A 53,626-nucleotide genomic window follows, 5' to 3' on the forward strand; every position below is an offset into this window, starting at 1 on the left:
GCATCCTAATTTACCATTATGGCAGCCATGTGATTCAAGTATAAAATACCTAGACATGTCACGCCCAGCGGCTTCCATTTGCTCAATCACTTCTTTGCCATTATGGCAGTCATAAAATATACGCATTATTTGTTCAGGGTTTTTGCGTAGGCGATAAGTTTTTCATAACGTTCTATGATTTCGTCTTCATGTTTACAAACTTCTTCTCTGGTTTCAAAGCAATTCCCGATAGCAATGGCTATTTCGTCAGCTAAATTCCCCGGTGTATACCAAGTCCCAGTTATATATCCTTCATCAGTAGCAAGATAATAAAACACGCCATTGGTTTTGGGTTTGTATTTTGGTTTGCATCCAAGACTTTCAGCTAACCGCTGAATCGCCAACTCAAGGCCAACATTAATATCGAATTTGTCATCGGGATGGCACTTGCCGTATCCACAAAAGAATGTTCCTTTATTGTTCCGCCAACTTACTCTTACGTACCCTTTGAGGTCTAAACTCAAAGCAAGATTTCCATCTGGAATATTGTATTTTTGTCCCAATTCCGCCATTTTATCTCTGACATGTGGGGACTTTGCGTAGCGTTCGAGCTGCTTATTCGTGAGTTTAACCTCGTCGGCAGGTTCTATACAATCAACGTCAATGTTCCAACAGCTTCTCCTGCATGAGTCTGCCCAACAACCTTTTACGTTGCGGATAAATTGGATTGTGGCAAGTCCAATCTTAGGATAAACCATTTGAACTACTCCGATTTCCCCGACGATATTTTTGTTGCAATCGTACTCTTTTGTTACTTTGACCTTCATGCCAATCTTGCAATCTTCGTATTTCATTTGTATTCCTCCGTTTTCCCCGTAATAAATTTCGAATGTGGCAACCCTTCAACCCAGTCGCAAAACTCTTGCCATTCAGGCAACCGATGGTGCCGTCTCTGGTGATAAATTGTTTTGAGTTGCATGTAGTTTGTTGTAATGCGAGCCGTCAAGAGAAGGCCAGAAGGGTAGGAGTAAATCATTCGCAACCAGTTTTCCCTTGTCGGTTCCTCATTATAAGCCGCTACCAATTCTTCAAACCGCTTGATAATTTCTGGGTCGGTATATTCGATATACTTGATGTGCATTTTGGGGAGCATATGCATGGTACTCATGGACGACACGAAGTCAAACCAGTGATACCGCTGTGCTTCCGGCCAAGCTTTTTCACTAAAGGTCACGTCCATCTGAACCACAATACCTTTAAGGAAACAATCATGACCGCTGCCAGATGGAGCAGAAGCGAGTTTGTTGGCTCGCTTCATGCCGTTGTCTGCGACTCGATTAGGGAGAAGGTTAGTCGCATCGGTTGCCATAGGGTAGCCAGAGGCGGCGATTGAATTGTCCATCCCAGATATTTCAACACTGGTAATGATTGGGTATGTGGTGTTAAGATTTGCGGTTTTTATGCTTGTGTCAACGTATTTCATTCGTTATCATATCCTCCCAAAAATTCTTCTACGGCTTTATAGCGTTTACGGACGTTTTCTGCGTTTTTGACAGCTTCTGCATGTGTCTTGAAGCAATTACCGAGTAACAGTTGTATCTGGTCAATACGGCCCCCAGTATAACAGGAATAATCAAAACCTCCGCCATCGCCGTCAAGTAATGAAACCCAATAAATGTCACCGATTTTGGGTTTCCATTTTTCAGAGATAAACTGCTCTTTAATTCTTTGGACAGCCACCTGTGCGCCAATGCAAACGTCAAATCTATCGTCTGGATGGCACTTAGCGACCCCTACTCTTGCCTTGTCGTCAAAACGTGCAGTAATCGTAAGTTTTCCGTCCGTAGTAAGCTCCCAAGAGAAAATACGCCACGGAACCCCAGCCCTATTAAGAGCTTCCTTTATAACGTCTTCCGCGTAAGAGCGGAATTTACTGTCATTTATGGATTTTGCCGAAATTTTGCCTTTTTGTATGGCTAGGTTAATGAGGGTTATATAGGGAGTGTTAGGGGAGTCATGGAACTTAATTTTCGCCAAGTCTCCATATACTACACTCCCAACAAGTTCTAAAATAGTCCCTGTTTTCCCAGAATAGGCGCTGTCCCCGACGACCTTTACGCTGTCTCCAACGCAAAATCCTTTATATTCAACCACTTTTATATCCATTATAGGTATGTCATTAGTGCCGGTTTGGTATAACGATGTTTTCTCACCGTCTGGCAGCGAGATAGTAAACCCGCCACCGCTATTCAAGAAAACATCTGTTATAATGCCGTAGCAAGTATTCCCACCCTTGCCTTTAAGTTTTACTGTCATACCAACTCTTGCATCCGCAAATTCCATTTATTTTCCTCCTGTCTGATTGATTCCTTCGGCAACTGCGCTTACGAGCTGCTTCGTGAAATCTACAATATTTCCTTGAACTATTTGAATGTTATCTGGTGTTACGTAATTGGAAACTAACATGGTTATCATCGTTTCCTTTGAGGGGATGAATATACCAATGGCTGTATCTACGATGAAAAATACCCCTAAGCGTTTAGCCCATTTAGCGGCCAATCTTTTGTTTTCCTTGGCGCTTTCGTTCCATTTGTCGTCAGAAGTGAAAACCCAGTATATAACAAGGACAATAATTGCGCCAAAGGAAAGAGTGCCTAAGAGGCCAGTAATAAAGTGCAGGTTGCAAATTACGTTTATCACGTAGAAAATCCACGGGTTAATTATCGGTTCCATTTTCTAGCGCCTCGCGTATACGTTGAGCGTACGTTGGAAATTCGTTCGTCCCTAAAAATTCTGCAAAGAATTTAGCTTCTCTGTCTGTCATCTTGATTACGACCCCGTAGACTGGCTCATAGTCAACAATTCCACGTTCTGCTTTCATGGCTAGGCCTCCTTGATATTTCCAATAAGCTTATCTGCAAGCCACTTGAGTTTCCCGGCGTCACGCTTGACCGATTCCACGAAGCTCTGCTTGTCTAATTTACCGCTGAATGCAATGGCTTCGATTGCCAGACGGTTATTGTTGAATACGATGTGCATAGATTTAAGAATCCGTTCTTCTTCTTGGTTAATCATTTATTTACCCCTTTTTAGCATAGATATCGGATACAAATGTAATGTTATCGTCATTAGGTCTTATAACGGCATGTCTATAATGGATGACAGGCCATTCAGTGTAAGATGCGTTTCGCAAATATATGCATTTCTCATATCTACCAAATTCGTTTTTTATGTACACAATTTGGCCTGCGCGTACCACGTCAGTATCAACTTCCCATGGGGAAAGAGATGGAAACCCAAAATATTTTTCGTCTTCTTCGCAATTAATTGCTTCTACCTCTTTTTTCAAAGACTCAACTTGCTTTTCTAAATCTACTACATGATTTATGATTTTCCGCAAGCCTTCCTCTGTCACTTTGTTGCTAAAAATTCTCATCGAAACTATTCACCCTTTTCTAATATTTCAATTATTTCATTTATCTTATTAATTGCATTTGCAATCTGCTTTAATTTGACATTGGTTGGTATTTCATTATTTTCCTTTTTCTTGACTTGCTTAGCTAACATGAATTTGCACATATCGCAAATGCAACGATAGTATCCATCTGCCATTGCGTAATCTACTTCGGAATATGCTGCGTCTCGCAAACCTTTACGCTCACTTTCAAGGAAGTTTAATAGTTCTGACATTTCATCATAGGTGTTGTTCAATTTCCTGCGCTCCTTTCAGCTTGTTTTTCTTTTACAAATCGGATTATGTCGGCCATACAAGCTGCGTACCCATTTCGCACACCTTCGGTATATTCTCCGGCGATGGCGACCTTATGGATAGCGTATCTGCCACTTAAATATTCCCACATATCCGCTACGGTAATACAATTTTCATTCAATTATCCAATCTCCTTAGTGGGCGCACCGAGTTGATTATCATGCCTCGGCTCCCTTGATATGCCCCGATTAAATAGGGCTTTCCTTCTTTTAATTCTTGGTATTGCTTGTGGAACATCGCAAAGCTCAAGCCGTTGTCCAAATCAATAAAGGCCATCGGGTTGCCATTGCGGTCATGTAGTTTTTTGAACTTACTGACGTAACCTGCGAAGGTGGTCTTGTTATTAACCAAAGATAAATCATAATGCTTTAATGGGTCTTGGAATGAGAATCCGAAAACTTTCAACTCACCATCTATGTCGTCGAATGAAGAATCATCGTGCCACTCGATAACGTTGTTTTTGATGATTTCTTCGTAGTGCTTGATTTTCTTTTCGATATATTCCGACTTGAATTTTGTATTGGCCTTCCATCGCTGAATGGCATCTAAGGCCGACTTCTGCGTTGCGTAGTAGTTCTTAACTGGCTTGATAGAGCCAATCATTTTGCTTCTTGGCACCTTGAGATAATCCAGCGCACCACCTTTAATGAGTGCTTCAAGCTTGTTGGAAGGGTACTGGTTGATGATTTCGGTCAAGCTATTTTTGTTGATAGGTGGTTCAAGCGAACCAACACCTTTAATGCAGTTTGTCCCAAGCTGAATCCCGGTACCACGCTTTTGGCACATATCAGCTCCTAATTCAGGTGGCAAGATGGTGATACCCATATCTTTTGTCGCTTTGACATAAGCAGGGAAGTCTTTGTCCTTGCATTTCTGGTTTAGGAAACTTGCCATGAATTCGATGGGGTAGTGAGCCTTGAGGTAGGCCGAACGCCAAGCGGTAATGCCGTATGCCGCTGCGTGCCCCCTATTGAACGAGTACCTAGCTGACGCTTCAACGACCTTTACAAATTCATCTACCGCTTCTTTGGGTGTCCCAAGCTTCTTTGCGGCAGCCACCATTTCTTCGACCGCAGGCTCCATTTCTTCGACAATCTTTCGGCCAATGATGCGGCGTAAATTATCAGCCTTGCCGAGAGAATAGCCGCATAAGACCTGCGCCCCAGCCATAACTTGTTCCTGATATACGATAAGCCCATAGGTGTCCTTGAGGACGCTTTCAAGTTCTGGGGAAGGGTAGGTCACTTTGTGTTTCCCGGCTTTCCGCATAATATACTCATCTGTTGTCCCAGAGTCGAGCGAACCAGGCCGATACAAGGCGTTGCAGGCGATAAAATCTTCGGCTCGGTCAGCTTTCAACTGTTGGAGCAGGTGAGTGAACCCTTGGGATTCACTCTGAAACACCCCTTCGGTTTTGCCTTGCTGAATCATGCGGGCCGTTTTCTGGTCTATATCAGGGATAGAGTCGTAGTCGATACCAGTTTGCTTAATCACTCGGTCGATAATGTCCAAGTGCTGTAAACCCAAGATGTCCAGTTTGAGTAGCCCCATCGCTTCACAGTCGTGGAACTCGTAACATACTACATAATCATATTCGCCAGTTTTGGTACTCTTTTGCCGTTCAATGGATGTGTAGTTCGTGATTTCGTCTGGGCAAACAATGACTGCCGACGCATGAGTGGAGTAGTTGATGATATGGTCCATGAAATGCTTTGCAATTTCACGAGCTTTTTTATCCTGCAGGTCGTCTACATCGACAATGTTTTTGCACAACTCATTGGTTCTTGCCGGTTCATACCCAAGGGATTCGCAGGCTCTACGACATGCAGATTTTGGTTTGATATAACCAAAGGTACGGACTTGGAAAACTTCGCCGTATTTTCCTTTGATATAATCAATAACTTCATCGCGTCGTGAGGCTTGCACGTCTGAATCAATCCTTTATACTTTATGTTTCCATAAAGAGTAGACTATATCTTCGCCATATGCATAAGCACTTAGGCGTCACGCACTTCGGGCGGTAGCTTATCTTCCGCCCTACGCTCCTTTGAGCTAGTCGTTACACTTTACTTCATAATTTCTAACTTTCCGATATTTACTCAAGGACGAAATTGACAATCCGTATTCTTTCGCCGCAAAACGACAACATTCAAGGATGCTCTGGAAATCTTTAATCTTTTCTCCGTTTTCCCACAACGAGCAGCGAATGAAGTTTCTTACTGGCGACATGGTTTCGTATGACCGCTTGAGATTTTCTTTGCGAGTGACCCAGCGAAGGTTATTCGCATGGTTGTTTCTTATATTTTTGTCTATATGGTCTACCTCTGGTTTGTTTTCTGGATTTGGGACAAACGCTGTTGCTACCAATCTATGTATAGAAAAACGTTTTCCTTTCCCATCTTTCCATAAATTCACATACAAATATTTTGAAGTGGAAGTTGGAGACGCACTAATGAAAATGTTGTTTTTTAAGGAATATACGCGCCCATCATCAGAAACCATGTATGAATCTTCGTACCCTTTTATCGGTAACATATTAGGTAAGTTAGTTATAATAAATCTCCTTTTTATGAAGTCTTAGCACGGTATTGCCTGCTATCTATTGCATAGACCGTAGGTTCTCTTACGAAGTGTATTCGAGCAATAATGCCTTATATAACTTCTACCGTTAGCCCCGTTAGGGACACCTGTAAGCAATACAGTTCACGTGAATTAACATCTATTGTTTCCAATAAACTCGACATAAAATTTATCTGCTGGGGTGACTCGCTCTGGGTTGCAGAACCGTTCAAATAAAAGGTTGTATCGCAGGGGGTCAACTTTGGTGATGCCCATAAAGTAAGCCACATCGCTGCCGCAGACACTCCCACGCCCCATACCAGTGCGGATTCCTTTTTCTTTGCACATGCGTATCATGTCGTCGATGATGCACATGTAATTCAAATAGTCCACTTTCCCAAGCATATCGATTTCGTAGTTGATACGGTCGATATGCTCTTTTTTATTGGTCCATTTGCCGACTTTCTTTTCCATGTAGCCTTCATTGCAGCGTTTACGGATGTAGGCTTCGGGGTCGGCGCAGAAGTTGGGGTAGTGTTGACCACCCACAGGGATTTCCACGTTGCATTTATTCACAATTTCCTTGACGTTGGCATAAAAGCTGTCTACGTCTTCCCTGCTGAACCCATGAAATTCCATCATGTAATCGTCCACTTCTTCGGTACTCATGAGATAGTACGTCTGGGTAGGGTAGTAGTCGCTTTCGTCTCCAAGGTTAAGCCATAAGCGGTGATACGGAGCGTCTTCTTTGCGGACATAGTGGCTGTCCAGCGTGACGATAACTTTGTGACCATGAGCCTTGGCAAATTCATAGGCTTTTCGGTTGTATGCCTTTTGGTCATCCATGTCGTGTGGCTGTACCTCAACGTACAAGTCACGTCCAAAGATACAGGACAGCTCGTGCATGTCTTCCAATGGGTCGTCCTGTCGGAGGATACCGGCAAGGCAAGCGGTAGTGCAAATCAGTCCTTCGTGAAACTCGTCAATGGCTGTCATATTGATTCTGGGCTTCTTGTAGAAGTTTTCATGGGCAAACTTATTGAGCCGCATGAGATTCTTGTAGCCATCAAGGTCTTTTGCAAGAAACAGCATGTGATACATTGTGGATTCCTTGAGGTTGATGTCATGTACGAAATACATTTCGCATCCCAACAGCGGCTTGATTCCTTCCTTTTTGCAGGCTTCGTAGAACTGGAACAGGCCACTGACGGTGCCGTGGTCGGTGAGAGCTAAGGCTTCATAACCAAGCTCTTTGGCTCTCTTTGGCAATTCATTTATGTTCGCATATCCGTCATGGAGGCTATTATCGCCATGGCTATGCAAATTAGCTACAAAGTTCATGCTGTAGTTCCTTCTTCCTTAAAAACAGATTGACAAAATAAAGCTGTCCTTCGCCGGTGACATAGGTTGTGAAGAAGGTGAGAGTGCCATTCGAGCCGACGCGATGGCGTTCGTTGACTCGGAACAGTCCCTTCTCCATAGCAATCTGGGTGGGTCGATTCTTGTCCATCCCAGTCTTCATGAGGTAATCGTTATCTCTCAGCCACTGGAATAACCGCTTTTGACCAATTTCAATTCCGTTCTGCTTGAGAATTTTGGAGAGATTTCCAATGGTGCAGTCGCTTTTTGTGATGCCGACAGCATTGGCGAACAACACCTTCGGCTTGTCTTGCTCGATTTTAAGCTCTGCCTTACGGCGAGCTTCTTTTTCTTTCTTTAATTCTGTCGCAAGGCTAATCAAAAAGTCTGGTTCGGTAATGGCTTTATAGATGGCTTCGTCGGTCATATATGCGCCATGCTTATGAATGGTGGGGAGGACTTCGTCGAAAACCCAACGCTCGAACCTTTCGGCAGCAGGAAGTTTACTACGAATGATTAATCGGTATACGTCACCTTCTGGTATAAATAACATGTTCTGCCTACCACCACTAGTAGGTACTTCCATTTTGGAAACCCCTTTGCAATGTGTATTTACTGCTTTCGAGGGGATGGCATAACCCAAAGCTTTGGCTACATCACTAGCGCAGAACAAGACATTCCCTTGCTCCACGATAGTTCTTACTTGACCGAATTCTTCGTTGTTGAATACTTGCACTTCGTTGTTCATTGGCAGTCACTCCTTTATTCAATAAATGTAACTAATAGATACCTTTATTTATGGCTGGTTTTTAAAGGCATATACTTGACAACCTTAAGCCAGTGTGGCATCCGGCACCGGAGTCCGAGATATACTCATCCCAAAGGAGGCTCCGTAGAGTCGTCCTTGGGTGAGTATTGGGCATCCGTATACCGTCGCCTCGTTATAGCTGCTCTCATACACGCTTCATCGTCCCCAATCTGTCCCGGTTCCTCCACATGTTCCCACGTCCGAAGACGCCAGATTCCCGCCTGACCATTATGCCGTCATCGCCTTAGAGGGAAGCTTTATGAGCAGCACATAGGCCTGTCCGGCGTCACCCGTAACCCTCAGCCAGTTTTTTCTTTCGGTGATAGCGACACCGCTGTTTTTTAGAGTGTTATTCCACTAACCACTTTAGGTTAACTATTTAACTTGAACTGTTGACAGGAAGATTGTACCTCTAAAAATGGCTATCGTCAATAGGGTAAAGCATTATTCTCTTTAGAATAATAAGTAAATTATTCGATTTAGAATAATTATGACGGGTATTGACGAAAAACTTTTCTGGAGGTATGATATATGCGTGCTCAAGTTAACGAGTTAACTTAGCATACAAAAACAATAGAAATGAAAGGGTGAAACAGTATGATTACGCCGAAAGGCAAACTTATGTACGTCCACATCAATGGACGCGAAGAAGAATATCCCAAGGGGAATAAGACGGGTCGCTACACGGCAACGTTGGAGCTTACCGAAGAAAACTACAATCTTGTCAAAGATGAGTTGAACAAGATTTGGGAAGCTTCGGACGAATACAAAGATGTGGCCGAAGTGGTCGAGGTGATGAACCCGAACCTTGGTGTCAAAAAGAAGAAAGATAAAAAGACAGGAGAAATCCATTATCTTCTCAAAGCCAAGCTTACGCGGTTCAAGGTCGATAAGACTACAGGTGAGCAGACAGAACGTTTCGTTACCATTAAGGACGGTGCAAATGTCCGCTTAGCCGACGACACAAAAATCTTCAACGGCAGCGAAGGGCGGTTGATGGTATATCCACGCCCGTACAACTTGGGGGCAAATTATGGCGTTAGCTTGTATTTGCAGGAAATCCAGTTAACCAAAGCAGCTACTGGCAACACCGAGGAATTCCCTATTGACGACGAAGACATCGAAGAAGCACCGTTTTAATCGGGAAGGGGGCTGAATCAACGGCCCTTTGAAATGCCTTGGAAGGACACCTTGTGTGCAACTGACATGCCAGCCTAAAAACGTCATTACACAAACTTACACGCTCCTTTCTTTAAATCTTTCCTTCCAAGGTGTCTCTAAGGGCCGTTCATATGACTCCAGGTGAATTTAGTAAATTAGATATAAAAAAGCAGGCTCACCGGCTAACATTGCTGTACTTCAAAGGGCAATGTTTTCAGCGCGGTAAACCTGTTACTGGTTACTTTCAGTTGCGGTCGACATTCCTTAAAGCCAAGCAAGAGGACTTAACCGAAATGTTCCTTTACTTGTCTGGGACGGACGAACGGCCACCATTGAAAGAACTGTGGAATGGCTGCAAGCTTTGGAACCAAGAAAAAATCCAAAGTCATGCAGTCAGCGATTATGAACCTTTAAGCGTGGAGGAATTATGCCGGGACATGGAATGAAATTTACGCCAGAGAAGAAAGCCGTTGCATGGCTTAATGAAAATAGAAGCATTTACGCCGGCGTTTCCACGGGAATTCGTACCGAAGAACAGCTCCGTGAATGGAAAAAGAAGTGGAAACATGACATGGACACGCCGTTATATCGTAAATTGATGGACGAGCGGTCCGCCCTTGTTTCCATTTCGGACCTTGGAACATGCTACTTCATCGAATCCCTCGCCGCCAAGGCATTCAGTCTTTGGCTTGCGAAAGGGTACTTAAAGTGGCTCTGGGGCCCAACGCAGCGTGTTGAAGCGTTGCACGTTTGGATTCCCATGCGCGGAATTGTTCATTCATTTGCAAGAAAGATGAAAAAAAATTACAACAAAGACGAAGAATTTAATATGAGAAAAGTAAAAAAACATGGGGAGGAAGGGAAACTTGAAAGTAGGCTCAAGAATCAAAAGCAGAAAGTTAAAAGGACTCGCAACCGTAGTCGCACAGCGAGGTTCCGAGATACTCGTTGAATGTGACGACCGGGAAGACGGCAAGTTTGTCGTGTCGGCCTTTAATGGCTATTATGCACGGGATATGAAACGTCGCCTGCGTTGGCTCAAATTGAAAGATGTCGAATTATGGACGTAATCGGTAGCCTGCTTTACAAGATTGATTTACGTGACCTTGTATGTTTCTACACGGAACTGACAGAATCCAGTAACGGCATCGCAAGAGGTAAGTGTCCGATACATCATGGCAACAACCCAACAAGCCTTGCAATATACCCTGATGGTACGTACTATTGCTTTGCTTGTCACTCTACCGGCAACGCTATCAATTTTTATAGCGCGGTTACTGGCTATCCCTTTTATCAGGCCGTTGAGCGACTTTGCGAAGAATACGAAGTGTCAATGGATGATGCGACGTTCAAAGCGCAAAAGGACATCGTTGGGCGAAACACCCAGATGGCCGCGCGATTCAGCCGCTACATCGGACATTTGAGCGACTACTTGATGAAGTCACGAAAGCTGACAGAGGAAACCATCAAAGAGTTTCATTTGGGTTACGACGGTGGAAATTTCCTAATGGAAACACCTGGGCTTATTATCCCAATTCAAGACAAATATGCTCGCATCGTCGGTTTTTCCAAACGTCGCCTCAACGATGGGAAACCTAAGTACCGCAACAGTCCCGATGACGACATTTTCAAGAAGGGTAACATCCTTTTCAATTACCATCGGGCCATTGGGCGCATCAAAGATTGCGGTTGCCTTCATCTTGTTGAGGGTTATATGGATGTTATGTCGGCTCATCAACAGGGGTTGCCATGCGTGGGCTACCTTGGAAGTAAACCGACAAAGCAACAACTATTGATACTTTCAGAGTTGCAGAAGCGTTACCCCGACATGGTAATCTACCTGTCCGTAGATAATCCAAAGGTTGACAAGGAAGGCCGACGGATGCTGCCGAGAATCCGCAACGACATTGTAAAATACGCACCGAACTTGAATGTCCGATGCGTAGTATTCCCGGATGGAGAAGATGATGAGAAATATTGAGGTGTTCGACATTATCATTGACCGTAAGTGTCATGCGTATGTCGTGAAAAATAAGCGTAAAGACCGAAACGGTCATGACATTTTTGATTGTGCGACGACAGGCATACGACCACAAAGCCGTACCATTCAACGCGAAAACATCGTGGCCGTTTTGAACAGTATGAAAGGAGAACCATTTGAATGCGAAAGTTAGCAAGCGTTCAAGTCATTCAGGACTTGACGCCGATTCCGAACGCAGACCGCATTGAGACGGCGCATGTGCTCGGCTGGGAAGCTGTTGTGAAAAAGGGAGATTTCAAGGTAGGTGACAAATGCGTCTACATCGAAATTGACTCGCTACTCCCCGAAGACAACCCTGCGTTTGACTTTCTAAAGGATAGTAAGGGAAAAATCGAAAGAATCCGAACCAAGAAGCTTCGGGGACAGATTAGTCAAGGTTTGATAATGCCTATGTCGATACTGCCGGAAGACCATGAGGTTGGCGACGACGTGACAAAGGTGCTGAAAATCAAGAAGTGGGAGCCGGATTTGTGGAACCGCCCGGCAGATAAACGTCCGAGTCGCCTTGTCCGCAAGTATAGTGGCAAGTGGGCGAACCGCCTCTTGTACAATAAGCCGTGGACGAATTGGTTCAGCAGATACCTTTTCACGCAGACAGCCAAGAGCTTCCCTGACTTCATTAATCGCACTGACGAGACTCGCTGCCAAGCGATGCCAGAAGTTGTTGCTTATTATGCTGGCACTGATTGCGCTGTAACCGAAAAAATGGACGGCAGCTCTATCACTATTTGGTTTGACGATAAGCTCAAATTGCATGTCGCAAGCCGTAACCTTGAGGTGCTTGACACGAGCAATTATTTCTGGAAGGCGGTCATTAACGAGGACATTGAGGATAAGCTTCGGGCTTGCTTTGTAAGCAACCTGGACAAGCTCAAGTGGTTATGCTTGCAGGGGGAACTCTGCGGGCCGAACATTCAGGGCAACAAGTACAAGTTCAAGCAGAAAGGCATTTTCTTTTTCAATATTTTGTACTGCAACCCTGTTCGGTATCTGAGTTTGGCCAACTTGTGTGACCTTACAACCCGCTGCGGACTCAAGACGGTACCTATTTTGGATATGCAATATAAGCTTCCGAGTGACATCGCAAGTATCGTAGACATGTCCAAAGGCGAATCGTATTACGGCAATACGCCGAGGGAAGGTGTGGTTGTCCGTCCAGAGCCGCCTATTATCGACCATAACGGGTTTCCTGGGATGGTTGGCAATCGGGTTTCCTTCAAGGCAATCAACCCTGAATTTCTTTTGAAGTACAAATTGTAGGTGATTTATATGGGGGTCAAAGCTTGGGTGCTTTATATTGCAATGAGCATCCTTGACATAATTTGCATTTTCTTTGCCATCAAGGGAGCGGCGATTTTATTCGGGTTTGAGGGGATTGAACCGTTTGCCTTTGCGGTTGCTGTTGGTTTTGGCGTAAATAATTTCTTGGAGCGTGACAGATTTGGAATGCGAGATTAAACGAGAGTTCCGTGGTGAGGTCAACGGGTATGAGTTTGACAATCAAAACGCATATTTCGCCGTATCGAACATCATAGACACTCTCGAACATAAATTAGGAAGAAAATTTGGTGACTTTGAATTGGCGGCTTTGATTGCTGATGCCTATTTCTTGTATCAAGATTTAGGGCTGTCAGCAGAGAAATTTGAAGATTCCTGCCTTTCAAACATATCTAAGGGTTCTTTAAGGTTTCTACCTAAGAACAAAAAAATTAAAGAATACAACGAATTATTGGGAGGGTTGTTGTCATGATGCGTAAATTTGATGTCGGTGATGATGTCTTTTATAACGGTGAGAGGGCTACGATTATTGGCCTTTATGTTCTTAACGGAAAAGCTAAATACCTCATTGCTGTCGATACAGACCACTCTGTTTTTGCTGCCGAGGATGAATTACTCGGCCTTGACTTAGATAATGGTGTGCTGCGCTTCATTAAGGAAACGTATTCGTTTTTGCAGCACCATGAGGATGTTAAAGGGTTTAGCCTTTCGCTTGGCCCTACAGGAGTCTTGTCGGTAGACATTACAACGAATGTTCAGGGCAACTTTGATTTCGACCTTGATAAATTCGATTATGTGATGGCGACCGAGTACATCAACCGCTTTTTAGATTAATGAAGCGATACATGGTGTATGGTAACATTGCCGTTCCTGTCTACGCCGAGGATGAAGACGAAGCGATGGATAAGGTAGCTGAATGGATTGACGACATTTACGACCGTCATCATGTTGCCGATAGTATTGAACTAACCGGTGCAGAACGGGACTACGATGGTGACTTTGACAAAGAATTATTGAGTTAGGGGGTGATTGCGGTACTTAAAGATTACAATGATTTGCTTAAAAATGGCATAGAGATAGCGTCGTTAAAGACGGTTCCGCTTGATATTGCGGCTCTTGAGATTGAGTTGGACAACTTGAGCGACAAAGAATCTGAGTATCGCAAAGCCTCGGCGTTTTGCCGCACGGTCAAGGACGGCCTGGTCAAGAGCGACATTGCGGAGCTGTTGGCCGACCGATGGAATAAGCCGGTAAAGGAAATTAAACAGTACCTGCAGGTCGACGCTGATTCAGCAGACGAGTTGCTTGCGTTGGCTCACGGTGTAGATGACTGCTTTGCCGACTTCAAGAATTTCCTGTCTGGCGGCGTCATCAACCTTGGGCTTAAATCCATCGACGAGTCCATTGGAGGCATTCAACCTACGGATGTTATTGGCTTGGCTGCATATTCTAATCATGGTAAATCCTTCTTGGCGGCCAAGATTGCGGCTTATCAGCTCGTAAGAGAAAAGCGTAACGTTTTAATTATCTCGCGAGAAATGACCAGAGGGGCATACCTTCAAAGTATTGTCCAAAACATCCTTCACATGCCCAAGCGCAAACTGATGGACTACATCAATACTGACCAAGGGGCAGAACTGTACGGCAAGGTCACGGATGCCCTGTCGAACCGGCTACGGATTGTGGACGAAGGGTGCGGCTCCATCGATGCTATTTGGAAGCTGACACAAGCGTTGAACACGAATGGGTTTCATGTAGATTTCGTCATTGTTGACCATTTTATGCTGCTCGACGGCGTAAGCGAATTTACCAAGTTTGAAGAACAGGCCAACATGATGAAAGCCTTCACGAAGCACTTCAAGGCTCCCTTGTTGATGCTTACTCAGTTCAATGATGCGTCGCTATCGTCTATGTCAAAGAAAAAGACGCCGACGAACAATAACATCAAGGGCAGCAACGCATTTATTGCCGTGTGCGATGTAACGCTTCTTCTCTGGCGACCAGCCTTACTCGAAAACAGTATGGACTCGATAGCCAAGGAAGAAAACAAAGATATTACCTATATTAAAATCAGCAAAAGCAGAAGGGAGTTGGAAGGGCCTGTGCTGTTCAAATATAAGTACAACAAGGATGATTACGGCTTCAATGAAGTGCCGTTAGGAGATTTTTCGGATGATTGAGTTTTTCAAGTGTCCGAATGGCGATAAGGTTCCTGTTAAGGATTGCCTCGCAGGGTGTGACCATCGGTGCCTGACATTGCCAACGTTGATTTTTGCGTCACGGACGCGCAAATGGGACGGCAAGACATTCTCGGTTACGCAGCTTTTACAGCCAACATTGCAGGCCTATTTGAAGTTGACGGTACCAGAGAGTATCAGCCCTATTGATTCTTTGGTGGCAGGTTTAGGAACAGCTGGTCATGCCTTGCTTGAGAATTGTATTCCGCAAGGTTATGTTGGGGAATTCCGAATGATTAACAATAAAGGCACAATCACGGGTCAGCCAGATTTGATTGACCTAAAAAATCGTATTCTTTATGACTACAAATTCGTGAGCGCATTTTCCCTTGCTATGATGCTTGGGTATCACTCCGTTGGTTACTGGCACGAGTTCAAGCGTGGCCCCAAAAAAGGCACGAAAGAATGGCGGTTTAAGTACGAACACGGCGGCAAACCCGACTACCACAACTATGACTATCAACAGAATATGTATCGGCTGCTGTTAAAGGAAAACGGAATAACTATTGACAAAATGATTTTGCAGGTTACGGCCAAGGAGTCAGATGCTCAAATCAAGCAACTTGGTCTTGACCGCAGGACATACCTTATTGAAATTCCCAAGTACGACGATGATGCTGTCTATGCGAAATTCGACGAAGCTTACGATAAGCTAAAGACTGCATTGGACACCCAAACGATGCCACCGATGTGTGACGACACATGGAATGGCCGTCGGTGCAGCGGATATTGTTCCGTAAATGCGCACTGCCCATATTACAAGAAAGGATAATCATGAAGGTTGAACTTGATAGGGAATTTTGGCACAAGATGGCATATCTGTACAGAGAAGGATTGATAAATTATCAATGCCTTTCCTGTGATTATACATGTGGAGCAGACACTTTAGATGAATTAGTAAGCTATTTCCCGCAGCGAGTAAATGACATGTGGAATAAAATCACCAATGTGGTATACCGCCACAGGCACGAGTGTGGTTATGATTCAACCCCCGAAATTAATAAAATTCTTGATGAATGGAAGATTGAGTAAAGAGGGTGAAAGGGAAATGAATATTGTGGTTGCAGGGAGTCGTAGCTTTAACGATTACCAGCTATTGCAAAAAACTTTAAATCGCTATATTAAAAACTTACCTAAACAGCCTATTACGATTATTTCTGGTGGCGCAAAAGGCGCAGACCAATTAGGCGAGAGATACGCCAAAGAACATAAGCTTTCTATCCAGCAATTTCCCCCAGATTGGGACTTGTGGGGTAAAGCTGCTGGCCCAATCCGTAACCGTAAGATGGCTCAAGTGGCAGATGTAATTTTCGTCTTTTGGGATGGCAAGTCAAGGGGTAGTCAAAGTATGATTCAGTGCGCTAAAAACGCAAAAGTCCAGTGTTTTGTGATAAGGAGTTATGGAAATGATTGAGATAAAATCGGACAGCGACCTTACGTTTGTCATTGACGTGCAAAATATGCCTTCGGAATACGACAAGGCGCGGAAGATTAGCGAGGGTATTGCCGAGTTTAAATCTATTAAAAAGTCGTTAGGTGCACTTAAATGTAGCGTAGGGATTTTATATTGAGGTGATTCAATGATTGTGATTAATTTTTTCGGGCCATCATGTAGCGGCAAAAGCACATTAGCCGCAGGGGTGTTTTATCGGCTCAAAAGCTTTGGTTTAAACGCCGAGGTGGCCTTGGAGTACGTCAAAGACAGCGTGTATGATGGCAACCCATATCCCTTCAAAGACCAGATTTATGTTTTTGCTCATCAGCTCAAGCGGTTGCGACAATACGAAGGGAAGGTTGATTATGTCGTCACGGATGCACCTTTGCTACTCTCGCATTCATTTGCAGGCGACAAGGAATGCCAGGCGTTCCATGACCTGATTGACCATGAATGGAAACGATACAATAACGTCAATGTCTTCCTTGATTGGCATAACGTCCCTTACACATCAAGTGGCCGAAAATCAGAGCATGACAACCGAGAGAAATATGCAAAGAAAGTCAAAAAACTCCTTGACGATAGAAACGAAAAATACATCGTTGTACCGAGCGACGGTGACCTTCTTGGTATCGTTGCTTTGATAAGCGACGAAATCGAAAGGGTGGAAAAGGGGGTGGCCGAATGAGTTATCGAACGAATTATGTTGACGAGTTTCTACAGGACAACGGCTTGGAGTATGAGAAGTGGTTTCTCATCGATGAGTTTCCCGGCGTCCATTTCATGATTGATAGATATTATAGGCTCAACATTTCCGACCCAACGGGAACAGTAAGTGGCACACGAATAGATTTTATTTATGACAATCTTTTAGCGGGAATCTATCGCACATCAGCCATAAATGAAGGTATGGACTATCTGCGGAAAATCATTGGTATCAAGGTTGACGAAATTTTTAATGTCGTAAATGGAGATGGAGAGCTTGTTGCTGCCGGAGGGGAACCCTCAAGATACATTATGAAAAACGATAAAATTTTTTATCTCAATGGTAAGAATACCACAATCGCTTGGGGAGTTATGGGAAAGCTTTTAAGTGGAGAATATAGAGCCGCCAAACAGGAGGGTTGTGTATGAAAATCAAAGAGTTGATTGAGTTGCTACAAAAGGCTGACACAGACACAAAATTGTGGGCTGAATCTATTGATGAGCGGTTTGACATCGTTGGGGTCGAGACCGTAACAGAATTGAAACACGGGGAAAAATTTACGAGGATTGTCTTATGTTAATCATTGGGAAAGCCGGCAGCGGCAAAGACACATTTGCGTCCATGTTTCCGCAGCTCAAGAGATACGCATTTGGTGATGAAGTAAAGAAAATAACCAAGATTTGTCAGATTGACGGGGCTAAGGCTGCCCATGATTACGTGCTTGCCAAGACCGGCATTTTGGATTCCGCCGTATATCCTATTTTGGAGTATGCAGCGGCGCACCACGAAGGTGGCAAACAGAGGCATATCCTGCAGGTGGTCGGCCAGGGCTTCCGTAACATTGAACCAAATTTCTGGGTTAATCTGGTTATCGGCAAAATAGCGGCAGACGGAAACCCACCGCATATCATTACAGATTGCCGTTATCGGAATGAATTCGACGCCTTCAAGGATGAAATTTCAGTCTTCCTTTACGCGTCCCGCAAGACTCGCCTACGCAGACTCAAGGCAAGGGACGGTACGGTTTCATGGAAAGACTTGTCTCATCGGTCCGAGACAGAAATTAACGAATTTTGCGACCTCTGCACGTATCGTATCGACAACAGCCGAGACAGCTTGCAAGAGCTGCGCCACAAAGCCGAGGCGATTATGCGCAAAGAAGGCGAGCTGTATTAGACGTAAGCCAAACGGTTCCCTTCCGGGATGGAATGAAGTCCGCATGGTTGTTTGGAACCGTGACAAGTGGTGTGTCATTTGCGGAAAACGCGGCGAAGAAGTCCATCATGTGACGTTTCGCTCGCAAGGCGGTAAAGACGTGTCGGACAATTTGGTGCTACTTTGTAGGAATTGTCACAAGGCAATCCATAACGACTATGCGACAGCTGATATGAATCGCCGAGGAATTCACAATAAGACAGAAGCCACGGAATATTTACGTCGGTATATAAAGAATAAATTATGGAGGTGTTCGATTTAGTGACGGTAAATTTACGGCCAAGAAAGCGAGACAAAACCAAAAAGGGAGCCGCCAAAATCGCTGATTTGGTAGCATGTGCTGCATCGGGTTTATTCCTTTGCGTTGTTGGTTTAGTTTTGTTGCTGATTGGTCTTGTTGTTCAGGTTTTGCCGATTGCGATTGTTGTCGGCGTGGTTTGTTTAATCATCAAGTGCTGTTTCTTTGGTGGCCTGCCGTGGTAAATAGCAAAGCCAAGGGCAAAAGAGCAGAACTTGCCATTGCCCATTATTTTCAGGGACATGGGTTCCCTGATGCTCACCGAACGGCTCAAGTTATGGGCAAGACTGGCGGTTGCGCTGACGTAGAAGGTGTTCCGGGAATCCACATCGAGGTCAAGCATAACGAACACTTGAATCTTTATGATGCGATTGACCAAGCGGTTCGTGACAGCGAAGCCAATGGGAACGGGAATGTCCCTACGGTCTTCCACAAGAAGAACGGTAAAGAATGGCTTGTGACAATGCGCCTTGATGATTGGTTCGGATTATATGAACGATGGAAAGGTGATAGTACCAATGCACAGTAAAGCATTGACCCTTGGGAGCCTGTTTGACGGCTTGGGTGGGTGGCAAATTGCTGCCGTAAGGGCAAACGTTACGCCACTCTGGTCAAGTGAAATAGAAAAATTTCCCTTGACGTTGACTAAGATTAGGTTTCCAGAGACGGAGCAGTTGGGCGACATTACAAAGATTGACGGGAGCCAAATTGAGCCGGTTGATATTTTGACTATGGGAAGCCCATGCCAAAATTTGTCCGTTTCAGGCAACAGGAAGGGATTGAACGGTAACGAATCGTGTTTATTTAGAGAGGGGATTAGAATTGCAAGAGAAATGCGTAAGGCAACCAACGGGGTGTATCCCAGATACATTGTTTGGGAAAATGTTCCCGGAGCCTTCTCCACTAACAAAGGGGCTGACTTTAGAGCTGTGCTGGAAGAAATCACAGAAACCGAAATTCCAATGCCTCGTAGCGGGAAATGGGCAACAGCTGGACTGGTTAGAAGCCCTGAGTGTACAGTCGGATGGCGAACATTGGACGCCCAGTATTGGGGAGTCGCCCAACGTCGCCGTAGAATCTTCCTTGTCGCAGATTATCGTGACGGGGGGGGGGCTGCGTTGAGGAAATACTTTTTAAGCCCGAAAGCCTGTCAGGGAATCCTGCGCCGAGCCAAGACGAAAGGGAAAACGTTGCCGGACATCCTGACAAAAGCTTTGGAATCGCAAGCTGCGACCCTTGGTGTATAGCCGGTAACATAATCGGTCGCAATGACTGCAACGGCGGCAATCAACTAGGTGTTCAAAAGGATAAAAGCTACACTTTAACGACACAGGATAGGCATGCTGTTGTTTATGACATGGGGCATCCTTGTGACGTTATCAGGGAATTTCGGCGCGTGTCTCCTACATTATTGAGTGCTATGGGAACACACGGGAATAGAGTGCCTTTGGTTCTAAATGACCAAGGCGGAGAATCTATAGGGGTTAGCCATGGGGTTACAGCCACTCTCAGGGCAAGCGAACATGGTCATCAACCAGTTATCGTCCAGGCTGATTCGTTTAGCAGTTTTAGCGATACTGGCGTGGCAAGTTCACTCAAAGCCAGCGGCGGTGTCCTTGGGGGAGGCTCAGAAAACCTTGTCACAGGGAATGAGGAAGTTTGCCCAGTGGTGCGCAAGCTAACTCCCTTGGAATGTGAGCGGCTACAGGGGCTACCAGATAATTGGACACTGATTGACGATAAAAGTTGCAGCGATTCGGCTCGATATAAAGCTATTGGGAACGGCATGGCACAACCTTGTGCAGACTTTATTATTGCCAGAATCGCAGAAGTAGAAAGGAAATATGAAGGAAATTAAAAGGAGCAATGTTCCTTGTTGGGGAAATGAGCAGAATCCCTTCCATGTCAACGAAATGGACGATACGATTTCACAAGTCAATTCGATTGACACGAGTATTGCAGAAGTTAATTCGTTGCCGTGGACGTGGAAGCCTGACCCAAGTCTAACACCCACAGAACTTATTGATTCGTGGAAGAATTTCCAAACCACTCTTAATGGAGCAGTAGAGAAACAGAAAAAGGAACAAGCGGCTAAGAAGACAGAAAGACTAAAAGAAAGGAAAGTGTTAGGGATGAACAAAAGCAGTGTCGAGTACGCAAATAAATTGAAACGATTTTTGAAGTATAAAGAGTACGATAAAGACACGCTGAAGCTGCTTGGAGTTATTGCAACTCGTAGCAGTGAAAAGCATACGAAATTGGATAGCGAAATTAAGAATGCCATTGTTGAGCTTGAATGTAGGCTTAACGACAGCACATGGCTCGTTAATCAAGCAAGAATGATTGGGAAGGGGATTCACTAAATGGCAGTGGCAAGAAAGACAGAAACAACCAATGAAACTGAACCGATTGAAGTCAAGGTAAAGCTCTTGCGGGATGGCGCACAGATGCCCGTAAAGAAGGATGGCGACGCGGCTTTTGATTTCTTTGCCGCTGAGGATATCCGCATTTCCCCAAGATGTGCAGGCGTCCCGGTTCCTACGGGCGTTGCCATTGAAATGCCTAAAGGGTATTACATGGAACTGTTCATGCGGTCGTCTTACGGAGCCAAGAAGCAGCTGCGGTTGAGCAACTGCGTGGGAGTTATTGACAATTCTTACCGTGGCGAAATCAAAGGTTTATTTGACAACCATAGCGTAGAAACTGACTTTATCCGCAAGGGTGAACGGTTCATGCAGGGGATTATCAAAAAGGAAACCCCTGCGAATCTGGTCTTGGTTGATAAGTTATCGGAAACAGACCGTGGCGACGGTGGCTTTGGGAGCACCGGTAAGTAGTGTACGGCATTATTTATGCTGACCCACCGTGGCCTATCACGATGGCAAATCCTAGGAACTCAAAGAAAAATCTCATCCCTGAGCTACCATATAAAACCATGAGCGTTGATGATTGCTTTGCGGCGATTGACCCATTTCTGCAACAGGCGAACGATAAGCACAACGTTTTCATCTGGGCGGTCGATAAGTTCTTGTGGGATGCTGAACAGCAAATGAAAAATCGTGGCTACAAGTTGCACGCTCGTATGATTTGGGACAAGGGCAATGGGTTCCCGGCGGCGTTTACCATAAGGCCAAGTCATGAATATTTGCTATGGTTTTACAAGCCGGGGCATTTGCTAAAACCTCGGAAGGAAGTCCAAGGCAAGTACACAACGGTCTTTTATGAGCCAAGTACGGTCCATAGCAAGAAACCCATTGCCGCATATAAAATGCTTGAAGATATGTTCCCAGATGTGACCAAAATCGAGCTGTTCGCAAGGAACACTCGTGATGGTTGGCAGTCTTGGGGTAACGAAGTAGGGAAGTACAATTAGGAGGGTATCATGTACAAAGATAAAGATTTTGCAAGTTGGGCAGCCGAAGATTTTCTGGAAGCTTATGATGATGGATATGAATTTAATGAAGACAAGATTCGCCAGTTAGCATGGGGCGACATTGGCTTTGGGGAAATGATTACACAAGAAGAAGGTGACAGCGGACGTTGGGAACGGTACATGACGACAATTCTTAAAATTAAAGATAGATACTTTGCCGTAGGGTGGGAATCTGGTCTTACGGAATGCCAAGAAAATTACTACGATGGTCCGGTATATGAGGTTAAGCAGGTCAAGAAAATGGTTGAGATTACCGAATGGGTTGGGGTAAAAGCAGATGCCGAACATGAAGATTAAATATTTCCCTTATAATGTCTGCGCTACGGAAATCCGATGCGACATCATAGATGGCCGTGTCTATAATGTCGAATTTGATGGCGGCTGCGCAGGAAACCATTTTGGGATTGCACGATTGGTTGAAGGGATGAAGGTCGAAGATGTTATCCATAAGCTCAGTGGTGTTCGTTGTGGTAGCAGAAAGACATCCTGCCCCGACCAGTTAGCGGAGGCATTGATAGAGCGATATGGGGAAGTTTAAGCTACCTGTCGTTTCCGAAGGGGTTACGCTGACCGAAATCCCGAAACATTTGGCGGTATACTTTGAGATTGGCAACTGTACCCTTCATTGCAAAGGGTGTCATAGCAAGCATCTGTGGGACTCGATGAAGGGTGACTGCACAGATTCGTTAGATGATATCATGTATTACATCGACAGATATTATGAGACAGGAGCCAATGCGATTTTGTTTATGGGTGGTCTTCGTAGTTCCAATGTGCCGCCATTAAAGTTTATAACCTGTATTTTGCGCCCGTTGTATGAAAAAGGGTATGACATTGGTCTGTATGATGGCGGCGAGTGGGACGGATGGATAGAAAAGGCTTCCCGGTATTGTAAATGGGTCAAGGTAGGGCCTTATATTGAGAAATTAGGAGGCCTTGACAATTCCACAACAAATCAGCGGTTTTACGAAAAGATTGACGGAAAATTCGTGGACAAGACTGCCGATTATTTCCAGAAGGGAGAATAAACTTGGTTATTACGAAATATTACATCGCAAATTGTTTCCATTGCAAGCATATTGAACAAACATTTGCGGATTTAAAGAAACAGTTTGAGTGCGAACAAATTAAATTCCGTGAAGTGTTCGTTGCCGGCGAATCTGATTTGACCCGCAAATTGAAGCTTCACATCTTTCCGGCGGTTATTATTACAGATAATGAAGGCAACACATTAGAAAGAGTAGAAGGTGTGATTCTTCCTAAAGAATTGAAAAAGATGGTAGAAGGGGCGGTTCGTTCAGTTAATGACTAACAAAAAACAATACTTCAACTGGCTCACAGCAGACCAGATTCAAAAGAAAATTGATTTTATCAAGTTTTATGTGGGACAGGAAAATAACGCATCGGCGTCTTTGGTTGACCCAAATTCCAATGTGTCCGAAAAGAATATGGGGACGTTGGTTTCGGAAATGTACAAATTCGAGAACATTCAGGTTAGCCGAAAAATCATTCAAGATAAGCTGCGGGAATTGTTTGGTGACGACCTTGCAGAGCAGTACAACAAAGACATTGAGTCTCATCTTTTATACTGTCACGATGAGACTTTAGCGGCGTTCCTTCCGTATTGTGCAAGTGTTACCATGTACCCCTTCCTTTTGGGCGGTACAAAATGTATCGGCGGCACTAGTAAAGCCCCTACAAATCTTCAAAGTTTCTGTGGTTCCTTTGTCAATTTGGTATACCAGTTGGCGACAAATTGGGCTGGAGCCACGGCGACGGTCGAGTTCCTTATGTACTTTGATTATTTCGCACGTAAAGAATACGGAAATGATTACCTTGTGACTAACCCGAAAGAAATTGCTCAAGAATTTCAAGGTGTCGTGTATGCGTTAAACCAACCGGCGGCAGCACGAGGCAACCAATCTGTGTTTTGGAACATCAGTGTATTCGATAAATTTTATTTCGATTCTATTTTTGGCGGGTTTAAATTCCCCGATGGAGACGAACCAAACTACGACAACCTTGCAGCCTTGCAAAAGTTTTTCATGGATTGGTTCCGAGAAGAACGAAAGAAAGAGCTTCTAACGTACCCGGTCTTGACAGCGGCTATTTTAGTAGATGAAGAGGGAAACCCTCGCGACGATGATTTCGTCGAGTTCTTGGCTGACGAAATGTCGAAAGGTTTAAGTTTCTTCCTCTATGAGTCCAAGAGTGCCGACTCGCTTGCGTCGTGTTGCCGGTTGCGTAACGAATTGGCCGACAACGAATTTTCGTACACTTTGGGCGCAGGTGGGGTAAGCACTGGTTCTTTCCGGGTCATCACGGTCAATATGAATCGGTATGTCCAGATGTACGAAAAAGATTTACCATTTAGTGGCCTGATTGAGCGAATTCATAAATACCTTGTGGCTCACCGGGAGGTTATCAAATGGTATGTCGGTAAAGGCATGCTTCCGGCTTACACTGCCCAGTTTATTAATTTGGACACCCAGTTTGGCACCATTGGTATCAACGGCATGTTAGAAGCTATGGAGTTTAAGGGCTATTCTCCTACAAAAGATATGGATGCTTACCAAAATGCTGTGGCTACGTATCTCAAAGTTATCTACGATTCCAACAGTAAAGACCGCATTAAGTACGGATTCCGATTTAACACAGAATTTGTCCCCGCCGAGGGATTGGGTGTTAAAAATGCCCAGTGGGACAAACATGACGGCTTAGTGGTGCCGAGAGACTGCTACAATAGCTATTTCTTCCCTGTAGAAGATAACTCACTGAACATTTTGGATAAACTGATTCTTCATAGCAACAAGACCACACAATACCTTGATGGTGGTAGTGCATGTCACCTCAATATTGCCCAGTTGCTCAGCAAAGAACAGGCATTACAGCTTATCAAGGTAGCTGGCATATTGAACGTGAACTACTGGACATATAATTGCCTAGTTACGATTTGCAATGATTGTGGTTACATCAACGTCAACACCGAAGACCATTGTATCAAGTGTGGCTCCAAGAATGTTGATTATGGCACGAGAGTTATTGGCTACTTAAAGAGAATTAGTTCCTACTCCAAGGAACGTATGATGGAAGCCTCTAAACGTTTCTATGTAAAAGTAAAGAAGGAGTAGGCTATGGAAGCTATTTACGCTAAAAGCAACATCTGGAAAGCCATCAGGGCCAAGTGCATGGACTGTTCCGGCAACGTGTTTAAGGAAGTTGAACACTGTGCCGTCAAGAACTGCCCCTTGTATCCTTACCGCTTTGGCAAGTCCGAAAAAGTGTACAAGAAAAAGGCTCAGAAAGCTTAGATTTTAGATTTGAGACATACCCTTTAGCGACAAAATCACATGTCGACGATTCCGCTTATGATTTATCCTAAAGGGTGTGTACATAAAATTAGATACGAAAGGGTTGATAATTTGGTTGAGATTTTTATTGTGATTACCGTATTGGTAATTTTGTATATTTGCATTTCATGGTATCAAGGTTCCAAAGACGAAGCGGTAGGTCGCAAGGACATGATGGCGGATTACGCCGACGCCAAGAATGGATTAACCATGTTGTGCAATAAGATGCTCCGATATGGCGTTCCGCACTCGGAAGTCATCGAGTTGGTCGATAAGGCTGCCGATGCGGCATTGCTTGCGGATGCCCTGCAAGTGGGTGCGGAAGAAGATAAATATGTGCCTTTGGTGGCAACATATGACGGCGTAGATATTACGATTCAGCCGGAATGGAGCGACCTTGAAAGACACGCTTAGTCTCTTTAACGAGATTCGCGAGATGTACCCGCTTGTTAAAGACACTGACGCCACCCAGGCGTACAATCTGATGCAAAAAGCAAACCTGCTGCGGGCTACATTGGATGAGTTTGCTGTAGAGTGCGACAAGGCTGCCATCGTGGCAAAGAATAATATCGACGTGGTTAAGTCGTACTTGTCTTATCAGTTTGACCCCAAAAACAGCACTAATGGGAACCGCCGGGCCATGTGCTGTGACTCCTATAAGGATGCGGTCGAGGCTTACGCGGATGCCAAATCCAAGGCCGACCTGTACGCACGACAAATTGAATTCCTTAAAAATGTTTCCTTCCAGATGTTCGCTGTGTGGGACAACTGCCGGAAAGTAGGCGAGCGGTATTGATTGTTCACTACTTTTTGGTTGATTACGGCAATAGTGGCGACATCTATGACATTGGCTGTGTGGGCGACTTGGACGCCTTGAAAAAGTATTGGCAGGGAATCAGCCGGGACGTGCGGTACAAATACACGCAGGAGTTGCACGAATTCAACGAGAACGGCAAACCAAGACGGCTCCCCAAGGGATGCGGGAAATTAGGGAATGCTGGTTATGCCGTGTCCTGCAAGTTCTTCTGCGATTTTCCGCAAAGTATCACGCGGTCGATGCGGTTGAAATATTTTGACGAGAGGTATAAGTTTGTTGACTAACGAAGAACAGTATATCCAATTTGAACGTACCGAACGGTTTAAAGAATGGGAACAGGATAAGCGGCAGCGAGGATTGGCCCAGACATTATCGGAGGGTATGCTCGATTATGTCCCACCCCCGGATGTCATCTTGAGTGCTGCTGAACGAAAGAAACTTATCGCTGACATGATTCGGAGCCTGCAGGAATATCTTGGTGATGATTGTTTCGAGTTCCTTTGCCGGTATCACCTGAGCGAAGAAACTGCGGACGACTTGGCGGAAGCTTATGGTGTCTCCAAACGGACGGTGTATCGAACGGCAAGATTGAACGATGCGGTCGCTCGGAATTTCCTTCTGGGGGCATTCGAGGATTGCTTGGAAGCAGTCTATTATACGCCGCCCGGTAAATCTTCGTCGGGAATCATTGGCCCTATGTTCCAATTTGAATACGAACAGAAGCGGCCGCATAAAATCTACAAATATAAAGGTAAGAGGGCCAAAACCAAGTGTATGATACCTGAGTATCTGGAATGCGCCTTTGGGGATGCGGCTACGAAATGTAGTTTATGTTTCAATGATTGGGGTGGTAGCACATGCAAGAGGCATTTGGAAAATTAATGGATGCATATTGCGAGTTAATAGATAACCATCCCGTTGGATGTTTGTTAGGGCTTGTAATTTTTAGTATAGCGTTCGAGGTGACATTTGGGCCGATTGTAACTTCTTTAGCTTCGGTGTGTATTAGCTTCGTCGCTCTTGTTGTTACGTTTTTGGCTTCTCGCTAGGCGGTTTAAACACCGACACATCAACATCTCTCCTAAAGGTTTTCCATGGAGTTTCAACGATTAATTCTGCCGAAAATGCTCGCGGTTTATCAATTAAGAAGTATGCAAATCCAAATTCTATAGTATAAGCATCTATTTTTAACGGCGGGATTAGTTGTTTGTCTACATGCAAGACAGATAAGGTGTCTAAGTCCAAGGGGAATATCTCACCTTGGACTTTTGTATGTGGGCTAGTGACATATTTTGTTTTTACTCTATCGTGAGGGCGTAAATAGATGCGGCTCACAGATATAGGAGCGGAAGCTTTATTAGCTAACTCTAGCCATAAACAACAACGTGCTTTTTGGTCATACCCTACTTTCTCTAAAGGTGAAGCGAGAAAGGAAATTGAAGTTTCTTTATTATAAAAAATTTCTAACTTAGGTCTGGAATTCCAGTATGCCTTTATTGATAGCGCCGCAGTGGCAACCGAAATCAGAAAAGCTAGGGTGGCAATAACATCTGAGTATTTTAATACTTTAATTAATGGTGCCAAATCCAAAATTATCACTTCCGATGTTCAAAAAATAAGGATTGGAAAACTTTGAAATCCCAAAGCCAAATCTATTCTACTCCAAAAATAAAAAATGAGAAACTCCAAAAATAAGAAATCCAAAACTTGAAATTTTCTACCAGAAAAATAAGAATTGGGTACAAAGAAAACCGCCATTGGTAGCTCTTAATGAGTTGTCATTTGGCGGTTTTTGTCATTCTCTATAGTTTTCTTTTGTGTCATTCCCTGCAGGCTTTTCGGGAGTTTCAGTGGTTTTGTTATCTGTGTTATCTGGAGTATCCTTTTGATTGACGCGCCTTAAAATGTCGCTTAGTTTGTCGGAGATGTCTTTCATCTCGCTTTTTGTGGTCTCCTTTGAGAATTGGGATATAAGTTTCAGGTCTGCTTTGGTTACTTCGTCCGATTTGCTCAAGCTTCTTCGTTGCAAGCTCATGTATAAATCGTCGAGACATTCTTCTTCGGTCATCGGAAGCGGTAGCTTGGTATCTTGGTCGTAATGCGTAGGGGATGAGAAGAAATATTTCCCGATGCGGAACCTTGATTCTGGTGCGCTTATGTATTTATCTATATCTTTTTCAAAATCAGCAACCCAAGGGATATTTATGATACCCTCTGCCGCATCTTGGATGTCTTGAGTCTTAACGTTCAGGAGGTCTTTAAGTTTATAATTGGCTGCAAATAATTTCAGCATAAGTTGGATGTATGCAGAGCGAATCTTAATTTTTTCTATTTTCTTAAATACCGCAACAACTTCTTTGTCTTGGTTTTGCGGAGTCAGTATCATAAATTTCACCTCCATTTAGTTATTTGGTTAACCTTTATTACATTCTATCATATCATAGCAACTTATACAACTATAATTTATTGGCATTGATGATTAGTAAATGAGTGAGTATATGTTAATATAATTAATGTATATGCCGCATAAGTTTTAAAATTTGTCTTCTATTATATATAATTTGCATAATATGACAATATATATTATTTGTAGTTAAAGTGTTAATGAGATTAAATAGGTAAATATAGTGGGAATAAGTAGTATATATAGTGGATAGTATAAGTAATATATAGTAAGTATAAGTAGTGGTATATAGTAGTAGGTAATAGTTTGAAGAAGGTAGTAAGTCGGCCGGGCAACCAGAACGAAAAAGTTTGGGCCAGTGAAGGCTGCGCGTCTTGTCCTGCGGGCGGCTGACCGATAGGCCACGACGCCCATTGTGACGGTCTACAAGTAGTAACCTTGCACAATGTCGCCATATTTGCCGATTTGACGGCCTAAAATTTTCTGTAGGTATAAAACCATTAGCGGCCGTATTTTCGTGTCTTAAATCGGCAAATATGAAACATTCGACGCAGCGACGGCGGCAAAATAATTTGCAAAATATGGGGAACGCCCAAAAATCGCCCATTTTGCCACCTGTAAGGCGTTCTATTTGTCGGCAGGTATAAAACCATTCAAGGCAAAAATAAAACGCCTTAAAACGGCAAATTCAAAGGCGTTCGGGTGTTGATTATGTGAGATTTTAGAGGTAAAATAAATATGGCACTACGCCACTACGCGGCAGGCGGTCAAACCTTGCCCCTAGAATTGGGGTGTTGCGTATGGACAACATCAATACAACGATTGTTTTGTTGATTATGTTTGCTCTTGTATTGCAGCACATAAAGAAATAAGCCGCCCATAGGCCCAACTATTAGCGGCTTAATTTCTTGCTAGTATTTATACGGGCATGGCCGTCTGTTGGCGTAGTGCCTTTTTACGTCTTCATAATAGCAGATTGACCGGCGCAAGTCAAGCGGCCCAAACGTACAGACCACGCCGGAAATCTCAACAGGCACAAAAAAAAAGGGCCGCCTTAGTGGCGGCTCTTGTTATCCTTTTAAGTTTACAATTATCCAGACCAGCAGTGCGGCCACTATTGTGCCCATGATTACACCTCATTTCTTATGATACATATTATCAATTATAACAACTAATCCAATACAAAATACTTCACTCTATACCCCAATTCATGACATTTATTATAGTATAATAATTCATTTGCAAATTCGAAAAATCCTTTTTCGGTGCGCCCTTCTGATTGACTTACAAGGCTAGGAAAAGCCCATTCACTGCACAAATTTTCCTTATCCATGCAGGCGAACACGTCAAACCCTTGTAAATAAGCTTTTAAAGCTTGTGTTTTATTAACTCTAACGTACTTTTTGCCGTGCAAGTTATATGTTTCTTGTCTCATCCTGCGCCACCTCCTACAACGGAAACAATGTATTGACTAGCCAGCTACCGAAAAGGCACCACAAGGCAAGTAATATCATTACAGGAATAGGGGATAAATATTCGATTAAATTCCAAAATTTTTCAAACATACGAATCGCCGTCCTTTAATTTTTTCAAAATATAATTGATATTAATTTGCATAATAAGACAAGTCTTCGACGGGCGAAAGGTTAAGGCCGAATTCTTTATTGTGAATTTTGCAAAGAATTGCACATGCTTTTTTGAGTTTCCACGGCGCAAGATAGCGATGTAATGTATACGCCGCTTTTATGTTTGGGGCACGGTCAAACGCATATGCGTTATGCAACATAATTGTGTCCTCATAGTCGAATGCGTTTGGGTCCCCTTTTAAGGTAAAATAGTCAAATTTTCCAATAGAATTCCTTACAACGCGCCATTCAACGCCTGCAATTTTGTATGTCTGTTTCATAATGTGCACCTCTTCTAAATTCCGTAAATCTTATCAAAGTCATTCCTATACGTGTCTTTGAAAATACTATCTAAGTCATGCAAAATACAGATACAAGCGGCGACATGGTTATTATATTCGTCAAGAATCGCCTCAAAGTTGGCCGCCTGCGCCTCAATCATTTCTATGCGTTGGCGCATTCCTTCACGGCCTCTATTGATAGCCTTCACAATGGCCGGGGCGTTTACGCGTTCTGTTTTGCCAACTACGCGCGCCCATGGGCGGTCACTGTTGTTCATTAACGCCATGACTGCGTATGTGTAGCAGTTGGCCGGGCTTGCCAAAATTTCAAAATGTCCGTTGTTCATTTCATAGCCCCTGCATACGGCTTTTCCGTCTGCCGACTTGACGGCCCGTAAAGCGTCATTAAATCGCTTATTAAATTGCTTACCGTCGAATTTTTCAACGACTGCAATAATAGCTGGGGCCATTTCAATATATTTTTTAAGCATTTCAATTTCGTTTGTGATAGCCTTCATTTTTTTGTCTGCATTATACATCATGATATTCTCCCCCTATTTTTCGAATCTATCGGCATAGCCTTCTATTAACCACGGCACCAAACGGCCATATTTTTCAATTTCTCTCATCATCTCAGCAATGACTTGCACTGAATTTTTATAAAGAGCATAGAATAAGCTACTAGCCCCTATAAACTGCTGAAAAGCTTGATTTTCCTCTTCCCGTTGTCCTGCTTTTCTAAAAGTGAAATAAGCGTCCAAACGGTCAGCCATATACGTTACTGCTACTATTTTTTCTTTTCTAGTCATAATCAATTACCTACCTTCCTTTTATTTCAAAATATTCTATATGTTTTTTCCAGTCGTCAACTTGAAAATCAGCAACCACGCAGGCGACTATATAACTTTCATCGCTTGTAAGTTTTTCCTTTTCGTAAGCCTTAAAACGATATACTAAGCCTTCATATTTGCGAATCATGGCCCCATAGGTTAAAAAGCCATAATCTTCATACAGCCGATTTATTTCATTGGCTGCATATTGCAATGACTTATAATATTCACGGTTACAAGTGATACATAATGCCGCATTTACGACTTTTTCAATATCGAAAGAGTCAATGCCTAGAATATTCGCGTATTGTTCGGCAACTTCTGACGTGCTGCCGTAACATTCTGTAAATTTTTTTGTCCAATAGTCTTGCGATTTTTGAGTGTTTAACATGTGAATCATCCTTCCAGATTTTAAAATATTCATTACATGTATGTATTTGTAATTACATAAACGGTTATTTTTTTAGGGGCTTTTCCCTGCCCCTTATCTTGATTATATTATACCTCCGTTGTAATTACATGTCAATACAAATGGATTAAATTAATTACAAATATTGACATGTTATTACAAATAATTTATACTTAATCAAAAAGGGGGTGCATTGTATGGAATTGCAAAAGGAAAAAACCAAAGTTTTACAAATTAGAATAGAAGAGCATTTATTACAAGATTTTAATACAATCACGAAAAAATATAGCATAAATAAAAGCGAATTAATTAGGAAATGGATAGAAAAATATGTTAATGACCATAAAGAAATAGAGTAGGGGCGGGCTATAGCTTGCCCTTGTTTTAAATTTCAATGTCTTGCAAATAGGCGATAAGGTCAGCCACTAAGGCAGCACGTCCTGCCGATAATGGCGGTCTAAATGTGTTGGTGTCGTCGTACCAGGCTGAACAAATGTCGTATAGTGTCATAGCAATCAACCTCCTAAAATTCCCGCCCGTCGGCGAAAAGGGTGTAAATAATTTCCCCGTTTTCATCTTCTACGTCGACACCGGCAAAATTTACGCCTCCATTGTCAAGCAACTCATGGGCGAATTCGATAGCGGTATCAAGGCTATCGAATTCTTTCCATTCCATGTCAGTTTCTTCCCATTCGTCGCCCGTGGGATAAAATTCATAATTCAAAATATATTTACTCATAATTACAACCTCTTTTCTATGTACGCTGTTTGTTCGTACAAAATATTTTAAAATTTTTTAGGAAGGTTTTTACTTCCTTCCCTTATCTTGATTATATTATACCTCTTGTACGTACAATGTCAATAGAAACAAAAAGAAATTTGCACATTGTACGGACGTATGATATAATCAAAAAAAAAGAGGTGGTAATATGAAAACAAAAGACAATAAAACCGAAAGAATATACTTCCGATTAACAAAAGAAACAAAAGATAAATTTATAGAAACATTAGAAAAAAATGGGGACACTATGAGTGGCTTTTTGCAGCGTTCAATAGTTGCATATATCAATAAAAACGAAAAAGAGGCGTAGGCATAGCAAAATATATGGTTTTAGAAAATAATTGCTTGCAAATGGTTGACATGTGGCGACATGTATGATAAAATAACACCCCAATAAAAAAAAGGAGGGCTACAGTATGTTTTATCTACATTTACAAGTATGGCAACATGGCGAATTGACTTATGAAGGAAATATTAGTGAAGAATTTGAAACCGTAGAGGACGCTATCACATTTGTTAATCGCGGAAATGTTTGTAAAGCAGACTCTTCAAAATGGGATTATGATTTTCATGGCAACATCTTTGAATTATACGACATAAAAAAAGACATTGAATACAAATTGCAAATAAAGCGCGACTATAGCGATGATTAAGGCATAAAAGAGCCGCCCGGAGTGGGGCGGCTTTTTATTAAATCATTTATTCCAGCGTTCAGGGTACATTTCTTCCTTTATAATATCGCCGTCGTCGTTTGTGTAAACGTTGCGACGCAACCAGCCATTTTCTTGATATGTGTCAACTATAATACTATCGTGCGACACATGTATATTTACCTCTTCATTATTTTCATTATGGCCGGTATATATGTATTTACTATCCCCGAACTTTTCCATAATTTCCAGCAAACCGTCGTAGTCCGTAGGGTCAACTACAAATACAGCTTTTTTCTTTTCCATGTTTGTACCTTCCTTTTTTATAAATAGAGGGGCGAATTGGCACCCCATGCCTGCCGCTAATTTTTCCAGTGTCTCAATAGTGACGTTCTTTTTACCGCGCTCTATCTTGCTTATTTCACTTTGGGCAACGCCGGAGGCAGCGGCTAATTCTTTTTGTGTCATTCCTGACTCTTTGCGTGCGTCAATTAAACTATAGAACACGCATTTATTATCGCTATTCATCCATTACCTCCCTCCCTTTATCTATATATATTATATATGTTTTCCCTCATATTGTCAAGAAAAAATATAAGAAATAACTAATATTTTTATTATATCAAATGTCTTCTATGAGTGTACGCAATTAATCAACGTATATAGACTTTTGCGGCGTTTTTTATTGTTTGTATGTGATTATACCTATTTTTCTTTTTCGTGCGTCATACGGGCAAATAGGGGCATGCCTTATCTGTATTTTGTTGTAGTGGATAATGGTTATTCATAAGGCTGCGCGGGAAATAAAAAATTTTTTCGTTCATAGTCTCATTCTTATATATAGAGTAGTAAGGGATAAAAGCATATAAAAGGTAGGTATCTATTTTTGTTTATGAACGCGCATAGGTCTTTATATAGGTTTAGATAGGTGTATCAAAAAAGGCGCAAAGGGCATTGCGATAGCTATGATATTTTGCGTATTGTGATGAGTCCTATAGGTCTATATAGATACAATATATGTATACCTATAGGGGTATAGGGTGCCTTAGGGTAATATAGTTTGGGCCGCAAGTATAGAAGCGCGCGAGAGATATATCATACTGTTGACTAAGTCAACTATCTAAAATCACAAGTCCAGGCTGGCAAAAGGGGCGACATGGGGCAGACGATAAGGCCATAGGGGGTATATTAAATAATAATAAATTAAAGTAAATTTAATTAAAATAAAATAAAAATTGATAACACAAATGAGAACAAATGCGAATCTTTTACAAATCTTTCGCATTCCGCATAACCATGCCGTCTTTCGCAATTCCAAAAAGCCCTTTTTTATTCGTCTCCGGCGGCGTATTACCCCTCGAAATCATCCCCACAAAATTTCACTAAAGGAATCACTTCAAGGGTGCCATCCTGGTCGTCTTCTCTGATTCCAAAAGGGGACCCAAAATAGGACTCCAAAAGCCATCAAAATTACCCCCAAAATGGCTATAAATGACATATGTCAAAAACATGCTATATATCGCTCCCCATGATACCGCACCCCAAGAAGCCTAAAATTGAGATTCTTTTGCGAATAAGACGATTCTCTTGAGAATAATCAAAAATCGTGTCACAAAATGGCACTTTCAGACATTATATATAGAGGGAGCATTTTCCGTGAGGTTTGCTTGCGCACGTGGATAAAAAATAGTGAAGCGTGGTAGTCCAATCCCCTCCGATTTGGGCCAGTTCGAGAACCTTGGCCATATAACCCGTACTGTGTGACGTCGAGCCCTATGGACCTTTCAAGTAAGTGGGGGAAAGGTGATGTAGGGGGTGGAATAATCAGGTCACTTGTTTACTCTTAGGCTTCGGCCTTCATGGTAAAGAATACATCTGGACTGGTGAGGGATACAGGATAAACAACCGCGGTTTGGTCGGGAACCGATTAGACAACTTCGACCTTTATAAAGCGAGGCAATACCACAGTACTCAAGTCCGACGAGTCTTCGGGCAGTCTAAGAAGCTGCTTAGGAGCCGTTTAGGGACAATCACATAGGCACGACCCATGTCAAGTCGTCTTCCATGCTCAGACGGCGTAGTGATTTTAGGGATGCATTTCTCGCGGCCGTAGGGAAAGGTGGTGGCAGTTCCTACGCTCCGGGTGGCATGGGTAAATAATATCTTGGAGGAGGAATATCTTAAATAAAGTCTTAAACCTAACCCTGATAAAAAATAAAGCCACGAACGAAGTGAGTGGCTCTGGCGAACGTAGTGAGCCAGCAAGTAAAGGTAAGCCTTAAGGCTACCTTATAAGAGTCACTTATAAGTGTCACTTAAAGGAATAGCCTTAAAGTTACCTTTAGGATTAGCCTTAATGTGCTGCCGCTACGCGGCAGAAAGGCTCGCTTCGCTCGCCTTTTACTTATTGAATCAGTAATGATAAAGATAGTGTAAAGGCAAGCTTTAAAGATAGCCTTTACACCCTTTACCCTTACCTGGTCAATAAAGAAAGTGCGAAGCACTTTTGCGAGCCGAAGGCGAGCAAACCCTTACAAGACGACTCCTAATGTTCTCTTGACCAATAAAAAAGAGCAGCATTACGCCGCCCTTTTGTGAGTCTTGAGATATGCCTTGATATAATCTATAAGCATGTCTCGGTCAAGCATTGCACCATTGAAAGAATTCATTGGAGACATAGCTGGTTCATCCTCGATGAGCCCGATGGCCCACAGGTGACCTTCCAGATGACATGGGGCGAAGACCGAAAAGGTATCGTCCCTTTGGTTCAGTCCATAGTGGCGACCGGCGCACAGCACAAGGGAAACGAATCGCTCGTCCGTAGGCATTTCGCCAGTGAGCAGAATTGTTTCCAAATATTCATTCCATTCCTTTCTAGCCTTCAACAGTGCGGTTTCAATACTGGTCATTCCTTGCCCTCCTATGCTCTTATTATACAATTACCGAACAAATGTTTCAAGAGGGGAGCATAAAAAATCCACGGACGATGCCGTGGAAATTTTTACATATCCATTTTGCCATACGCTTCTTTGTTCATAATGTCTTCGGTGATGCCGAGATACCGCATAGTGGTTCTTGGGGAGGAATGGTTGAACGCTGTCTGAATCAGTTCGAGGGGTACTTCCCGACGCCATGCGTGGTACCCAAATGTTTTCCTCATGGAGTGGGTGCCAATATGTTCAAGGCCAAGTTTCAATCCGGCTTCATGGATGATACGCCATGCGGATTTTTCTTGAATATGCCCACCCTTTCGCGACTGGAACAGATATTCCTTTGGGTAGGCGTCAATATATTCAACGACTTGTTTATACACAGAATCGCTGAGTTGTAAGCGTTTAATCTTAGATGTTTTCTTTTCTCGGAGTTCGATATGCCCGTCTTTGATGTCTTCGGGTTTAAGCTTTACCAAGTCGCTAATACGCAGACCTGTGTTAATCCCGATGGTGAACATGATACGGTCACGCCATCTCGGCAGGACTTCTTTCATTTTTTTTACATCTTCCATATCACGAATCGGTTGTGTGGTTTTGATGTCTTCCATCTTTTTCATAGTATCACCCCTTAATGCGATTTAATTGTACCTCTATTCGCATTCATTGTCAATAATAAAAGATTAATTGAGAAAGGAAGTGACAGATAATGCCCGCAAGTAAACTAAAACCAATAGACCCGAATGCCCCTTATGCATTTGCCAACGCTAATATGTCTAAGATTGACTATTATGGCTTAGGAGAAACTGTCATCGAATTGCGCCGAAAGGGTATGTCTTATTTGAATATTTCAAGGGAACTGTCAACGAATTACCTAGATAAGACAAATGGCGACAAAATTTCGATGGATGCTGTGTCTCGTTGGTTAAAGCAGCACGAAGAAGAATCTGCGGACTACGAGAGCGAATATATTGCCGTCAACACATACCGGGAAAACCTCAAGATGCTTCGTCTGGTTGACAACAATATTGAAATGCTCAAGGTCTTCCTCGATGCCGTTCAAAACATGATTGCCAATGGGGCAGACGATGCGACGGTATTAAAAATGTTCAGGCACACCAAAGAGTTGCAGACCGAACTAGAACATTACATTGCCCGTAAGCAAAGCATCGTCACCAATATCTATAATTCGCAGAAGGAAATTTTTAACATGATGACCTTGAACGAAATTATTCGGACAACCCTTGACACGGTTCGTAAGCTTGACAAGGGGATTTATGCAAAGGTGCTGGTGCAGCTCCGAAATAACCCAAAATACGTCGAGGCAATCAAGAAAATCGACGATACAGACGTAAAATAATTATTCTATTTAGAATAATGAAAATTTGTGTCACAAAATGGCACTTTCAGACATTATATATAGAGGGGTAATTTTTTAGGCGGCGACCCGACAACGAGAGCGCTGTAATCTCTACGGGGACCGGCGCGATGGGCGGCGACCTATTACGCCTCGATGCTAAATGCAGTTAGATGTATCTTTTTGAACACTGTGAAGACCGTTGACAGCGTGCAGTGACTAGCCCATATTCGGGGGCTTTTTACGGATACGTAAAATTGACCAACCGTTTCGTGTAGCAGCGATGCTGCACGAGTAGGAGCCGACCAAAGTTCCGAAATAAGGCTATGGTGCTGCGCCATAAGGTACTGTAATGCAGGGCTTTCGGTGGGATGCGTAATTTGTCGTGAGTGAAAAGCTGCGGCAGCCTGCGACGGCGATAGTGGGGGCTATCGAGCCTAGCAGGAATCCCAACCAAGCATCTTAGCTGTGACGCCTTGGAAACAGGGCTATAACATTGGAAGCTTGTACAAGTAGCTCAAACGGCTGATTCAAAAAAGACATTTGTTATTTAATACTACATTAAAATCATATGGCGAATGTCGAGTGAACGTTGCCGGTAACAACCCGGCCATGCATTTTCCGTTCTAAAACGGCTTGGAGATAGTCATGGGGTAGCTCCCCTCGGCTCGCCCTCCTTGGCATGTAGCAAAACAGCTTTATGGCGGAGTAAGCAGAAATGCTCAATAAAGGTGCATCTGAGTGCATTTAGCACAATATATAGTGAATGTCCTAAGGGACATGTTCAAAAAGGGGCACGGCTCCTTGGGTATAACAGCTTTGTGCTGACATACATATGATTACCGGGTTCCTTTTTCAGGTGCGGTCTTGGACAAACCGCACCTTGGGACCGTTATGTTGCGAGGCTTAGGGCGAGCCTTCAATCGCTCTATTTTCATACTCCGATAGCTCAATCGGTAGAGCAACTGGCTGTTAACCAGTGGGTTACAGGTTCGAGACCTGTTCGGGGTGCCATATGCCGGTGTAGCTCAGTTGGCTAGAGCAATAATCTTGTAAATTAAAGGTCGAAGGTTCGAGTCCTTCCATCGGCTCCACGATTGAAAAATCGTCTAAGCGCACGGTTTTTGGAGGGGTTAGGTTACGACCAGACCCCAATTTTTTATCATCACAGATAATTGGCAGGGTACGTTCCTGCCTCGCATGGGCGGTTGGCCGAGCGGTTGAAGGCACTTGTCTTGAAAACAAGCAGGCTGAAAAGTCTCGTAGGTTCGAATCCTGCACCGTCCGCCAGAATGTCTAAGGATGCGAAGCTGCTGCCTTAGACCCAAAGAAAACTAGCTAGGAGGTGATACAACGGACGAGATATTTAAGGAAATCCTTGGCGACAAAGCCGAAGAGAAGAAAGCTGTGGAAGAAAAAAGCAACGTGGAGCTTGGGAAAAATGATTTTCAGTTCTTTGCGCTGACATATTTCCCGCACATTTTCACGAAGCCGCTCTCCCGGTTCCATCGGGAAATGTTTCGCGATTCGCAGCGGATGATTCTTGGGGATAGATTTTCCCAGAAGTTTTTCGTCCGGGCTGCCCCTCGTGGCTTTGGTAAGTCTCGTATCATTTCCGTTGTATTGCCGCTTTGGTGTGTTTGTTATCGGCACCGCAGGAATATTTGTTTAATTTCCGATACTGGTCCCCAGGCTACAGAGTATATCCAGACAATTAAAGATGAACTGGAATCCAACGAAAAACTACGAGCTGACTTTGGTCACTTAGAGACAGACCGTAAATGGTCTGAATCTGAAATTGAGACAGCCAACGGAGTGCATGTCGTGGCGAAATCGTCTGGTAAATCCCTTCGTGGTACGTCTTGGCATAACATTCGCCCCGACTTGGTTGTTCTTGATGACCTTGAAAATGATGAAATGGTAAACACCGAAGACCAGCGAGCCAAGCTTCGTACATGGTTTACGAAAGTTGTGCTCCCGATTGGCAACGAATCGACATCTTTTTTGTACGTCGGTTCCATTTTACACTACGATGCACTGCTTAACATCGTGTTGACTAGTCCTAAGTATTCCAACTGGGACAGGGAAATTTACCGCTCGATTTATGAGTTTTCGCAGTCGTCCTTATGGGATAAATGGGAAGAACTCTTTACCGACTTGTCCGACAAAAGAGCGGCTCAGACGGCTTACAAGTTTTATCAAAGGCACCGCAAGGAAATGCTTGAAGGTGCCGAGGTGCTGTGGCCGGAGTGGCGTGTCGATAAGGACGGCAAGAGCGACACTTATTACATGCTGATGATTCAACGTCTGCAGGATTCAGATGCCTTCAACTCGGAATACCAGAATAACCCGATGACAGAAGATACGCGAATCTTCAAGGAGGCGTGGATTAAAAATAATTACTACGACGAGCTGCCAAAGATGAAAGAAATCTACGGGGCAGTCGATTTGTCAATGGGCAAAACCCGGACAGCCGACACGTCGGCAATCATCATCGTTGGCCGGGGCATTGATAATTATATGTATGTTTTAGAAGCGGATATTTCAAGGCGCAACCCGGACGCCATTATCGCCGACATTATCAAATATCTGGTCAAGTACGAAGGCGAGATGACTGGTTTTATCGTTGAAACAAATGTATTCCAGGAATTTTTTGCCAACACGCTTGAACAGACATGCATTGATATGGGCATGTATGTCAACTGGATTGAGCGGAAGAGTGTCGCTGGGGACAACAAGTTACTGCGTATCAAGGCCCTAGCTCCGAAAATCAAGCTTGGTTATATCAAATTTAACCGATACCATTCGGTGCTTGAAAATCAACTCAAGGATTTTCCGAAAAGTCATGACGATGGTCCAGACGCATTGGAAATGTGCGTTTCCCAATTTGTAGAAAATGGCAGCCGCATCGCTGTGACCTGTTTGCGACATGCTCCGTCTAGTAAAGGTCTGGATGCGGGAAAAATTATAAAGGGGTGGTTCAGATAATTTGAAACTTGTAGAGCAGTTGGTTTATCTGGCAGCCCAACGGTTTATTAAGCGAGATACGGCTTACAACATGTTTGACTCCTGGTATCCTTATGGAGCCAGAAGTAGAACACCGCAACAGAAAGCCAGTGTCCGAACGTTACGAAATCTTGCAAGGACTCCGATTGCCCGGTCGGCCATCAACCAAATCAAAGATGGTGTCTTGGCATTGGATTGGCATTTTGTGTCCGCCGATGGGAAGGAACACGAGAAAGAAATTGAGTTACTGACACGGATAATGAAGCGGCCTAACCAAGTGAACGATTTCCAGTCTTTTATTGGACAGGAACTCGACGACATGTTGGTCCTTGACATGGGATGCTTTGAAAAGAAAAAAGTTCGTTCCGAGATTCAGCCATTGTATCTCTTCCCAATCGATGCCCAGACTATCAAGATATTGGAAGACTGGGACGGCAATCCCAAGAGCCCTCGATATGAACAGGACGTTCACGGTAAGCAAACCTATTTCACGACCGAAGAAGTGGCCGTAATGACCAAAAATGAGTTTACTCATTCGTGGTTTGGCCTTTCGCCGACAGAACAGGCATGGCGACATATCCAATATCTTGTGGATTGTCAATCCTATGCCAATGATATTGCTTCTAATGCGATGCCAAAGTATCTGGTAAGCCTTGGTGAAAAAGCCGGGGAAGACGAGTTGCGGAAGCTTCGTATGTACATCGCAAACGAGGTGCAGGGGCAGTCAACGCTTGCTATTTTTGGCTCCAAAACGTTGGATGCCAAGCAGGTAAGCCCTATTGGCGATGATGCAGCTTGCTTGAATTGGCAAAAGATGCTGTTGCAGATTATTTCGGTATGTTACCGAGTACCTGCAGAACGGCTTGGTTCGGCAATATCCAATGACCGCTCAACGGTAGCCGACCAAGAAGAAGATTTTGTAGAGAACACGATTAAACCATGGGCGCAAATTATTGAAAACGCAATCAATCATCATGTGGTTGAATTGCTTGGGTTTGGTAACAAGGTAAGGTTTGAATTTATCTATTTGCCGACGCAGGCCCAAAAGACCGTACTGAAAGATACGGTAGCGTCGTTAGTAGAAAAAGATGTAATCACATTTAACGAAGCTCGCCGGGCTGTTAAAGGTGTGTTACCTATAGAGCTTCCTGATTTAGACGACGGAGACATGCGAATGAGCCAATACAAGAATAGCTTAAATATCAAGCTGGCAGAGGCGCACGGAGCCGCAAGCGGATTAGGGGACGCTCAAAATCACAACAATAAAGATAATAAAGGTGGTGAAGGCGACGGACGAAAAGAGGACGATTAAATTTGAGTCATCGGACATACAAGTGTCTCTGACGAATGACGGTCACATCAACAAGCTGCCGTTCATAGCCACTTTTATGCAGATTGGCTCGCCTTCCAATGGTACGCCATGTGGAGCTGATTATCCGATTGTTTTAGCAATGGACGAGGCTCAAAAGTGCGTCAGCACGATGGACTTGATGGCTGTTGATTGCGTCTGGTCTGATTGGTGGCCTGAAGATTGTATGACAGGTCACGACAGCCGGAATAAAATCGGCGTTATCGAAAAAGCGTACATTGAAGGCAATGAAATGAAGATGAAAGGGTTTATCTATGCTTTAGATTTCCCGGACATCGCATACTTTATCAAAAATGCAACGCCCGCCTTGGGGTTCAGCATGGAGTGCATAGCCGATGTAGAAACAAAAGATGATGGCTATGAGCACATGACGAACGTCACGTTTACGGGGGTTGCTATTTTATTTCAAAATTTAGCCGCATTTAAAGACACCTACATTGACTACATTGCGGCCAAGCGAAAGGAACAAGAAGAATTGACAGAACAGGAAAAGAAAGAACTGATGGCGTCCATCAAAGAAATGATGGAAACAACGGTGTCGGAAAAAATTAGCGCTTTAGAAGAAAAGCTCGAAGCCAGTAAGACCGAACCGAAAGCAGACGAAGCTATGGAAGCCGAACTCGAAAAGGTAAAGGCTGAAAAAGAAGCTTTGGAAGCGGCAAAAAAGGAAGCCGAAGAAAAGGCTGCCGCAGAAAAGAAAGAATTGGAACAGAAGATTGCAGACCTTGAGGCGAGCCGTAAGTCTAGTGGCATCAAAGCTAACAAAAAGACCGATGGCGTTGATTACAGTCATGTTTGGGATAACGGCTACAAGAAAGGCGTTTCCTTGATGTTTGCGAAAATGAAAGAAGAAGTAGAGGGGAAAGAGTAATTGAGCAATATCAACACAAAATTTTTGAGCGCAGCCGAAGTCGCTGACTACAACACTTCGCACTATTGGGAATTCCCGCAGTTCCAGCCGGGTATCCTTGATTTTATCAATCGTAACGTAACTATTTTGCCTAGAATCAAAACGGTGGCGGCGACAGGTCATCCGTCTCGGTATCGCGAACAGGCAAAATTACCGTCGAATGCTCAGTTTGTTAATGTCCGCAACGGCGTTGCTGATGGTAGCTATGGCTTGACAAGTGTTAATGCAGATTATGGCCGTGTCGAAAAGGCCGCCTTCTTGAAATGCCTTGTAAGTCGCATTCAGTACACCTTGTTTGACAAAGAAGTTGTTCAGCAGCAGGGTATCACAGAAGAAACACTTACGAAAGATTTCAATGACATGTTGGCTGACTTCTATATGGTCCAGAACGATAAAATCTGGAATGGCAAAGGCACTGGCCCGGACGACAGCTCATCGACGGAATACTCCGGTATCTTGACACAGGTTAAGACGAAACTCTCCATCGCTACGCCGTATGACTTTACGACGAAGCAGGGCGATATGGTCACGGACCAGATTCGTGCGCAGATTGCCAAAATGCTCGCCGAGGCAAAATGGAACGTATGGCCGACAGCAGTCTACACAGACCCCGTAATGGTTGAACGTATCACGATGGAAGAACGGAACCGCGAAGGTACGGTACAGGTCGTTCCGCCTACGATGAAACTGGCAAATGGCTGGGAAGTCCCGACGATTAATACGCCGGTTGGTAATTTGCCGTTGATTCCTGACGCTGCATTGAAATCTACGGCTGATGCTGGCAAGCAGAAACATACGATTGCGGTTGTGAATGAAAACCTCATCGAACGCCATTATTTGACATCCTCGACGCCGCGTATTTTCAAGATGTCGCAGGACGAAAAATTGATGGATGATTACATTGCTATTTTGTTTGATACTCTCGTTGTAAAAGGCGCAGAACAGGCGCACTTTATTATCGAAGAAAGCATCTAAGTGACTGGGGCCTTCATTGGCCCCGCCAATTTTGATATTTCGTAGAGGATAGTATATGACAAAATACACGTTAAAGGATAAGAAAGTTACCGAGGTCATGGTAAATCACTATATTTACCCTGTTGCTTCGGATGGCACTGTAGAATTGCCCGACGCATCGAATATTGATAAAAACTTATTTGAAGCATCTGGTGATGGTGACGACGAAGAGTCTGCTGAGGTGGGCAAAGCTAAAGTCGGCATAGCAAAAGTAAAATAAGGAGAGCGTATGGCTGAACCTTCGAGATATATTCCAGATGAAGAAATCAATTTATATTGCGATATGCTCCCGGTAACGCCGACGCAAATCATGTTTGCGAGCGGCATTATTGACGCATTCGTAGGGATGCGCAAAGGCAAGAGCAAATTTCAGTCGGAGCAAGTGACCGAAAAAGGGTTGCGCCCGAATCGCAAAGGCGTTGTTAAACTCAAATATGCGCCGGTGATTTCGCTCGATGACATCAGCCTATGCGTTCCCAATGCCTTTAAATTTACATCAGCCGTAAAAATCAATCCGTCTGAGGTCTACGTGGAGCCAGAAGGGTATGTGTATTTACCCTTATATGATGAGTTGCCGGTCACGCCGAATAATCTGTACGGGCGGCCGCCTGTAGGAATGGATATTACGTATACCTATGGCTATGAGACGGTGCCTGAAAAGGTAAAGCTTGCGTGCGCCATGATTGCCATGAACATTTCGCAGCAGGGCGGCTTTGCGAATATCGAAAGTGCAACCAACTTGGACGCCAGATATGCACTGACCGACCCAAGCGTTTTTACCGAAGATATTAGGCGGATGCTTATGGAGTATCGCGGATGACGTGGGCAGTCAACTTTGATGCGACGGCCATGTTTAATCAGTTTCGCCTAAGATGCTCAGTCAAAGATAAAGAGGACGAGTTTGTATTGTTCACGCGAATTGGTCGTGGTACGAAGCGGTTTACCGTCAACAATGTCTTCTGGGGGTTGCTTAAATACGACTCAGCGTTCGACGTTGGGGACATCGTAACCGACCCGAAAGGGTTCAAATATTTCCTCGTGGCGAAATCCAATTCGTACCGAGCCGATAAGGCCGAATTGTACAAGTCGAACTGCACGGCCAAAATCGTGCGGCTCAAAGATGTGTATGAGGGGTACGAAGTGGTCGGCCAAGAGGAAGACATTATTTGTGAAGACATGATTGGCGTTTATGAACGAGTATCGGCGCGGATGAAGTTGTTTGATTTGGGCCTTTTGAAATCAACGACTATGCGAGTCTTGGTGCCTAAGATTGAAGGGATTAAGTTACTCGACCGACTATACATAAACGAAAAGGCTTACCAAATCGACGACATAGACACCGCATCCTTCCCAAACTTCCTTTATATCCAGCTTTCCGAGGACAATCGTGGATAGCTTTAATAAGCACCTGCAGGATTTCGTCAAAGGGCAAGTAAAGGTACTTAACGACCGCATCCGCATGAAATTATCAGCCTACGAGGGCAGCCATGAAGGATTTACGGATTGGCATGTCCACGAGCCGGTATTTACGGCGACGCCGACAACGATACGAGCCTTGCTGACATATAGCGGATTGGCGGCATGGATTGCGGAATATGGGTCAGGCTCCGAAATGGACATTAATAGCCCGTATTACCATAGCTATACTATGAATCCGGCACGACGAGCCAAAGGAAATGCGTTTCTGGGCCGTGGTGAAGGAGAAGTAGTGTATCGTCCAGACGGCACAACCTATATCTCATCGGGTCAAGCCAAAGGGCGCAATCTTGAAATGCCACTTGGTAAATTGGCTCCGTACATTCCGCAAAAGGCGCAGCATATCATCCATCAAGAGATTGATATGTGGGTGCAGGAAATGGTGCCGGAGTTGAAGCAACTAGTGCGAAGGGAAATTATCACAAGAATCAAAGAAGGGGTGAGAACTTGAAATATTCGCTTGAATTGCAGGACGAGTTGTTTGGCCTGTTTATCAAAGACGCTACGATTTGCGAGCTTTTGGGGATTACAGATAGCGAAGACTTCGAGTTTTGCTCTAATGTGATTCGCCGAGGAGTACAGCCCGCAGCGGTCATTAATGAAGCCCCCGATTTGTTTTTTAGTTACTATATCGTTCCAACCTACAGCGGTTTTAGCGAAAACTATTTGGTGAATCAGCAGGTTGTCGAATTTACAGTCTACGGTAAATTTAAAGGCCAAATTACAAAACTATTCAAGGCGATTAATGCTGTCTTGAAACGAAATTATGAAGATATGCGCATGGTAGCGGAAGGGAATGTTTCTTCTTCCGTCACCGGCCTTTACGCATATATGTTTAGGGTTAAGCCCTTAGTAAGAAGTTAAAGGAGAAAAATAATTGGCAAAACAGTCTAAACCTATTGTATTGAATGGCGTAGGCAAGGCATACATTTCGTCTACTGTCAATGGTAAAGCACAGGTCACGCCGATGGGTACCATGCAGGACATGAAGATTTCCTTTAGTGGTTCCACAGATAAAGTATACGGTGGCGACGGCCTAGCACCTATTTACATCATCAATAAAGACCAGGACATCACGGTAACGGTCACAGAAGCCCGTTTTGGTCTTGAATACCTGAATCTTGTCCGTGGCGCGAACATGGAATCGAATGGCTTGCTTATCTTTGATGATGGCCCGTCTCTGATTGCATCTGGTACGTCGTATACGGTTTCGGGCGAACTCACTACGATTGTCCCCGAAGAAACTATCGTTACGATTTCGGATGACGCAGACGGCGAAGAAAATGCAACCCCGTTGGCTTACGTAGCTGAGTCTCCGGACGAAGGCGAATTTACTATCACGGCGGCTGGTGAAGTTACCCTTGGCGCAGAAGTTACGAATAAGTACATTTCTGTTTCGGGCATGTACACGGTTTCCGATACGGTTTCCGCAGCGGTTACGACAGCGTCGCTTCCGGGCTTTGTCATGCTTCGTCATAAATCCATGCCGATTGATATTGACGATGGCAAGAAAGTTGTTATCCACACGGTCATCTACAAGGCTCGTTCGACAGGTTCCTTGGATGTAGATTACAAACGTCAGGAAGCATCGGCTCCCGAACTGGAATTCGATGTATTCGATTCTGGCCGGAAAGACGGTGTAATCTTACGCATGACACAGGAAATTGTAGATTCTGCGAGTGAATGAAAAGAACCGACCTCTAGCGTTGCCAAAGTAGGCAGCGCTAAGGTGGGCGAATCGGTTATTGGATAGGAGATAATAACGAATGGCATACACAAAACAGACTTGGGCAGCAGGCCAGACAATTACGGCCGAAAAAATGAATCACATGGAAGACGGCATTCTGAATAATCAGGGTGCTAAGGGGGACCCTGGCCCTGCTGGTGCTGATGGAGCCGCGGCGGAAATTACGTCGGTAACGGCAACAGTAGACGCCAACACCGGCACGCCGTCTGTGACAGTCACGCCGGGAGGTACGGCGCAGGCGAGAACCTTTGCCTTCGCATTTAAAAATCTAAAAGGCGCGAAGGGGGATAAGGGTGATACGGGAGCCACTGGCGCAGACGGGCAGGACGGTGCAACGGGCCCTGCTGGCAAGAATGCGCCGACGATTACTGGCTGTACAATTAATGTGAATGGCACGACCATTTCGGGTCAGCTCACAATGTCGGAAGGCGAACCTATCACTATTACTGGTACATATACAGCAGGCGAATAGCCTATAAATTTTTGAAAGGGGGAGAACAAAGGAGGTTTCTTCCCCTTATTTTTTTTTATTGAAAGGAATCTAATGAATGGCAAATGATACATTAGTACCACAAGAAAACTATGTCGGATTAGACGGCAAAGAATATAAGATTTTCCCTATGCGGTTACATGACTATGCAAAGGTAGAACGGCTTTTTAGCAAAATTGACGACCAATTTTTGTACCTTAACCTTCCTTTCCCGGAAACCGATAAAGAAGGCAAGGTGGTTCGCTCCAAAGAAGGTAAAATTAAATATAATTATGACCGATGGAACGCTATGTGCGAGCTGTTTGAGTTGGCCCTGCATGTCCCCCGTCGTGAACTTGTTGAGATTTTGGATGTCAACACAGGCGTATTTGTTTTAGACGCTTACCGCGGTATCAGCGGATTAAAAAAAAAGATGGTGGAACAGATGACACAGGCAGCCTTGATGTCGTCATTGCAAGCCTTATCCAAAACACCAGCGAAACCAGAGAAAGCATAATGCGGTACACCATTCCGCAGCTTGAAGGATTGGCCGAGGCGATTTCTGAAATCAACAAAGACATTAAAACGGATGATGACGATACGCCGCTTACCGGCAAGGACGCAGTAGCCGCATTGCAGGCTCGCGGATTATTTTAACATGATTATAGAAAGGTAATTACATGGCAGACGAATTAAATAATGAACGCATAGGGTTTTCCGTCGATGTGACGACAGGGAAATCTACAGAAAATATTGATGCGGTCGTTAAACAGATTGACTCTTTAAAAGACCGAATTACTGATTTAAAGAAGCAGCGTAAAGGTGCAGATGAGGTTGCTCTTGACGACTTAAATAAGAGCATCCGAGAAGCACAACGGGAGTTGAATAAGCTCAATTCGGTCTACACTTCATGGATTCAAAAAGCAACCGACATCAACACGAAACCTATCGGCGACGTAAAGAAACAGATTCAGGAATTGCAGAGAGTGTTGGAGTCGTGGAGTGGCAACCCGAAGGATTTTCAAAAGCAGATTCTTGACCGCTTCCTGATTCCCAACTCAGCCATCGAACAAGCCCGGTTGTATCGGGAAGCTATTCGGCAGATTGAAGGCCTGGCTAATTCGGGAGCTATCAGCACGCAGAGAGCAGCCCTAGCTACAAATCGATTTAGTGCATCTTTAAAAGACGCAGAACGTAGAGCTAGGGCATTAAAAGATGCGGTCGATGGCATTCCGAGTTCGACTAAGCGGTTAACCGATAGAACCGTTCAGCAGGTCTTCTCTGGTTGGGATGGAAAGACCGATTTCCTTCGTAATTTCACGCCCGCTGAAAGCTACTCTAAAGAGCTTTCACAGCTTAAGAAGATGGTCGATGAACTCAAAAGGGGTTTCGGAGATAGCACAGACATTGGCGTTCAGAACCGCTTAAAGAAAGCCATCGATGAGATTACGGTTGCCTATCGAGAAGCCAAAAAGGCCAAAGATGAGCTGAACGGGCGGATTACTGGCAAGGCCGAAGAAGAAGCCAAAAAGGCACAGGCCAAAGCGCAGCAAGAATTAAACAAGGAAATCCGAGAACAAGCCAAAGCGTCCAAAGAGGCAGAGCAGGCGACAACGCAAAGTGTGCGGTCGGCAGTACAACAGTATAGACGCCTTCAAGAGCAGCTTGAAGAAGTACAAGCCAAGATTAAGATGAATTACATCGACAACTATAAAACGAACCGTAACGCTTATGGCGAGAATTTAGCTCCTTTGCTTACTCAATATAAACAGCTTTCTAAGCAAATTAAGGATGCAGAACGCAACATGGATTTGTTGGCACTCAAGGCGGACTTTTTCGGGACCACTTGGGATAAAATTACTCATCGTATGGGTTGGGTATTGACAAGTTTTGGAGCAGCAGGACTTTTCGGTGGCGCAAACGCATATTTCAACACATTACGCGATGTTGAAAAAGAAATGGCTCAATTTTCACAGGTCATGAGCCACGGTGCGCCTGTCGTCGAAGGAGCAGAAGAACTTTCCCGGTCGGTTGGAGCTGCTTCCATTTCCGTAAACGCTTTTGGTAAATCCATCCATGACTTGTCTATTGAGGATTTGCAAAAAGGGATGCGCGAAGGGGTTGTTGGTTCCAAATTATTTAAAGATGAACTTGACGCTATGCAGCAATCCTTGATAAACCTTGCGATTAAATATGGCGAAGCTCATAAAGACGTTGCCGAGTCCGCTACATTGTGGGGCCGGATGTACAAAGATAATAACATCGTCCTGACCATGACTGACGCTGCCATGAAATTGGCCGTAGCGGATAGTTTTAGCGTTGTTCAGGCGAATAAAAATCTCGAATCGTCTATTGCTCAGTGGGGATTTGAGATTAAAAACAACAACGATGCAATGGCCGTTTCGTCTAAGATTTGTGACTCATGGACTGCGATTGCGCACAACATGGCCGTATCCGCACAAGACTTGTCGGCTGCTAATCAGAGAGCTGCTTCTTCGATGCACGCTGCAGGTATCGAATTTGACGTAGGGCAAGCCATCCTCGCCACAATGCTTCGTAATACGCAGCAGGCAGGCGGCGAAATCGGTAACGCTATGAAGTCTATTATCGGTTCTATTCACAGCAAAAAAGCTGTTGAAGAAATCGAAAAAATGGGCGTTGCGGTATACGAGTTCGACGAAAATGGTTCTAAGCATTTCCGTAATGTAGGCCAAGTGCTTGTCGACTTAATGATTAAAACCCAAGGCACAGAAAAGAACCTTGAAAACCTGTTCATGAAAATTGCTGGGGGTAAACCATCATACTTGCCCCAACCGCAGGTAACTGCGGCGTAAAAAACGGTTTTATATCGGTCAAAGTCCCAGAAGTGGGGGAGACCGAGGGAAACTGCAATTATTCCAATTAGAACACAAACATATGTTTGTATAAAAAGAAAAAATGTGTTATAATATATTTAGTGATATAAAAAAAGAGCCTACAGCTCAGATTCGGCATGTTTAAAAAAATAGGGTATAAGCGAAGCGTAACGTAAACGGCCCTGAGTATCAGCGAAAACCTTCGTTGGGTTGCAACGCTGCGCATGTTAGCACAGCTTAATGACCCAAATCAGGTTGGAGACAGAATCAACCAACCGAGACAGGGCCAAAATGAGAGATACAATATCACTCATAAGACAACCTCCCTAGGACTAATCACCAATAAAAAACATGCCCCTTGGCTGTGGCTCTCGTATATTACTATAACACAATACGCGCAAAAGAAAAAGACACCCCAAAAGGTGTCTTTTTGATTGGAATAAATGCAGACCCCGAACGACTGACATAACCGCCCCTTGCAGGACACAAGGGTGAATATACAGTCTAACCATAGGGATAACTGAAAAGAAGCCTATGATTTATTTTGTTGTTGCTGTTCGTATGCTGCTTGTAGAATAAAGGGGAAGAAAAAGACTATTGCTACAATGACCGCAATAATAATTCCGCCAAATGACCAAGATGGGCTAACCCCCAACCATTTAAAGAATTCTATTACAAGTAAACACCAAATTATCCAACCTATTATTTGAACAAGCCAACCAAGGAAGAAAAATTGCAGAATCCCGTAAAATATAGGAATCATGACCCTAGCTAAGCACAGAAAAACAATGGTCATAATAAAGCCCATCGCCCCAACTTTTGCGGCGTAGGCAAATCCGAGGATTAACAAAATAATTCCGATTAATATGGTTCCGCACCCTATTTTATCGTTCATAGTATCACTTCCTTTATAACAATATTATACCACGAACATACATACGTAACAAAAATAATTACAACAGAATAATATAAGAAGTATCAATGGAACAAAGCCGGAGCTATGCTTAACTACAGCGATTTTCTTCATGCGTTGCGGTTAAGCACTGAATCTTACGGCTTTACTCAAGAACAGGTAGCAATGCAAATGGATACGATAGCAAGAAAAGCTGAACAATTTCAGCAACAGCTTGTATCACTATCCACTGGTGCAGGCAATTTATCTTCTGCCTTTAAATTAATTATTGACGGCGCAAGGAAAATAGTTGAAATAGCAGACCAATTAAGCACATCCCAATTAATCACTTTTGTTGTAAGCGGTGTTTTGTTTGCTAAAACAACTGCTATTGTGGGTGCGTTGAAAAGTATAGTTAGTATTTTAGGGACTATGCGTGCTTTGTTGGTCAGTATAGGGACTAGAAATTTCCTTAGTAATTTAAGTGCCACAGCCACTTTGCCGGGTATATTAAAAATTGTTGGTGCTTTGGGAATGTTAATCACCCTTTATGACGTATTGAGTGGAAAAGAAGCAGATGCTCGTGCTATCCGTGAAGGCCAAGCGGAAGAAATTACATCCCAAATTGAACTTGAAGAAGAATTATTAAACCGTAAAGAACAGTCTCTCGAATCTATCCGCGCATATGCGGAAGGATACCGTGCAATTTCCGAACGCTTGAAAGAAGCCAACCTTTCAGAAGAAGAACGGAATAAGTTGCTTAAAGACCAGCAAAGCACCCATGAGGCGTTGGTTAATATTATTGGCGAAAAAGACGCGGTTAATGTAGAGGCTCACGCAAACGAGTCTGCTTATTTAGACGAAATTATCAGTAAGCATAAAGAGCAAATCGCCACAGACCGAAGTGGATTGCAGGAAAAAGCTCAAGGTTTAAAAACGATTGCGGATGCCGAACTTGAATACACTAAACAAGTTGCTGAAAACCTCGACATCCAAAAACAGGGTATTGGTGGCGTTATTGAGGAATTAATCAGGTTGGGCCGTTGGTGGGACGCCATTATGTTGAAATTACAGGATTTCAACCGCTCCTTCGATTCGGCAATGCTTAAAAACCACACTCGGCGGTTACAGTCTTTGCAGAACATGAAAAAGCAAGGGCTTACTAATGAATGGGGGCTTTTGGGCGAACTTGTTGGTACTCAAAGCATAGACGAAGCGATTGCCGAAGAACAAGAGTTAGTCAATAAATATAGTAGCGCAGTAGACGAAGATACTAAATCCATCAATGGGGCAGCTAATCGCACCAAAGGGGAAGAAGTTACTAAAGGATTGCAAAATATACAGCGCTACAATGCCAATATGAACAGCATACTTGGTAATGGCTTTAACCAGACCTCAAAGGGTGGTTCGGAAATTGATGAATCTGGTGGCGGCTCTGGCGGTTCTGGCAAGAAAGGCAAAAAGCGAGTTTTTGACATGGAAGGCAACGAAATCCGCATCCCGAACGCTTCCAATTACGTAACCGAAGATGGCGTAGACCGCAATGTAACCCAAGATACAGAACTCAAGCTCCGCATTATGGACGAAGCCTTTTATCGCAAATTTGGACAGCACTTGCTTGTATCTTCCATGAAGCGGAATCGTGGCGATGGCTCCAAACATGACGATGGGTTAGCATTCGACCTTGTTGGAGACATCCTTGAAAATAACCCCGGCGCACGTCAATGGTTGTCGGATTATGGCTCTTGGATTGGCTTGACCGCCTTGGACGAATATTTGCCAGAGAATGCGCATTATGCTCGTGGCGGTGGCAATCTTCATTTTTCCAACAACGGTGCATCCATTTATGACATCCTTGGTTCAGCAGCTAAGACGAATGCCGACTTTAAGGACAATTCTGTTCAAAGGCAGCTTTATGATGCCCTGAAAGCAGAAAACCTTTCGGACAAACAGGCATGGGCCGCAATGGCTGCTATTGGTGGAGAATCCAGTTTTGACCCCGGTGCCATCCAAGAAGGGATGAGTTTTGAAGACCCCAAGGCTGGTATTGGTTTGATGCAATGGACAGCCGACCGCAAACAGGCTTACCTTGACTTTGTGGCTCAGAGGGCTGCAATGGGGGGCAGTTCAGATTGGCGTGATTTGGCAAACCAGTTGGCCTTTATGCGGTGGGAAA

The 53,626-nt window shown here is 43.9% G+C and carries 80 protein-coding genes and 3 tRNA genes (1 of these 83 running past the window's edge); 58 read left to right on the forward strand and 25 right to left on the reverse strand.

Features of this window, described 5'->3' with window-relative positions; genetic code table 11:
• Positions 1-125 precede the first annotated feature (125 nt).
• From CJ260_RS00540 to CJ260_RS00595, 12 genes are all read right to left on the reverse strand, one after another.
• Positions 126-833: a hypothetical protein gene (locus CJ260_RS00540; RefSeq protein ID WP_095628738.1), complete on the reverse strand. Its 708-nt coding sequence runs from the start codon at positions 831-833 to the stop codon at positions 126-128.
• Entirely contained in the window at positions 830-1,462 is a 633-nt protein-coding gene (locus tag CJ260_RS00545; protein ID WP_095628739.1) for a hypothetical protein, read from the reverse strand. The genes CJ260_RS00540 and CJ260_RS00545 overlap by 4 nt, the downstream gene beginning before the upstream one ends.
• Positions 1,459-2,322, reverse strand: a complete 864-nt coding sequence (locus CJ260_RS00550) for a hypothetical protein (RefSeq protein WP_095628740.1) — start codon at positions 2,320-2,322, stop codon at positions 1,459-1,461. The genes CJ260_RS00545 and CJ260_RS00550 overlap by 4 nt, the downstream gene beginning before the upstream one ends.
• A complete protein-coding gene (locus CJ260_RS00555) occupies positions 2,323-2,712 on the reverse strand; it encodes a hypothetical protein (RefSeq protein WP_095628741.1) in 390 nt (129 codons plus the stop codon). It lies immediately after the preceding gene.
• Positions 2,696-2,860 carry a hypothetical protein gene (locus CJ260_RS12725; RefSeq protein WP_158221335.1) on the reverse strand — a complete coding sequence of 55 codons (165 nt, stop codon included), beginning with the start codon at positions 2,858-2,860 and terminating at the stop codon, positions 2,696-2,698. The genes CJ260_RS00555 and CJ260_RS12725 overlap by 17 nt, the downstream gene beginning before the upstream one ends.
• Before the next feature lie 2 nt (positions 2,861-2,862).
• Entirely contained in the window at positions 2,863-3,054 is a 192-nt protein-coding gene (locus CJ260_RS00560; RefSeq protein WP_095628742.1) for a hypothetical protein, read from the reverse strand.
• 4 nt (positions 3,055-3,058) lie between these two features.
• Positions 3,059-3,415, reverse strand: coding sequence for a hypothetical protein (locus CJ260_RS00565; RefSeq protein ID WP_095628743.1), 357 nt, complete (start codon positions 3,413-3,415; stop codon positions 3,059-3,061).
• Between the two features lie 5 nt (positions 3,416-3,420).
• Complete coding sequence (locus CJ260_RS00570; RefSeq protein WP_095628744.1) at positions 3,421-3,690, reverse strand: hypothetical protein; 270 nt, start codon at positions 3,688-3,690, stop codon at positions 3,421-3,423.
• Between the two features lie 175 nt (positions 3,691-3,865).
• Positions 3,866-5,674 carry a hypothetical protein gene (locus CJ260_RS00580; RefSeq protein ID WP_158221336.1) on the reverse strand — a complete coding sequence of 603 codons (1,809 nt, stop codon included), beginning with the start codon at positions 5,672-5,674 and terminating at the stop codon, positions 3,866-3,868.
• 126 nt (positions 5,675-5,800) lie between these two features.
• The gene (locus tag CJ260_RS00585; protein WP_095628747.1) at positions 5,801-6,283 is read right to left on the reverse strand and encodes an NUMOD4 motif-containing HNH endonuclease; all 483 of its coding nucleotides are present in this window, start codon (positions 6,281-6,283) and stop codon (positions 5,801-5,803) included.
• Positions 6,284-6,460: 177 nt separating this feature from the next.
• A complete protein-coding gene (locus CJ260_RS00590) occupies positions 6,461-7,648 on the reverse strand; it encodes a PHP domain-containing protein (RefSeq protein WP_095628748.1) in 1,188 nt (395 codons plus the stop codon).
• The gene (locus CJ260_RS00595) at positions 7,632-8,414 is read right to left on the reverse strand and encodes a phage antirepressor (RefSeq protein WP_095628749.1); all 783 of its coding nucleotides are present in this window, start codon (positions 8,412-8,414) and stop codon (positions 7,632-7,634) included. The genes CJ260_RS00590 and CJ260_RS00595 overlap by 17 nt, the downstream gene beginning before the upstream one ends.
• Positions 8,415-9,071: 657 nt before the next feature.
• Here CJ260_RS00595 and CJ260_RS00600 point away from each other — a divergent pair.
• The 36 genes from CJ260_RS00600 (at position 9,072) to CJ260_RS00755 (ending at position 27,327) form a co-directional block, all read left to right on the forward strand.
• Positions 9,072-9,614, forward strand: coding sequence for a hypothetical protein (locus CJ260_RS00600; RefSeq protein WP_095628750.1), 543 nt, complete (start codon positions 9,072-9,074; stop codon positions 9,612-9,614).
• Positions 9,615-9,766: 152 nt separating this feature from the next.
• Entirely contained in the window at positions 9,767-10,081 is a 315-nt protein-coding gene (locus CJ260_RS00605; RefSeq protein ID WP_095628751.1) for a hypothetical protein, read from the forward strand.
• Complete coding sequence (locus CJ260_RS00610) at positions 10,078-10,587, forward strand: hypothetical protein (RefSeq protein WP_095628752.1); 510 nt, start codon at positions 10,078-10,080, stop codon at positions 10,585-10,587. The genes CJ260_RS00605 and CJ260_RS00610 overlap by 4 nt, the downstream gene beginning before the upstream one ends.
• Before the next feature lie 108 nt (positions 10,588-10,695).
• Positions 10,696-11,616 (forward strand): CHC2 zinc finger domain-containing protein, encoded by a 921-nt coding sequence (locus CJ260_RS00615; protein ID WP_095628753.1) that lies wholly within the window; start codon positions 10,696-10,698, stop codon positions 11,614-11,616.
• Between the two features lie 180 nt (positions 11,617-11,796).
• The gene (locus CJ260_RS00625) at positions 11,797-12,936 is read left to right on the forward strand and encodes an RNA ligase family protein (RefSeq protein WP_095628755.1); all 1,140 of its coding nucleotides are present in this window, start codon (positions 11,797-11,799) and stop codon (positions 12,934-12,936) included.
• Positions 12,937-12,945: 9 nt separating this feature from the next.
• Complete coding sequence (locus CJ260_RS00630; RefSeq protein WP_095628756.1) at positions 12,946-13,134, forward strand: hypothetical protein; 189 nt, start codon at positions 12,946-12,948, stop codon at positions 13,132-13,134.
• A complete protein-coding gene (locus CJ260_RS00635; protein ID WP_095628757.1) occupies positions 13,118-13,426 on the forward strand; it encodes a hypothetical protein in 309 nt (102 codons plus the stop codon). Before CJ260_RS00630 ends, CJ260_RS00635 begins: the two co-directional genes overlap by 17 nt.
• Positions 13,423-13,788 carry a hypothetical protein gene (locus CJ260_RS00640; protein ID WP_095628758.1) on the forward strand — a complete coding sequence of 122 codons (366 nt, stop codon included), beginning with the start codon at positions 13,423-13,425 and terminating at the stop codon, positions 13,786-13,788. Before CJ260_RS00635 ends, CJ260_RS00640 begins: the two co-directional genes overlap by 4 nt.
• Complete coding sequence (locus tag CJ260_RS12730) at positions 13,788-13,976, forward strand: hypothetical protein (protein WP_233127847.1); 189 nt, start codon at positions 13,788-13,790, stop codon at positions 13,974-13,976. Before CJ260_RS00640 ends, CJ260_RS12730 begins: the two co-directional genes overlap by 1 nt.
• Positions 13,977-13,979: 3 nt before the next feature.
• Entirely contained in the window at positions 13,980-15,134 is a 1,155-nt protein-coding gene (locus CJ260_RS00645; protein ID WP_095628759.1) for a DnaB-like helicase C-terminal domain-containing protein, read from the forward strand.
• Positions 15,127-15,963, forward strand: a complete 837-nt coding sequence (locus CJ260_RS00650) for a hypothetical protein (RefSeq protein WP_095628760.1) — start codon at positions 15,127-15,129, stop codon at positions 15,961-15,963. Before CJ260_RS00645 ends, CJ260_RS00650 begins: the two co-directional genes overlap by 8 nt.
• Positions 15,964-15,965: 2 nt before the next feature.
• A complete protein-coding gene (locus CJ260_RS00655; RefSeq protein ID WP_095628761.1) occupies positions 15,966-16,223 on the forward strand; it encodes a hypothetical protein in 258 nt (85 codons plus the stop codon).
• Positions 16,224-16,239: 16 nt separating this feature from the next.
• On the forward strand, positions 16,240-16,605 hold the full coding sequence (locus CJ260_RS00660; RefSeq protein WP_095628762.1) for a DUF2493 domain-containing protein: 366 nt from the start codon (positions 16,240-16,242) through the stop codon (positions 16,603-16,605).
• Positions 16,598-16,762 (forward strand): hypothetical protein, encoded by a 165-nt coding sequence (locus CJ260_RS12735; RefSeq protein WP_158221339.1) that lies wholly within the window; start codon positions 16,598-16,600, stop codon positions 16,760-16,762. Before CJ260_RS00660 ends, CJ260_RS12735 begins: the two co-directional genes overlap by 8 nt.
• A 9-nt stretch (positions 16,763-16,771) precedes the next feature.
• Positions 16,772-17,314 carry an AAA family ATPase gene (locus tag CJ260_RS00665; protein WP_095628763.1) on the forward strand — a complete coding sequence of 181 codons (543 nt, stop codon included), beginning with the start codon at positions 16,772-16,774 and terminating at the stop codon, positions 17,312-17,314.
• Complete coding sequence (locus CJ260_RS00670) at positions 17,311-17,760, forward strand: hypothetical protein (protein ID WP_095628764.1); 450 nt, start codon at positions 17,311-17,313, stop codon at positions 17,758-17,760. The genes CJ260_RS00665 and CJ260_RS00670 overlap by 4 nt, the downstream gene beginning before the upstream one ends.
• The gene (locus tag CJ260_RS12740) at positions 17,757-17,912 is read left to right on the forward strand and encodes a hypothetical protein (protein ID WP_158221340.1); all 156 of its coding nucleotides are present in this window, start codon (positions 17,757-17,759) and stop codon (positions 17,910-17,912) included. Before CJ260_RS00670 ends, CJ260_RS12740 begins: the two co-directional genes overlap by 4 nt.
• A complete protein-coding gene (locus CJ260_RS12745) occupies positions 17,906-18,508 on the forward strand; it encodes a hypothetical protein (RefSeq protein ID WP_158221341.1) in 603 nt (200 codons plus the stop codon). The genes CJ260_RS12740 and CJ260_RS12745 overlap by 7 nt, the downstream gene beginning before the upstream one ends.
• Positions 18,509-18,551: 43 nt before the next feature.
• On the forward strand, positions 18,552-18,809 hold the full coding sequence (locus tag CJ260_RS13385; protein WP_158221342.1) for an HNH endonuclease: 258 nt from the start codon (positions 18,552-18,554) through the stop codon (positions 18,807-18,809).
• Complete coding sequence (locus tag CJ260_RS00685) at positions 18,791-19,030, forward strand: hypothetical protein (protein WP_143747658.1); 240 nt, start codon at positions 18,791-18,793, stop codon at positions 19,028-19,030. Before CJ260_RS13385 ends, CJ260_RS00685 begins: the two co-directional genes overlap by 19 nt.
• Positions 19,024-19,374: a hypothetical protein gene (locus CJ260_RS00690; RefSeq protein ID WP_095628768.1), complete on the forward strand. Its 351-nt coding sequence runs from the start codon at positions 19,024-19,026 to the stop codon at positions 19,372-19,374. The genes CJ260_RS00685 and CJ260_RS00690 overlap by 7 nt, the downstream gene beginning before the upstream one ends.
• Positions 19,319-20,092 carry a DNA cytosine methyltransferase gene (locus tag CJ260_RS12885; RefSeq protein ID WP_233127848.1) on the forward strand — a complete coding sequence of 258 codons (774 nt, stop codon included), beginning with the start codon at positions 19,319-19,321 and terminating at the stop codon, positions 20,090-20,092. Before CJ260_RS00690 ends, CJ260_RS12885 begins: the two co-directional genes overlap by 56 nt.
• A 200-nt stretch (positions 20,093-20,292) precedes the next feature.
• The gene (locus CJ260_RS12890; protein ID WP_198947359.1) at positions 20,293-20,703 is read left to right on the forward strand and encodes a DNA cytosine methyltransferase; all 411 of its coding nucleotides are present in this window, start codon (positions 20,293-20,295) and stop codon (positions 20,701-20,703) included.
• Positions 20,690-21,208, forward strand: a complete 519-nt coding sequence (locus CJ260_RS00700; RefSeq protein WP_095628769.1) for a hypothetical protein — start codon at positions 20,690-20,692, stop codon at positions 21,206-21,208. Before CJ260_RS12890 ends, CJ260_RS00700 begins: the two co-directional genes overlap by 14 nt.
• Positions 21,209-21,682, forward strand: coding sequence for a dUTP diphosphatase (locus CJ260_RS00705; protein WP_095628770.1), 474 nt, complete (start codon positions 21,209-21,211; stop codon positions 21,680-21,682).
• On the forward strand, positions 21,682-22,218 hold the full coding sequence (locus CJ260_RS00710; protein WP_095628771.1) for an MT-A70 family methyltransferase: 537 nt from the start codon (positions 21,682-21,684) through the stop codon (positions 22,216-22,218). Before CJ260_RS00705 ends, CJ260_RS00710 begins: the two co-directional genes overlap by 1 nt.
• Before the next feature lie 9 nt (positions 22,219-22,227).
• Positions 22,228-22,575 (forward strand): hypothetical protein, encoded by a 348-nt coding sequence (locus tag CJ260_RS00715; RefSeq protein WP_095628772.1) that lies wholly within the window; start codon positions 22,228-22,230, stop codon positions 22,573-22,575.
• The gene (locus CJ260_RS00720; RefSeq protein ID WP_095628773.1) at positions 22,565-22,816 is read left to right on the forward strand and encodes a TIGR03905 family TSCPD domain-containing protein; all 252 of its coding nucleotides are present in this window, start codon (positions 22,565-22,567) and stop codon (positions 22,814-22,816) included. Before CJ260_RS00715 ends, CJ260_RS00720 begins: the two co-directional genes overlap by 11 nt.
• Positions 22,803-23,306, forward strand: coding sequence for a 4Fe-4S cluster-binding domain-containing protein (locus tag CJ260_RS00725; RefSeq protein ID WP_095628774.1), 504 nt, complete (start codon positions 22,803-22,805; stop codon positions 23,304-23,306). Before CJ260_RS00720 ends, CJ260_RS00725 begins: the two co-directional genes overlap by 14 nt.
• Positions 23,307-23,308: 2 nt before the next feature.
• A complete protein-coding gene (locus tag CJ260_RS00730) occupies positions 23,309-23,590 on the forward strand; it encodes a thioredoxin domain-containing protein (RefSeq protein WP_158221343.1) in 282 nt (93 codons plus the stop codon).
• Positions 23,583-25,409 carry an anaerobic ribonucleoside-triphosphate reductase gene (gene nrdD, locus CJ260_RS00735; protein WP_095628776.1) on the forward strand — a complete coding sequence of 609 codons (1,827 nt, stop codon included), beginning with the start codon at positions 23,583-23,585 and terminating at the stop codon, positions 25,407-25,409. The genes CJ260_RS00730 and nrdD overlap by 8 nt, the downstream gene beginning before the upstream one ends.
• Before the next feature lie 3 nt (positions 25,410-25,412).
• The gene (locus CJ260_RS12755) at positions 25,413-25,589 is read left to right on the forward strand and encodes a hypothetical protein (protein ID WP_158221344.1); all 177 of its coding nucleotides are present in this window, start codon (positions 25,413-25,415) and stop codon (positions 25,587-25,589) included.
• 129 nt (positions 25,590-25,718) lie between these two features.
• Positions 25,719-26,042 carry a hypothetical protein gene (locus tag CJ260_RS00740; protein ID WP_233127849.1) on the forward strand — a complete coding sequence of 108 codons (324 nt, stop codon included), beginning with the start codon at positions 25,719-25,721 and terminating at the stop codon, positions 26,040-26,042.
• A gap of 70 nt (positions 26,043-26,112) precedes the next feature.
• Positions 26,113-26,424 (forward strand): hypothetical protein, encoded by a 312-nt coding sequence (locus CJ260_RS00745; RefSeq protein WP_143747659.1) that lies wholly within the window; start codon positions 26,113-26,115, stop codon positions 26,422-26,424.
• Positions 26,388-26,729 (forward strand): hypothetical protein, encoded by a 342-nt coding sequence (locus tag CJ260_RS00750; RefSeq protein WP_143747660.1) that lies wholly within the window; start codon positions 26,388-26,390, stop codon positions 26,727-26,729. Before CJ260_RS00745 ends, CJ260_RS00750 begins: the two co-directional genes overlap by 37 nt.
• Positions 26,719-27,327: a hypothetical protein gene (locus CJ260_RS00755; protein WP_095628780.1), complete on the forward strand. Its 609-nt coding sequence runs from the start codon at positions 26,719-26,721 to the stop codon at positions 27,325-27,327. Before CJ260_RS00750 ends, CJ260_RS00755 begins: the two co-directional genes overlap by 11 nt.
• Before the next feature lie 144 nt (positions 27,328-27,471).
• Here the strand turns inward: CJ260_RS00755 and CJ260_RS12655 are convergent, their stop codons facing one another.
• The 7 genes from CJ260_RS12655 to CJ260_RS00785 all read right to left on the reverse strand — a co-directional run bounded on the left by CJ260_RS12655 (position 27,472) and on the right by CJ260_RS00785 (position 31,976).
• Entirely contained in the window at positions 27,472-28,035 is a 564-nt protein-coding gene (locus CJ260_RS12655; protein ID WP_143747661.1) for a hypothetical protein, read from the reverse strand.
• A 205-nt stretch (positions 28,036-28,240) separates the two neighbouring features.
• A complete protein-coding gene (locus CJ260_RS00760) occupies positions 28,241-28,831 on the reverse strand; it encodes a hypothetical protein (protein ID WP_095628781.1) in 591 nt (196 codons plus the stop codon).
• A 1,189-nt stretch (positions 28,832-30,020) separates the two neighbouring features.
• Entirely contained in the window at positions 30,021-30,284 is a 264-nt protein-coding gene (locus CJ260_RS00765; RefSeq protein WP_095628782.1) for a hypothetical protein, read from the reverse strand.
• A gap of 171 nt (positions 30,285-30,455) precedes the next feature.
• Entirely contained in the window at positions 30,456-30,755 is a 300-nt protein-coding gene (locus CJ260_RS00770) for a hypothetical protein (RefSeq protein WP_095628783.1), read from the reverse strand.
• Between the two features lie 14 nt (positions 30,756-30,769).
• Positions 30,770-31,297, reverse strand: a complete 528-nt coding sequence (locus tag CJ260_RS00775; RefSeq protein ID WP_095628784.1) for a hypothetical protein — start codon at positions 31,295-31,297, stop codon at positions 30,770-30,772.
• A 12-nt stretch (positions 31,298-31,309) separates the two neighbouring features.
• Positions 31,310-31,564, reverse strand: a complete 255-nt coding sequence (locus tag CJ260_RS00780; protein WP_143747662.1) for a hypothetical protein — start codon at positions 31,562-31,564, stop codon at positions 31,310-31,312.
• Between the two features lie 10 nt (positions 31,565-31,574).
• Complete coding sequence (locus CJ260_RS00785; RefSeq protein ID WP_095628786.1) at positions 31,575-31,976, reverse strand: hypothetical protein; 402 nt, start codon at positions 31,974-31,976, stop codon at positions 31,575-31,577.
• A gap of 215 nt (positions 31,977-32,191) precedes the next feature.
• On the opposite strand from CJ260_RS00785, the gene CJ260_RS12760 reads away from it, so the two are divergent.
• Positions 32,192-32,353 carry a hypothetical protein gene (locus CJ260_RS12760; RefSeq protein ID WP_158221345.1) on the forward strand — a complete coding sequence of 54 codons (162 nt, stop codon included), beginning with the start codon at positions 32,192-32,194 and terminating at the stop codon, positions 32,351-32,353.
• Between the two features lie 25 nt (positions 32,354-32,378).
• Here the strand turns inward: CJ260_RS12760 and CJ260_RS13275 are convergent, their stop codons facing one another.
• Positions 32,379-32,504, reverse strand: a complete 126-nt coding sequence (locus CJ260_RS13275; protein WP_255378453.1) for a hypothetical protein — start codon at positions 32,502-32,504, stop codon at positions 32,379-32,381.
• Between the two features lie 13 nt (positions 32,505-32,517).
• Positions 32,518-32,733 carry a hypothetical protein gene (locus CJ260_RS00790; RefSeq protein WP_095628787.1) on the reverse strand — a complete coding sequence of 72 codons (216 nt, stop codon included), beginning with the start codon at positions 32,731-32,733 and terminating at the stop codon, positions 32,518-32,520.
• Between the two features lie 190 nt (positions 32,734-32,923).
• On the opposite strand from CJ260_RS00790, the gene CJ260_RS12765 reads away from it, so the two are divergent.
• Entirely contained in the window at positions 32,924-33,085 is a 162-nt protein-coding gene (locus CJ260_RS12765) for a hypothetical protein (RefSeq protein WP_158221346.1), read from the forward strand.
• 106 nt (positions 33,086-33,191) lie between these two features.
• Positions 33,192-33,428 (forward strand): hypothetical protein, encoded by a 237-nt coding sequence (locus CJ260_RS00795; RefSeq protein ID WP_095628788.1) that lies wholly within the window; start codon positions 33,192-33,194, stop codon positions 33,426-33,428.
• Between the two features lie 42 nt (positions 33,429-33,470).
• Here CJ260_RS00795 and CJ260_RS00800 read toward each other — a convergent pair whose 3' ends face one another.
• The 3 genes from CJ260_RS00800 to CJ260_RS00810 all read right to left on the reverse strand — a co-directional run bounded on the left by CJ260_RS00800 (position 33,471) and on the right by CJ260_RS00810 (position 36,975).
• Positions 33,471-33,953: a helix-turn-helix transcriptional regulator gene (locus CJ260_RS00800; protein WP_095628789.1), complete on the reverse strand. Its 483-nt coding sequence runs from the start codon at positions 33,951-33,953 to the stop codon at positions 33,471-33,473.
• A gap of 2,051 nt (positions 33,954-36,004) precedes the next feature.
• Positions 36,005-36,334: a hypothetical protein gene (locus CJ260_RS00805; protein ID WP_095628790.1), complete on the reverse strand. Its 330-nt coding sequence runs from the start codon at positions 36,332-36,334 to the stop codon at positions 36,005-36,007.
• 92 nt (positions 36,335-36,426) lie between these two features.
• On the reverse strand, positions 36,427-36,975 hold the full coding sequence (locus CJ260_RS00810; protein ID WP_095628791.1) for a tyrosine-type recombinase/integrase: 549 nt from the start codon (positions 36,973-36,975) through the stop codon (positions 36,427-36,429).
• A gap of 89 nt (positions 36,976-37,064) precedes the next feature.
• On the opposite strand from CJ260_RS00810, the gene CJ260_RS00815 reads away from it, so the two are divergent.
• The 18 genes from CJ260_RS00815 (at position 37,065) to CJ260_RS00895 (ending at position 50,537) form a co-directional block, all read left to right on the forward strand.
• On the forward strand, positions 37,065-37,715 hold the full coding sequence (locus CJ260_RS00815; protein WP_095628792.1) for a hypothetical protein: 651 nt from the start codon (positions 37,065-37,067) through the stop codon (positions 37,713-37,715).
• A gap of 935 nt (positions 37,716-38,650) precedes the next feature.
• Positions 38,651-38,726 (forward strand) — tRNA-Asn (locus CJ260_RS00820).
• Positions 38,727-38,729: 3 nt separating this feature from the next.
• Positions 38,730-38,806, forward strand: a tRNA-Thr gene (locus CJ260_RS00825).
• Between the two features lie 108 nt (positions 38,807-38,914).
• Positions 38,915-39,002 (forward strand) — tRNA-Ser (locus tag CJ260_RS00830).
• 117 nt (positions 39,003-39,119) lie between these two features.
• A complete protein-coding gene (terL, locus tag CJ260_RS00835) occupies positions 39,120-40,700 on the forward strand; it encodes a phage terminase large subunit (RefSeq protein WP_095628793.1) in 1,581 nt (526 codons plus the stop codon).
• Between the two features lies 1 nt (position 40,701).
• On the forward strand, positions 40,702-42,030 hold the full coding sequence (locus CJ260_RS00840; protein WP_095628794.1) for a phage portal protein: 1,329 nt from the start codon (positions 40,702-40,704) through the stop codon (positions 42,028-42,030).
• A gap of 22 nt (positions 42,031-42,052) precedes the next feature.
• The gene (locus CJ260_RS00845) at positions 42,053-42,958 is read left to right on the forward strand and encodes a hypothetical protein (RefSeq protein ID WP_143747664.1); all 906 of its coding nucleotides are present in this window, start codon (positions 42,053-42,055) and stop codon (positions 42,956-42,958) included.
• Positions 42,959-43,972: a hypothetical protein gene (locus CJ260_RS00850; protein ID WP_095628796.1), complete on the forward strand. Its 1,014-nt coding sequence runs from the start codon at positions 42,959-42,961 to the stop codon at positions 43,970-43,972. It abuts the gene before it with no gap.
• 55 nt (positions 43,973-44,027) lie between these two features.
• Positions 44,028-44,231 carry a hypothetical protein gene (locus CJ260_RS00855; RefSeq protein WP_095628797.1) on the forward strand — a complete coding sequence of 68 codons (204 nt, stop codon included), beginning with the start codon at positions 44,028-44,030 and terminating at the stop codon, positions 44,229-44,231.
• Positions 44,232-44,240: 9 nt separating this feature from the next.
• On the forward strand, positions 44,241-44,831 hold the full coding sequence (locus CJ260_RS00860) for a hypothetical protein (protein WP_095628798.1): 591 nt from the start codon (positions 44,241-44,243) through the stop codon (positions 44,829-44,831).
• Complete coding sequence (locus tag CJ260_RS00865; protein ID WP_095628799.1) at positions 44,828-45,406, forward strand: hypothetical protein; 579 nt, start codon at positions 44,828-44,830, stop codon at positions 45,404-45,406. Before CJ260_RS00860 ends, CJ260_RS00865 begins: the two co-directional genes overlap by 4 nt.
• Positions 45,399-45,938, forward strand: coding sequence for a hypothetical protein (locus tag CJ260_RS00870; protein ID WP_095628800.1), 540 nt, complete (start codon positions 45,399-45,401; stop codon positions 45,936-45,938). Before CJ260_RS00865 ends, CJ260_RS00870 begins: the two co-directional genes overlap by 8 nt.
• On the forward strand, positions 45,935-46,351 hold the full coding sequence (locus CJ260_RS00875) for a hypothetical protein (protein WP_095628801.1): 417 nt from the start codon (positions 45,935-45,937) through the stop codon (positions 46,349-46,351). Before CJ260_RS00870 ends, CJ260_RS00875 begins: the two co-directional genes overlap by 4 nt.
• A gap of 13 nt (positions 46,352-46,364) precedes the next feature.
• The gene (locus CJ260_RS00880; RefSeq protein ID WP_095628802.1) at positions 46,365-47,174 is read left to right on the forward strand and encodes a hypothetical protein; all 810 of its coding nucleotides are present in this window, start codon (positions 46,365-46,367) and stop codon (positions 47,172-47,174) included.
• 79 nt (positions 47,175-47,253) lie between these two features.
• Positions 47,254-47,706, forward strand: coding sequence for a hypothetical protein (locus tag CJ260_RS13280; protein WP_198947360.1), 453 nt, complete (start codon positions 47,254-47,256; stop codon positions 47,704-47,706).
• Positions 47,707-47,782: 76 nt separating this feature from the next.
• Complete coding sequence (locus CJ260_RS00890) at positions 47,783-48,220, forward strand: hypothetical protein (protein WP_095628803.1); 438 nt, start codon at positions 47,783-47,785, stop codon at positions 48,218-48,220.
• A complete protein-coding gene (locus tag CJ260_RS12770) occupies positions 48,220-48,360 on the forward strand; it encodes a hypothetical protein (protein WP_158221348.1) in 141 nt (46 codons plus the stop codon). The genes CJ260_RS00890 and CJ260_RS12770 overlap by 1 nt, the downstream gene beginning before the upstream one ends.
• A gap of 23 nt (positions 48,361-48,383) precedes the next feature.
• Positions 48,384-50,537 carry a phage tail tape measure protein gene (locus CJ260_RS00895; protein WP_095628804.1) on the forward strand — a complete coding sequence of 718 codons (2,154 nt, stop codon included), beginning with the start codon at positions 48,384-48,386 and terminating at the stop codon, positions 50,535-50,537.
• A 553-nt stretch (positions 50,538-51,090) separates the two neighbouring features.
• Here CJ260_RS00895 and CJ260_RS00900 read toward each other — a convergent pair.
• A complete protein-coding gene (locus CJ260_RS00900; RefSeq protein WP_095628805.1) occupies positions 51,091-51,453 on the reverse strand; it encodes a hypothetical protein in 363 nt (120 codons plus the stop codon).
• A gap of 105 nt (positions 51,454-51,558) precedes the next feature.
• Here CJ260_RS00900 and CJ260_RS00905 point away from each other — a divergent pair, with 105 nt between their 5' ends.
• A protein-coding gene (locus CJ260_RS00905; RefSeq protein ID WP_095628806.1) for a phage tail tip lysozyme crosses the window boundary here: on the forward strand, positions 51,559-53,626 show its start. It continues 2,162 nt past the right edge of the window; the window shows 2,068 of its 4,230 coding nt (coding positions 1-2,068); its start codon is at positions 51,559-51,561; the stop codon falls past the right edge of the window.

Origin of the sequence: Megasphaera sp. ASD88, from assembly GCF_002287425.1 — a bacterium.
Classification (GTDB): domain Bacteria; phylum Bacillota; class Negativicutes; order Veillonellales; family Megasphaeraceae; genus Megasphaera; species Megasphaera stantonii.

Excerpts from the sequence above, each read along its gene's own strand:
- CJ260_RS00540 (WP_095628738.1), bottom strand. The coding sequence starts at position 833 with ATGAAATACGAAGATTGCAAGATTGGCATGAAGGTCAAAGTAACAAAA.
- CJ260_RS00545 (WP_095628739.1), bottom strand. The coding sequence starts at position 1,462 with ATGAAATACGTTGACACAAGCATAAAAACCGCAAATCTTAACACCACA.
- CJ260_RS00550 (WP_095628740.1), bottom strand. The coding sequence starts at position 2,322 with ATGGAATTTGCGGATGCAAGAGTTGGTATGACAGTAAAACTTAAAGGC.
- CJ260_RS00555 (WP_095628741.1), bottom strand. The coding sequence starts at position 2,712 with ATGGAACCGATAATTAACCCGTGGATTTTCTACGTGATAAACGTAATT.
- CJ260_RS12725 (WP_158221335.1), bottom strand. The coding sequence starts at position 2,860 with ATGAAAGCAGAACGTGGAATTGTTGACTATGAGCCAGTCTACGGGGTC.
- CJ260_RS00560 (WP_095628742.1), bottom strand. The coding sequence starts at position 3,054 with ATGATTAACCAAGAAGAAGAACGGATTCTTAAATCTATGCACATCGTA.
- CJ260_RS00565 (WP_095628743.1), bottom strand. The coding sequence starts at position 3,415 with ATGAGAATTTTTAGCAACAAAGTGACAGAGGAAGGCTTGCGGAAAATC.
- CJ260_RS00585 (WP_095628747.1), bottom strand. The coding sequence starts at position 6,283 with ATGTTACCGATAAAAGGGTACGAAGATTCATACATGGTTTCTGATGAT.
- CJ260_RS00590 (WP_095628748.1), bottom strand. The coding sequence starts at position 7,648 with ATGAACTTTGTAGCTAATTTGCATAGCCATGGCGATAATAGCCTCCAT.
- CJ260_RS00595 (WP_095628749.1), bottom strand. The coding sequence starts at position 8,414 with ATGAACAACGAAGTGCAAGTATTCAACAACGAAGAATTCGGTCAAGTA.
- CJ260_RS00600 (WP_095628750.1), top strand. The coding sequence starts at position 9,072 with ATGATTACGCCGAAAGGCAAACTTATGTACGTCCACATCAATGGACGC.
- CJ260_RS00605 (WP_095628751.1), top strand. The coding sequence starts at position 9,767 with ATGACTCCAGGTGAATTTAGTAAATTAGATATAAAAAAGCAGGCTCAC.
- CJ260_RS00610 (WP_095628752.1), top strand. The coding sequence starts at position 10,078 with ATGAAATTTACGCCAGAGAAGAAAGCCGTTGCATGGCTTAATGAAAAT.
- CJ260_RS00615 (WP_095628753.1), top strand. The coding sequence starts at position 10,696 with ATGGACGTAATCGGTAGCCTGCTTTACAAGATTGATTTACGTGACCTT.
- CJ260_RS00625 (WP_095628755.1), top strand. The coding sequence starts at position 11,797 with ATGCGAAAGTTAGCAAGCGTTCAAGTCATTCAGGACTTGACGCCGATT.
- CJ260_RS00630 (WP_095628756.1), top strand. The coding sequence starts at position 12,946 with ATGGGGGTCAAAGCTTGGGTGCTTTATATTGCAATGAGCATCCTTGAC.
- CJ260_RS00640 (WP_095628758.1), top strand. The coding sequence starts at position 13,423 with ATGATGCGTAAATTTGATGTCGGTGATGATGTCTTTTATAACGGTGAG.
- CJ260_RS12730 (WP_233127847.1), top strand. The coding sequence starts at position 13,788 with ATGAAGCGATACATGGTGTATGGTAACATTGCCGTTCCTGTCTACGCC.
- CJ260_RS00650 (WP_095628760.1), top strand. The coding sequence starts at position 15,127 with ATGATTGAGTTTTTCAAGTGTCCGAATGGCGATAAGGTTCCTGTTAAG.
- CJ260_RS00655 (WP_095628761.1), top strand. The coding sequence starts at position 15,966 with ATGAAGGTTGAACTTGATAGGGAATTTTGGCACAAGATGGCATATCTG.
- CJ260_RS00660 (WP_095628762.1), top strand. The coding sequence starts at position 16,240 with ATGAATATTGTGGTTGCAGGGAGTCGTAGCTTTAACGATTACCAGCTA.
- CJ260_RS12735 (WP_158221339.1), top strand. The coding sequence starts at position 16,598 with ATGATTGAGATAAAATCGGACAGCGACCTTACGTTTGTCATTGACGTG.
- CJ260_RS00665 (WP_095628763.1), top strand. The coding sequence starts at position 16,772 with ATGATTGTGATTAATTTTTTCGGGCCATCATGTAGCGGCAAAAGCACA.
- CJ260_RS00670 (WP_095628764.1), top strand. The coding sequence starts at position 17,311 with ATGAGTTATCGAACGAATTATGTTGACGAGTTTCTACAGGACAACGGC.
- CJ260_RS12740 (WP_158221340.1), top strand. The coding sequence starts at position 17,757 with ATGAAAATCAAAGAGTTGATTGAGTTGCTACAAAAGGCTGACACAGAC.
- CJ260_RS12745 (WP_158221341.1), top strand. The coding sequence starts at position 17,906 with ATGTTAATCATTGGGAAAGCCGGCAGCGGCAAAGACACATTTGCGTCC.
- CJ260_RS13385 (WP_158221342.1), top strand. The coding sequence starts at position 18,552 with ATGGTTGTTTGGAACCGTGACAAGTGGTGTGTCATTTGCGGAAAACGC.
- CJ260_RS00685 (WP_143747658.1), top strand. The coding sequence starts at position 18,791 with ATGGAGGTGTTCGATTTAGTGACGGTAAATTTACGGCCAAGAAAGCGA.
- CJ260_RS12885 (WP_233127848.1), top strand. The coding sequence starts at position 19,319 with ATGATTGGTTCGGATTATATGAACGATGGAAAGGTGATAGTACCAATG.
- CJ260_RS00700 (WP_095628769.1), top strand. The coding sequence starts at position 20,690 with ATGAAGGAAATTAAAAGGAGCAATGTTCCTTGTTGGGGAAATGAGCAG.
- CJ260_RS00705 (WP_095628770.1), top strand. The coding sequence starts at position 21,209 with ATGGCAGTGGCAAGAAAGACAGAAACAACCAATGAAACTGAACCGATT.
- CJ260_RS00715 (WP_095628772.1), top strand. The coding sequence starts at position 22,228 with ATGTACAAAGATAAAGATTTTGCAAGTTGGGCAGCCGAAGATTTTCTG.
- CJ260_RS00720 (WP_095628773.1), top strand. The coding sequence starts at position 22,565 with ATGAAGATTAAATATTTCCCTTATAATGTCTGCGCTACGGAAATCCGA.
- CJ260_RS00725 (WP_095628774.1), top strand. The coding sequence starts at position 22,803 with ATGGGGAAGTTTAAGCTACCTGTCGTTTCCGAAGGGGTTACGCTGACC.
- nrdD (WP_095628776.1), top strand. The coding sequence starts at position 23,583 with ATGACTAACAAAAAACAATACTTCAACTGGCTCACAGCAGACCAGATT.
- CJ260_RS12755 (WP_158221344.1), top strand. The coding sequence starts at position 25,413 with ATGGAAGCTATTTACGCTAAAAGCAACATCTGGAAAGCCATCAGGGCC.
- CJ260_RS00745 (WP_143747659.1), top strand. The coding sequence starts at position 26,113 with ATGCAAAAAGCAAACCTGCTGCGGGCTACATTGGATGAGTTTGCTGTA.
- CJ260_RS00760 (WP_095628781.1), bottom strand. The coding sequence starts at position 28,831 with ATGATACTGACTCCGCAAAACCAAGACAAAGAAGTTGTTGCGGTATTT.
- CJ260_RS00765 (WP_095628782.1), bottom strand. The coding sequence starts at position 30,284 with ATGAGACAAGAAACATATAACTTGCACGGCAAAAAGTACGTTAGAGTT.
- CJ260_RS00770 (WP_095628783.1), bottom strand. The coding sequence starts at position 30,755 with ATGAAACAGACATACAAAATTGCAGGCGTTGAATGGCGCGTTGTAAGG.
- CJ260_RS00775 (WP_095628784.1), bottom strand. The coding sequence starts at position 31,297 with ATGATGTATAATGCAGACAAAAAAATGAAGGCTATCACAAACGAAATT.
- CJ260_RS00780 (WP_143747662.1), bottom strand. The coding sequence starts at position 31,564 with ATGACTAGAAAAGAAAAAATAGTAGCAGTAACGTATATGGCTGACCGT.
- CJ260_RS00785 (WP_095628786.1), bottom strand. The coding sequence starts at position 31,976 with ATGTTAAACACTCAAAAATCGCAAGACTATTGGACAAAAAAATTTACA.
- CJ260_RS12760 (WP_158221345.1), top strand. The coding sequence starts at position 32,192 with ATGGAATTGCAAAAGGAAAAAACCAAAGTTTTACAAATTAGAATAGAA.
- CJ260_RS13275 (WP_255378453.1), bottom strand. The coding sequence starts at position 32,504 with ATGACACTATACGACATTTGTTCAGCCTGGTACGACGACACCAACACA.
- CJ260_RS00790 (WP_095628787.1), bottom strand. The coding sequence starts at position 32,733 with ATGAGTAAATATATTTTGAATTATGAATTTTATCCCACGGGCGACGAA.
- CJ260_RS12765 (WP_158221346.1), top strand. The coding sequence starts at position 32,924 with ATGAAAACAAAAGACAATAAAACCGAAAGAATATACTTCCGATTAACA.
- CJ260_RS00795 (WP_095628788.1), top strand. The coding sequence starts at position 33,192 with ATGTTTTATCTACATTTACAAGTATGGCAACATGGCGAATTGACTTAT.
- CJ260_RS00800 (WP_095628789.1), bottom strand. The coding sequence starts at position 33,953 with ATGAATAGCGATAATAAATGCGTGTTCTATAGTTTAATTGACGCACGC.
- CJ260_RS00805 (WP_095628790.1), bottom strand. The coding sequence starts at position 36,334 with ATGACCAGTATTGAAACCGCACTGTTGAAGGCTAGAAAGGAATGGAAT.
- CJ260_RS00810 (WP_095628791.1), bottom strand. The coding sequence starts at position 36,975 with ATGAAAAAGATGGAAGACATCAAAACCACACAACCGATTCGTGATATG.
- CJ260_RS00815 (WP_095628792.1), top strand. The coding sequence starts at position 37,065 with ATGCCCGCAAGTAAACTAAAACCAATAGACCCGAATGCCCCTTATGCA.
- CJ260_RS00855 (WP_095628797.1), top strand. The coding sequence starts at position 44,028 with ATGACAAAATACACGTTAAAGGATAAGAAAGTTACCGAGGTCATGGTA.
- CJ260_RS00860 (WP_095628798.1), top strand. The coding sequence starts at position 44,241 with ATGGCTGAACCTTCGAGATATATTCCAGATGAAGAAATCAATTTATAT.
- CJ260_RS00865 (WP_095628799.1), top strand. The coding sequence starts at position 44,828 with ATGACGTGGGCAGTCAACTTTGATGCGACGGCCATGTTTAATCAGTTT.
- CJ260_RS13280 (WP_198947360.1), top strand. The coding sequence starts at position 47,254 with ATGGCATACACAAAACAGACTTGGGCAGCAGGCCAGACAATTACGGCC.
- CJ260_RS00890 (WP_095628803.1), top strand. The coding sequence starts at position 47,783 with ATGGCAAATGATACATTAGTACCACAAGAAAACTATGTCGGATTAGAC.
- CJ260_RS12770 (WP_158221348.1), top strand. The coding sequence starts at position 48,220 with ATGCGGTACACCATTCCGCAGCTTGAAGGATTGGCCGAGGCGATTTCT.
- CJ260_RS00895 (WP_095628804.1), top strand. The coding sequence starts at position 48,384 with ATGGCAGACGAATTAAATAATGAACGCATAGGGTTTTCCGTCGATGTG.
- CJ260_RS00900 (WP_095628805.1), bottom strand. The coding sequence starts at position 51,453 with ATGAACGATAAAATAGGGTGCGGAACCATATTAATCGGAATTATTTTG.